This window comes from Streptomyces sp. NPDC020958 (assembly GCF_055562175.1).
The window spans coordinates 220446-276018 of sequence record NZ_JBVHFU010000011.1 but is presented as its reverse complement, the minus strand read 5'-3'; the positions used below and the strand labels follow the sequence as shown (position 1 = coordinate 276018).

Annotated in this window: 54 protein-coding genes and 4 pseudogenes; 38 read left to right on the top strand and 20 right to left on the bottom strand. The window is 69.5% G+C overall.

The features are described from left to right. Positions 1–63: 63 nt before the first annotated feature. A complete protein-coding gene (locus ACZ3KP_RS28790; RefSeq protein WP_467502789.1) occupies positions 64–735 on the top strand; it encodes a TetR/AcrR family transcriptional regulator in 672 nt (223 codons plus the stop codon). Positions 736–1071: 336 nt separating this feature from the next. Here ACZ3KP_RS28790 and ACZ3KP_RS28785 read toward each other — a convergent pair whose 3' ends face one another. After that, positions 1072–1659 (bottom strand): TetR/AcrR family transcriptional regulator, encoded by a 588-nt coding sequence (locus tag ACZ3KP_RS28785; protein ID WP_467502787.1) that lies wholly within the window; start codon positions 1657–1659, stop codon positions 1072–1074. Between the two features lie 165 nt (positions 1660–1824). Here ACZ3KP_RS28785 and ACZ3KP_RS28780 point away from each other — a divergent pair, with 165 nt between their 5' ends. Continuing rightward, entirely contained in the window at positions 1825–2538 is a 714-nt protein-coding gene (locus tag ACZ3KP_RS28780; protein WP_055705478.1) for an SDR family oxidoreductase, read from the top strand. A 252-nt stretch (positions 2539–2790) separates the two neighbouring features. Here the strand turns inward: ACZ3KP_RS28780 and ACZ3KP_RS28775 are convergent, their stop codons facing one another. The 4 genes from ACZ3KP_RS28775 to ACZ3KP_RS28760 all read right to left on the bottom strand — a co-directional run bounded on the left by ACZ3KP_RS28775 (position 2791) and on the right by ACZ3KP_RS28760 (position 6510). Continuing rightward, positions 2791–3624 carry an enoyl-CoA hydratase/isomerase family protein gene (locus ACZ3KP_RS28775; RefSeq protein ID WP_055705479.1) on the bottom strand — a complete coding sequence of 278 codons (834 nt, stop codon included), beginning with the start codon at positions 3622–3624 and terminating at the stop codon, positions 2791–2793. A 119-nt stretch (positions 3625–3743) separates the two neighbouring features. Continuing rightward, positions 3744–4550, bottom strand: a complete 807-nt coding sequence (locus ACZ3KP_RS28770) for a strictosidine synthase (protein WP_351476505.1) — start codon at positions 4548–4550, stop codon at positions 3744–3746. 31 nt (positions 4551–4581) lie between these two features. Then, the gene (locus tag ACZ3KP_RS28765; RefSeq protein ID WP_383459312.1) at positions 4582–5448 is read right to left on the bottom strand and encodes an alpha/beta fold hydrolase; all 867 of its coding nucleotides are present in this window, start codon (positions 5446–5448) and stop codon (positions 4582–4584) included. A gap of 66 nt (positions 5449–5514) precedes the next feature. After that, positions 5515–6510, bottom strand: a complete 996-nt coding sequence (locus tag ACZ3KP_RS28760) for an NADP-dependent oxidoreductase (protein WP_383459315.1) — start codon at positions 6508–6510, stop codon at positions 5515–5517. A 157-nt stretch (positions 6511–6667) separates the two neighbouring features. On the opposite strand from ACZ3KP_RS28760, the gene ACZ3KP_RS28755 reads away from it, so the two are divergent. Then, positions 6668–7291, top strand: a complete 624-nt coding sequence (locus ACZ3KP_RS28755; protein WP_067257758.1) for a TetR/AcrR family transcriptional regulator — start codon at positions 6668–6670, stop codon at positions 7289–7291. A 191-nt stretch (positions 7292–7482) separates the two neighbouring features. Here the strand turns inward: ACZ3KP_RS28755 and ACZ3KP_RS28750 are convergent, their stop codons facing one another. Together ACZ3KP_RS28750 and ACZ3KP_RS28745 are read right to left on the bottom strand one after the other, a co-directional pair. Continuing rightward, the gene (locus ACZ3KP_RS28750; RefSeq protein ID WP_467502783.1) at positions 7483–8493 is read right to left on the bottom strand and encodes an enoyl-CoA hydratase/isomerase family protein; all 1011 of its coding nucleotides are present in this window, start codon (positions 8491–8493) and stop codon (positions 7483–7485) included. Between the two features lie 164 nt (positions 8494–8657). After that, positions 8658–8882, bottom strand: coding sequence for an iron-containing alcohol dehydrogenase (locus ACZ3KP_RS28745; protein ID WP_232032683.1), 225 nt, complete (start codon positions 8880–8882; stop codon positions 8658–8660). A 615-nt stretch (positions 8883–9497) separates the two neighbouring features. On the opposite strand from ACZ3KP_RS28745, the gene ACZ3KP_RS28740 reads away from it, so the two are divergent. The 4 genes and pseudogenes from ACZ3KP_RS28740 (at position 9498) to ACZ3KP_RS28725 (ending at position 13448) form a co-directional block, all read left to right on the top strand. After that, positions 9498–10409, top strand: a complete 912-nt coding sequence (locus ACZ3KP_RS28740; protein ID WP_067257749.1) for an alpha/beta hydrolase — start codon at positions 9498–9500, stop codon at positions 10407–10409. 185 nt (positions 10410–10594) lie between these two features. After that, entirely contained in the window at positions 10595–12484 is a 1890-nt protein-coding gene (locus ACZ3KP_RS28735; RefSeq protein ID WP_467502780.1) for a propionyl-CoA synthetase, read from the top strand. A gap of 159 nt (positions 12485–12643) precedes the next feature. Further along, positions 12644–13026, top strand: a pseudogene (locus ACZ3KP_RS28730) (transposase); the annotation flags it as partial. After that, on the top strand, positions 13026–13448 hold the full coding sequence (locus ACZ3KP_RS28725; RefSeq protein WP_067257743.1) for a hypothetical protein: 423 nt from the start codon (positions 13026–13028) through the stop codon (positions 13446–13448). The pseudogene ACZ3KP_RS28730 and the gene ACZ3KP_RS28725, both read left to right, overlap by 1 nt. 75 nt (positions 13449–13523) lie before the next feature. Here the strand turns inward: ACZ3KP_RS28725 and ACZ3KP_RS28720 are convergent, their stop codons facing one another. Continuing rightward, the gene (locus ACZ3KP_RS28720) at positions 13524–13952 is read right to left on the bottom strand and encodes an ester cyclase (protein ID WP_467502778.1); all 429 of its coding nucleotides are present in this window, start codon (positions 13950–13952) and stop codon (positions 13524–13526) included. 364 nt (positions 13953–14316) lie between these two features. Between ACZ3KP_RS28720 and ACZ3KP_RS28715 the strand changes: the two genes are divergently transcribed. Beyond that, positions 14317–14589 (top strand): hypothetical protein, encoded by a 273-nt coding sequence (locus tag ACZ3KP_RS28715; protein WP_387152851.1) that lies wholly within the window; start codon positions 14317–14319, stop codon positions 14587–14589. A 650-nt stretch (positions 14590–15239) separates the two neighbouring features. Then, entirely contained in the window at positions 15240–16307 is a 1068-nt protein-coding gene (locus tag ACZ3KP_RS28710) for an alkene reductase (RefSeq protein ID WP_383459331.1), read from the top strand. A gap of 202 nt (positions 16308–16509) precedes the next feature. On the opposite strand, the gene ACZ3KP_RS28705 is transcribed toward ACZ3KP_RS28710, so the two are convergent. Then, on the bottom strand, positions 16510–17010 hold the full coding sequence (locus ACZ3KP_RS28705) for a PaaI family thioesterase (protein WP_359817730.1): 501 nt from the start codon (positions 17008–17010) through the stop codon (positions 16510–16512). A gap of 92 nt (positions 17011–17102) precedes the next feature. Between ACZ3KP_RS28705 and ACZ3KP_RS28700 the strand changes: the two genes are divergently transcribed. Together ACZ3KP_RS28700 and ACZ3KP_RS28695 are read left to right on the top strand one after the other, a co-directional pair. Beyond that, positions 17103–17570: a winged helix-turn-helix transcriptional regulator gene (locus ACZ3KP_RS28700; protein WP_467502775.1), complete on the top strand. Its 468-nt coding sequence runs from the start codon at positions 17103–17105 to the stop codon at positions 17568–17570. Between the two features lie 102 nt (positions 17571–17672). Continuing rightward, a complete protein-coding gene (locus ACZ3KP_RS28695; protein ID WP_109005513.1) occupies positions 17673–18245 on the top strand; it encodes a TetR/AcrR family transcriptional regulator in 573 nt (190 codons plus the stop codon). Positions 18246–18518: 273 nt separating this feature from the next. Here the strand turns inward: ACZ3KP_RS28695 and ACZ3KP_RS28690 are convergent, their stop codons facing one another. Continuing rightward, complete coding sequence (locus tag ACZ3KP_RS28690; protein ID WP_217236372.1) at positions 18519–19121, bottom strand: TetR/AcrR family transcriptional regulator; 603 nt, start codon at positions 19119–19121, stop codon at positions 18519–18521. 428 nt (positions 19122–19549) lie between these two features. Between ACZ3KP_RS28690 and ACZ3KP_RS28685 the strand changes: the two genes are divergently transcribed. Beyond that, positions 19550–20422, top strand: a complete 873-nt coding sequence (locus ACZ3KP_RS28685; RefSeq protein WP_467502773.1) for an alpha/beta fold hydrolase — start codon at positions 19550–19552, stop codon at positions 20420–20422. An 811-nt stretch (positions 20423–21233) separates the two neighbouring features. Here the strand turns inward: ACZ3KP_RS28685 and ACZ3KP_RS28680 are convergent. Further along, positions 21234–22709, bottom strand: a complete 1476-nt coding sequence (locus ACZ3KP_RS28680) for a UvrD-helicase domain-containing protein (protein WP_467502772.1) — start codon at positions 22707–22709, stop codon at positions 21234–21236. On the opposite strand from ACZ3KP_RS28680, the gene ACZ3KP_RS28675 reads away from it, so the two are divergent. Further along, positions 22653–23111, top strand: a complete 459-nt coding sequence (locus ACZ3KP_RS28675) for a hypothetical protein (RefSeq protein ID WP_467502839.1) — start codon at positions 22653–22655, stop codon at positions 23109–23111. The two genes, ACZ3KP_RS28680 and ACZ3KP_RS28675, sit on opposite strands and share 57 nt — an antisense overlap. A 155-nt stretch (positions 23112–23266) precedes the next feature. On the opposite strand, the gene ACZ3KP_RS28670 is transcribed toward ACZ3KP_RS28675, so the two are convergent. The 3 genes and pseudogenes from ACZ3KP_RS28670 to ACZ3KP_RS28660 form a co-directional block, all read right to left on the bottom strand. Continuing rightward, on the bottom strand, positions 23267–23491 hold the full coding sequence (locus ACZ3KP_RS28670) for a hypothetical protein (RefSeq protein WP_324613864.1): 225 nt from the start codon (positions 23489–23491) through the stop codon (positions 23267–23269). Between the two features lie 273 nt (positions 23492–23764). Continuing rightward, positions 23765–24145: pseudogene (locus tag ACZ3KP_RS28665) on the bottom strand (DUF6083 domain-containing protein); the annotation flags it as partial. Positions 24146–24297: 152 nt separating this feature from the next. Continuing rightward, positions 24298–24567 (bottom strand): helix-turn-helix transcriptional regulator, encoded by a 270-nt coding sequence (locus ACZ3KP_RS28660; RefSeq protein WP_067259018.1) that lies wholly within the window; start codon positions 24565–24567, stop codon positions 24298–24300. A gap of 628 nt (positions 24568–25195) precedes the next feature. Here ACZ3KP_RS28660 and ACZ3KP_RS28655 point away from each other — a divergent pair. Continuing rightward, entirely contained in the window at positions 25196–25786 is a 591-nt protein-coding gene (locus tag ACZ3KP_RS28655) for a hypothetical protein (RefSeq protein ID WP_467502769.1), read from the top strand. Positions 25787–25890: 104 nt separating this feature from the next. On the opposite strand, the gene ACZ3KP_RS28650 is transcribed toward ACZ3KP_RS28655, so the two are convergent. After that, complete coding sequence (locus ACZ3KP_RS28650) at positions 25891–26109, bottom strand: hypothetical protein (RefSeq protein ID WP_067259020.1); 219 nt, start codon at positions 26107–26109, stop codon at positions 25891–25893. A gap of 191 nt (positions 26110–26300) precedes the next feature. Between ACZ3KP_RS28650 and ACZ3KP_RS28645 the strand changes: the two are divergent. Both ACZ3KP_RS28645 and ACZ3KP_RS28640 read left to right on the top strand, forming a co-directional pair. Beyond that, positions 26301–26667: pseudogene (locus ACZ3KP_RS28645) on the top strand (alcohol dehydrogenase catalytic domain-containing protein); the annotation flags it as partial. A 27-nt stretch (positions 26668–26694) separates the two neighbouring features. Next, positions 26695–27342: a zinc-binding dehydrogenase gene (locus tag ACZ3KP_RS28640; RefSeq protein ID WP_467502835.1), complete on the top strand. Its 648-nt coding sequence runs from the start codon at positions 26695–26697 to the stop codon at positions 27340–27342. A 323-nt stretch (positions 27343–27665) separates the two neighbouring features. Here ACZ3KP_RS28640 and ACZ3KP_RS28635 read toward each other — a convergent pair whose 3' ends face one another. Continuing rightward, complete coding sequence (locus ACZ3KP_RS28635; RefSeq protein ID WP_467502768.1) at positions 27666–28064, bottom strand: hypothetical protein; 399 nt, start codon at positions 28062–28064, stop codon at positions 27666–27668. A 251-nt stretch (positions 28065–28315) separates the two neighbouring features. Between ACZ3KP_RS28635 and ACZ3KP_RS28630 the strand changes: the two genes are divergently transcribed. From ACZ3KP_RS28630 to ACZ3KP_RS28570, 13 genes and pseudogenes are all read left to right on the top strand, one after another. Next, positions 28316–29320: a substrate-binding domain-containing protein gene (locus ACZ3KP_RS28630; protein WP_067259024.1), complete on the top strand. Its 1005-nt coding sequence runs from the start codon at positions 28316–28318 to the stop codon at positions 29318–29320. A 5-nt stretch (positions 29321–29325) separates the two neighbouring features. Further along, complete coding sequence (locus ACZ3KP_RS28625) at positions 29326–30396, top strand: ABC transporter permease (RefSeq protein ID WP_467502833.1); 1071 nt, start codon at positions 29326–29328, stop codon at positions 30394–30396. Between the two features lie 5 nt (positions 30397–30401). Beyond that, positions 30402–31313 carry an ATP-binding cassette domain-containing protein gene (locus ACZ3KP_RS28620; RefSeq protein WP_467502767.1) on the top strand — a complete coding sequence of 304 codons (912 nt, stop codon included), beginning with the start codon at positions 30402–30404 and terminating at the stop codon, positions 31311–31313. A gap of 116 nt (positions 31314–31429) precedes the next feature. Continuing rightward, complete coding sequence (gene iolC / locus ACZ3KP_RS28615) at positions 31430–32407, top strand: 5-dehydro-2-deoxygluconokinase (RefSeq protein ID WP_067259027.1); 978 nt, start codon at positions 31430–31432, stop codon at positions 32405–32407. Positions 32408–32411: 4 nt separating this feature from the next. Then, entirely contained in the window at positions 32412–33284 is an 873-nt protein-coding gene (locus ACZ3KP_RS28610) for a Cgl0159 family (beta/alpha)8-fold protein (RefSeq protein WP_467502765.1), read from the top strand. Further along, positions 33281–34153 (top strand): 5-deoxy-glucuronate isomerase, encoded by an 873-nt coding sequence (iolB, locus tag ACZ3KP_RS28605; RefSeq protein ID WP_467502763.1) that lies wholly within the window; start codon positions 33281–33283, stop codon positions 34151–34153. Before ACZ3KP_RS28610 ends, iolB begins: the two co-directional genes overlap by 4 nt. Next, positions 34153–36036 (top strand): 3D-(3,5/4)-trihydroxycyclohexane-1,2-dione acylhydrolase (decyclizing), encoded by a 1884-nt coding sequence (gene iolD, locus ACZ3KP_RS28600; protein ID WP_467502761.1) that lies wholly within the window; start codon positions 34153–34155, stop codon positions 36034–36036. Before iolB ends, iolD begins: the two co-directional genes overlap by 1 nt. A 29-nt stretch (positions 36037–36065) precedes the next feature. Then, the gene (locus ACZ3KP_RS28595) at positions 36066–37568 is read left to right on the top strand and encodes a CoA-acylating methylmalonate-semialdehyde dehydrogenase (RefSeq protein WP_467502760.1); all 1503 of its coding nucleotides are present in this window, start codon (positions 36066–36068) and stop codon (positions 37566–37568) included. Between the two features lie 30 nt (positions 37569–37598). Continuing rightward, positions 37599–38582, top strand: coding sequence for a TIM barrel protein (locus ACZ3KP_RS28590; protein WP_467502758.1), 984 nt, complete (start codon positions 37599–37601; stop codon positions 38580–38582). 225 nt (positions 38583–38807) lie between these two features. Beyond that, positions 38808–39590, top strand: a complete 783-nt coding sequence (locus ACZ3KP_RS28585) for a TIM barrel protein (protein WP_079079489.1) — start codon at positions 38808–38810, stop codon at positions 39588–39590. A gap of 96 nt (positions 39591–39686) precedes the next feature. Next, on the top strand, positions 39687–40730 hold the full coding sequence (locus ACZ3KP_RS28580) for a Gfo/Idh/MocA family oxidoreductase (protein WP_467502757.1): 1044 nt from the start codon (positions 39687–39689) through the stop codon (positions 40728–40730). A 171-nt stretch (positions 40731–40901) separates the two neighbouring features. Beyond that, positions 40902–41942: a LacI family DNA-binding transcriptional regulator gene (locus ACZ3KP_RS28575; protein WP_217236390.1), complete on the top strand. Its 1041-nt coding sequence runs from the start codon at positions 40902–40904 to the stop codon at positions 41940–41942. A 648-nt stretch (positions 41943–42590) separates the two neighbouring features. Beyond that, positions 42591–43274: pseudogene (locus ACZ3KP_RS28570) on the top strand (IS701 family transposase); the annotation flags it as partial. A 364-nt stretch (positions 43275–43638) separates the two neighbouring features. Here the strand turns inward: ACZ3KP_RS28570 and ACZ3KP_RS28565 are convergent. Together ACZ3KP_RS28565 and ACZ3KP_RS28560 are read right to left on the bottom strand one after the other, a co-directional pair. After that, entirely contained in the window at positions 43639–44817 is a 1179-nt protein-coding gene (locus ACZ3KP_RS28565; protein ID WP_358982390.1) for an acyl-CoA dehydrogenase family protein, read from the bottom strand. 101 nt (positions 44818–44918) lie between these two features. Beyond that, positions 44919–45293, bottom strand: a complete 375-nt coding sequence (locus ACZ3KP_RS28560) for a four-helix bundle copper-binding protein (RefSeq protein WP_467502755.1) — start codon at positions 45291–45293, stop codon at positions 44919–44921. A gap of 216 nt (positions 45294–45509) precedes the next feature. On the opposite strand from ACZ3KP_RS28560, the gene ACZ3KP_RS28555 reads away from it, so the two are divergent. Then, positions 45510–45878 (top strand): DUF6479 family protein, encoded by a 369-nt coding sequence (locus ACZ3KP_RS28555; protein WP_467502754.1) that lies wholly within the window; start codon positions 45510–45512, stop codon positions 45876–45878. Between the two features lie 9 nt (positions 45879–45887). Here the strand turns inward: ACZ3KP_RS28555 and ACZ3KP_RS28550 are convergent, their stop codons facing one another. After that, positions 45888–46349, bottom strand: a complete 462-nt coding sequence (locus ACZ3KP_RS28550) for an RpiB/LacA/LacB family sugar-phosphate isomerase (RefSeq protein WP_467502752.1) — start codon at positions 46347–46349, stop codon at positions 45888–45890. 104 nt (positions 46350–46453) lie between these two features. Here ACZ3KP_RS28550 and ACZ3KP_RS28545 point away from each other — a divergent pair, with 104 nt between their 5' ends. The 5 genes from ACZ3KP_RS28545 (at position 46454) to ACZ3KP_RS28525 (ending at position 50828) form a co-directional block, all read left to right on the top strand. Further along, positions 46454–46912, top strand: coding sequence for a GntR family transcriptional regulator (locus tag ACZ3KP_RS28545; RefSeq protein ID WP_467502751.1), 459 nt, complete (start codon positions 46454–46456; stop codon positions 46910–46912). Beyond that, on the top strand, positions 46909–47826 hold the full coding sequence (locus ACZ3KP_RS28540; RefSeq protein WP_467502750.1) for an ABC transporter ATP-binding protein: 918 nt from the start codon (positions 46909–46911) through the stop codon (positions 47824–47826). Before ACZ3KP_RS28545 ends, ACZ3KP_RS28540 begins: the two co-directional genes overlap by 4 nt. Continuing rightward, positions 47823–48779, top strand: a complete 957-nt coding sequence (locus ACZ3KP_RS28535) for a transporter (protein ID WP_467502748.1) — start codon at positions 47823–47825, stop codon at positions 48777–48779. Before ACZ3KP_RS28540 ends, ACZ3KP_RS28535 begins: the two co-directional genes overlap by 4 nt. Before the next feature lie 79 nt (positions 48780–48858). Then, entirely contained in the window at positions 48859–50025 is a 1167-nt protein-coding gene (locus ACZ3KP_RS28530) for an acyltransferase family protein (RefSeq protein ID WP_467502746.1), read from the top strand. Between the two features lie 29 nt (positions 50026–50054). Further along, positions 50055–50828, top strand: a complete 774-nt coding sequence (locus tag ACZ3KP_RS28525) for a polysaccharide deacetylase family protein (protein ID WP_467502744.1) — start codon at positions 50055–50057, stop codon at positions 50826–50828. On the opposite strand, the gene ACZ3KP_RS28520 is transcribed toward ACZ3KP_RS28525, so the two are convergent. Next, the gene (locus ACZ3KP_RS28520) at positions 50816–51778 is read right to left on the bottom strand and encodes an NAD(P)-dependent oxidoreductase (protein ID WP_467502742.1); all 963 of its coding nucleotides are present in this window, start codon (positions 51776–51778) and stop codon (positions 50816–50818) included. The genes ACZ3KP_RS28525 and ACZ3KP_RS28520 overlap by 13 nt on opposite strands. 645 nt (positions 51779–52423) lie before the next feature. Here ACZ3KP_RS28520 and ACZ3KP_RS28515 point away from each other — a divergent pair. The 3 genes from ACZ3KP_RS28515 (at position 52424) to ACZ3KP_RS28505 (ending at position 55510) form a co-directional block, all read left to right on the top strand. Next, entirely contained in the window at positions 52424–53227 is an 804-nt protein-coding gene (locus ACZ3KP_RS28515; RefSeq protein ID WP_467502741.1) for a class I SAM-dependent methyltransferase, read from the top strand. Positions 53228–53383: 156 nt separating this feature from the next. Further along, complete coding sequence (locus tag ACZ3KP_RS28510) at positions 53384–54451, top strand: LacI family DNA-binding transcriptional regulator (protein ID WP_467502740.1); 1068 nt, start codon at positions 53384–53386, stop codon at positions 54449–54451. Positions 54452–54637: 186 nt separating this feature from the next. Beyond that, positions 54638–55510 carry an SCO2400 family protein gene (locus tag ACZ3KP_RS28505; protein ID WP_467502739.1) on the top strand — a complete coding sequence of 291 codons (873 nt, stop codon included), beginning with the start codon at positions 54638–54640 and terminating at the stop codon, positions 55508–55510. The last annotated feature ends 63 nt before the right edge of the window (positions 55511–55573 follow it).

The following is a 55573-nucleotide window of genomic DNA, read 5'->3' as shown; positions in this document are numbered from 1 at the left end:
GAGCCTTTCTGGAGGGGGTGAGCAATACGATGACGATCGTAATCTAAAAAGTCAACCTCTTCGATGTCGATCGACATCTATGTATGCTGGACCGTCGAGCGCCGATCGACGAAGGGACGGCTGGACATGCGGGTCACCAAGGCACAGGCAGAGCAGAACCGTGCCCACATCGTCGCGACAGCCTCCAGGCTGTTCCGTGAGCGCGGCTATGACGGTGTCGGTGTGGCAGAGCTGATGGCGGCCGCCGGGTTCACCCACGGCGGGTTCTACAAGCACTTCCGCTCCAAGGCCGACCTGATGGCCGAAGCGTCCGCGAGCGGGCTCTCGCAGACCGTGGCACGGGCACAAGGTCTGGACCCCGCCGAGTTCGTCGAGCGCTACGTCTCGCGGGAGCATCGCGACGGGCGCAGCGACGGCTGCACCATCGCGGCCCTCGGCGGCGACGCCGCACGTCAGCCGGCGGACATCAGAACAGAGTTCGCAGCCGGGATCGAGAACCTGCTGACGGCCCTTCAGCCCCAAGGCGATACACCGGAAGATGCGGACCAGCGCGCGGCCCGCATGATGGTGATCGACATGCTCGCCCATTCGGTCGGCGCGATCATGTTGTCGCGGGCATGCCCGGACGGCTCTCCGCTGGCGGACGAGATCCTCGATGTCTGCCGCAAGGAGATTCTCGCGTCACTGGCACAGGTCAACAGCGACCAGCTGGCGGCAAGCAGTCCGGAGACCTGACCGCAGCCGACCGACGCAAGCCCAGCTCAGTACCTTGAACAGCACGAGGCCGGCTCCCAGTCGCCTCAGTGCGAACACCGGCAGAACCACCCCGCCGCCCCTTCGAGCGACCTTCCTCAACGCGCGGTCCAGGCGCGGGGTGGGAGTGGGACCCGACGCCGTCCAGGTGGGCAATCTCGGGAATCCCAGCAGCACGCGGTGCCGGTAGCCCTCCGGCCGGCTGCCCCAGCCGTCCAGTCGTACCGGTATGGGCAGCAACGGCCGGATGACCTGCCATTCGGGGATTCGGGCCATACCGCAACCGAGGACTGCCCGGATGGTCACCCGGGCCGCACTTCAGCGAGGCAGCAGGACCTCGACCTGCCCCCGGATGTCCTGCACGATCTCCTCCACGCTCAAGGCGATGTTCACGCTCACCGCCATGCTGAGGAACATCACGGCGGACACGATGTGTGCCAGCGTCGCGGCGTCGCCCTCGGCGACCCGCTCGTCTCGGCGCAGCACGGCGGCGACGGCCTCCTCGGTCTGCGCCACGATGGCGAGTGCCGCGCCATGCCGGGGCTCCTCGGGGTCGCCGAAGACCATCTCTCGCAGGTAGGTGCGTCCGTTGTCGATCTGGACGCGGTTGCACTCGACGATCGGCCGGACGATCGCCAGCACCGCGTCCAGCACGCCTGGGACGGTCTCGGCGTCCGCCCGGCCCCGCTCAAGTGCTTCGACGTACTTGGCGTTCTGGACAAGGAGGAGGAGTTCGCCCTTGGTCTTGGCATAAAGGAACAGGGTCCCGGTGCCGATGTCGGCCTTGTCCGCGATCTGCTGGGTCGTGACCTCATCGACGCCGTGCTCGGCGAACAGATCACTGGCGGCAGCGACAATGCGGTCGAGTTTCTCCTGCTTGTTCCGCTCGCGCCGTCCGAGAGGCATGGCGGTGTCCTCCAGGTAGATTCTGACTGTAATCAGTTATGATTGTACTCAATGTCATGTGGGCTCGAATGTGGCTCCGCTCATTCTCCCATCGCGGGGCGATGTGTCCTTGCCCCATCCGTGCGCAGCCACGTACTTCACATCCCCCTCGGAAAGAAGGAACCCATGCCCTCCCTCGATGGAGCAGTCGTCCTCGTCACCGGCGCCAATGGCGGTATCGGCACCCACTTCGTCCACGACGCCCTGGCACGCGGCGCCGTCAAGGTCTACGCCACCGCCCGCTCCCCCCGTGCCTGGGACGACGACCGCATCGTCCCCCTGACCCTTGACGTGACCGACCGCACGTCGATCGACGCGGCCGTGGCCGCCGCGGCGGATGTCACCGTGCTCGTCAACAACGCGGGCGCCACCCCGCCGAGCGCGAGCCTGCTGGACGTCACCGAGGCAGACATCCGGGCGAACATGGAGACGAACTTCTTCGGACCGGTCTTCCTCGCCCGCGCCTTCGCACCGATCCTCGCCGCCAACAAGGGGTCAGTCCTCATCGACGTGCACTCCGTTGCCAGCTGGTATGCCTTCGGCGGCGCCTACAGCGCCTCCAAGGCCGCACTGTGGTCGGCCACCAACTCGCTGCGCATCGAGTTCGCACCCATGGGCGTCCACGTGACGGGGGTGCACATGGGCTACGTCGACACCGATATGGCCGCGCACGCCGACGGCCCCAAGATGCTGCCGACACAGCTGGTGACGACCGTCTACGACGCCGTCGAGGCCGGAGAATACGAGGTCCTGGCCGACGACTTGACCAAGGGGGTCAAGGCGGCTCTGAGCGGCCCGGTCGAGGCGCTTTACCCGGACCTGCACAGCACGGAAGCCTGAGCTTGTTGTTCGGTCCCGACGCGATCTCTTCACGTCGGGGACCCAGTGATCCATGGCGTGCGAACGGTCGGCCGACCAGTGTCCAGAAGCGGTGCACCGTCGCGGCCATCGAGCGGTGGAGGACATCGGCGGTCGATCCGGCAGCAGCCCGATCCGACCATCGTGCCGAAGACGTCGGAAATCAGGTGGGCCCCGCGGCAAATGAGGACGGACGCAGCATCCGCTGCATCCGTGCTCACTTTCTGATGGGTGTCAGCTTTGCTGGTTGGCGATGCCGATGTAGTGCCCGAGACGGTACTCGAAGTCGATGCCGGCCTGTTCGACGACGGCCTGCGTGCCTGCGGCCCGGGTGAGGAAACCGGGAAGCGTGAGGGAGTGGGCGAACTCGCCGTACGCGGCGACCAGGTCCCCGTCCGGGGGCAGGGTTGCCCGGTTGATCTGGGCTTTGGCCGAGGCGAGTGAGGCGCGGTCGAAGGAGGCGAGTCGGGCGGCGACGGTGCCGACGAACGCGTCGAGTTCGCTGTCGGGGAGGGCGCGGGTGATCCAGCCCCAGCGTTCGGCGGTGTCGGCGTCGTAGTCGTCGCTGGTGAGGATGGCTTCCAGGGCGCGGTCGCGTCCGATGGCCCGGGGCAGGCGTTCGCTGCCACCACCGCCGGGCAGCAGTCCGCTGCCGACCTCGGGCTGTCCGAAGATCGCCTTCTCACGACTGGCGTAGCGCAGATCGAGAGCGAGGGCGAGCTCGTTCCCGCCGCCGCGGGTGCGTCCACGGATGACCGCGATCGTGATGTACGGCGCTTTGGAGAGTTCCAGGACCAGATTCGTCCAGGCCGGCACCGCGTCCGGGTCCTCGGGGGCGGGGAAGTCGGCGGCGGCGGCCAGGTCGAAGTGGTTGTAGAAGAAGTCGGGGGTGGCGCTGTCGAACAGCACGACCTGAATGTCCGGGTCAGTGGCCAGTTCGGTGACGATCTCGATGAGGCGCAGGACGGTCTCGCCGACGATGAGGTTGACGGGCGGGTTGGCGAAGGTGATCTTCGCGATCTGCGGTGAGGTGCGCTCGTAGTGGATGGTGCTCTGCTGCTCGCTCATGGCTGGCTCCGGATGCGTGGTGGGTATCAGACGGCGATTGGGGTGCGAGGAGGGCAAGGAAGCCGGGGCGGATGGATGTGCCGAGCAGATCCGGCGGTCCCGTTTCCCGTCTGCGCTGCTCACTCCTGGTAGTGCGGGAGGATCTCGCCGTTCTTGACGTAGGTGAGGGCGGCGGCGACGTCGTAGGCGTGGATCGCGGAGACCTGCGGTGCCAGCCGGTCGGACAGGTCCTCGATCGCGTTGCCGCTGAAGAAGGCGTCCCGTGCCGCGGTGTCGGTGAACCCGAGGCTGACCGAGGCGTGGAAGCGCTGGTCGTGGGGGTTGTCGTGGGCGACGTCCGGGGTGTCCCAGAGCTTTTTCGTCCAGGGCAGGAACGTCTGCGTGCGCAGTTCCTTCAGCACTCCGGTGCCGGCGAGCGCGGGGGCGAGCTCCTCGTTGACGAACTTCCGCAAGGCGCCGGCGCCGACCCCGTCCCTGCGGCGAAGGTAGATCAGCGCGCGGGCACCGACCGTCTCTCCGGGGCCCGCGACGTCGTACCACCGGGAGGAGTTCGGCGGGCCGGCGTAGAGCAGGGTGCGGCGGAACACGTTGATCTCGTCGGCGTAGGCCAGCTTCGTCTGCTCGCGCCCTTTCAGGGGTGCGAGCACCGATTGGAAGGTGACTTCCGCGACGCCGTCGATCTTCCGGTCTGCTGGGATCGCGGTCTGGACCCCGTCGATGGCCGGCCACAGGCCCGTGTTCTGCTCGGCGAGGTGGATCTGCCGGTACTCCTCCAGCCCCGGGGTGGCGGAGATGATCCCTGAGTGCGGGCCCTTCCAGTGGTCCATGCCGGTCTGGCGGGGCTGGTCGGTGCGCACCCACAGCAGGATCGAGGAGGTGAGAGGCTTCTTCACTTCCGGGGGCGCGGCGACCGGTGACGTGCTCATGATGTTGCCCTTTTTCCTGGTCAGGTGGTGGTCATCGAGCCAGGAACTCGACCGCGACGGGGGCGAACTCCTGGTGGTACTGGAAGATGCCGCCGTGCCCGGAGTCGGGGTAGATGATCAGCTCGCTGCCCTTGATGCGCCGGTGCAGGTCCTCCGACAGGACCGACGGCACCATGCGGTCGTTGTCGCCGTTGGCGATCAGGGTGGGCTGCGTGATCGACGACAGGTCGTCAGGGGCGGAGCGCCCCCACTTCTTGATGGCCTTCAGCTGCGTCTGGAACGCCTTGGTCTTGATGTCCGCGTCGCGGTCGACGGTGCGCTCCTTGAGCCGGTTGACGAACGCGCGTGCGGCGGGCTTGCCGGTGGCATTGCGGTTGAAGAACAGGAACTCCTTGGGGTCCGAACGGGTCAACGTGGCACGCAGGATGTCCCAGTAGGTGACTCTGGCGACCTTGTCCATGTCCTTGCCGCCCTTGGGCCCGGTGCCGGTGAGGACCAGCTTGCGGACGAGCTCGGGGTGCTTCACCACCAGGGCCTGGGCGACCATGCCGCCGAGGGAGAACGAGAAGACGTCGATCTTGTCGAACCCGAGGGCCCTGATGAAGGTGTAGGCGTCGTCGGCCATCGCCTCGACACTGTCCGGCACCTGGCCGGTGGACGCCCCGACACCGCGGTTGTCGAAGGCGATGACGTGACGTCCCTTCGCGATGGGGTCGATGATGCGGGGGTCCCAGTTGTCCAGGGTCGCGGCGAGGTGGACGAAGAAGACGACGGGGATGCCGCCCTTCGGTCCCAGCTCGCGGTAGGCGTAGGTGACGCCGCCTGCGCGGACGGTGCGGGCCGGGGCCTTCGCGTAGGAGGTGATGACGGGTTCGTTCGGGGCGTCTGTGCTGCTCATGACCGATTCTCCTTGCGTGTTCTGTGTCGCTGTGTGTTTCGTGTCGCCCGTCGCGGTTGCGGCGGGTCAGCTGTTGCCGATGACGGCCTTGCCGCGGATGCCGCCCTGGGACAGGGACTGCAGCGCGTGCGGGGTCTGGTCGAAGGGGAACACCTTTCCCACGACCGGGCGCACCGCGCCCTGGTCGATGAGGGTGGTGATCCGGCGGAGCTGGTCGCCGCTGGCGTGCATGAACAGGAACTCGTACGTCACGCCGAGCTTCTTCGCCTGCTTGCGGATCTTGCGGCTCAGGGCTGTGACCGCCAGGCGCAGCAGCGGATTCAGGCCGGCCTGGCGGGCGAACGCGGGGTCCGGGGGACCGGCGATCCCGATGGCCTTGCCGCCGGGCCTGAGCACCCGCAGGGACTTCTCGAGGGTCTCTCCACCGAGGCTGTCCAGCACCAGGTCGTAGCCGGTCAGGAGCTGCTCGAAGTCCTGGGTGCGGTAATCAATCACCGTGTCCGCGCCGAGCGCGCGCACGTAGGCCGCGTTGGAACCGCTGGCAGTGGTGGCGACACTCGCGCCGAGGTGCGCGGCGAGCTGGATCGCGATCGAACCGACCCCGCCGGCGCCGGCGTGGATGAGCACCTTCTGCCCGGGCCGCAGCTTCCCGCGCTCCACCAGCGCCTGCCATGCCGTGAGCGCCGCCAGCGGCAGCGAGCCGGCCTCTTCCATGCTGATCGAAGCGGGCTTGAGCGCCAGGTCGCCCTCCGCTACGGCGATGCGCTCGGCGAACGTGCCGATGCGGTCCTGGTGGGGCCGGGCGTACACCTCGTCTCCGGGCTTGAAGCCGCGAACCGCCGTCCCGACGCGGACGACGGTGCCCGCGACGTCGTTGCCCAGGATCAGCGGCAGCTTGTAGGGCAGGATCTGCTTGAACTCACCGGCGCGGATCTTCTCATCCAGCGGGTTCAGCCCGGCGGCCTCCACTCGCACAAGCACGTCGTGCTCCCCCACGGTGGGCTCGGGGACCTCCGCCTCCTGCAGCGGCTCCTTGTACTTGGTGACGACGAACGCTCGCATGGGGCGCCACTCCTGATACTTGTCCTATTTATCCAGGTCTGAGACTGGATCGGCGAACCCGGCGCGACATCCGGGGGCCTCACGACCTCGCACCATCCGATCAATCCGAGTACACTCAACTATGAGTCCACTCATAATTATTGTCAAGGGGGTCCCCATGGGAAGCGATCACATGCCGACCGGGCGCCGCGAGAGGGCCAAACAGGACAAGCGCGAGCGCATCATGACCGCCGCCCGCGAGCTGTTCGCCGAACACGGCGTGGACAGGGTCACGACGCAGCAGGTCGCCCGCCGGGCCGATGTCGCCATCGGGACGCTCTACTTGTACGCGTCCACGAAGGCCGAGCTGCTGATCATGGTGCAGAACGAGAAGTTCGCCGCCGCCGTCGATTCCGGCCTCGCCGCCGCCGACGCCGCCGTAGGACAGGGCGCGCTGGAGCGGGTCATCGCTCTCATCCGCCCCCTGGTGGAGTGCGTGCGGGAGCACATCGAGAACGGCCGCACCTATCTGCGCGAACTTGTCTTCGGCGACCCGGCCGAGCCATACCGGCAAGTGGGTCTGACCCTTGCCGGCCGCGTCGAGGACGGCATCACGGGCCTGCTCACGCGCAACGAGGACATCGGCGCCGCCGACGCGGCAACGCTGGCGCGGGTGATCACCGCGATCATTCACATCAGCACCACCGCCACCGTGTGCCTGCACCGCAGCGACGAGGCCGTGCTCGCCGACATCCGCGACCAGGTCCACGCCACCCTGGCGCAGCACATCCGCGCCGCATGACCGCTCGCTCCACGAGCCGACCATGTCCCCGGAACGGGGGCACTTCGTGAGCACGCGCTACGGCGTGGTCACCATCGGCGGCGGAAGCGCGGGCACGTCACCGCGATCCGCGCCGCGCAACTCGGCAAGAACAACCTGTCCGGCAGTGCGGCAGTGCGGACAACGGGCAGCCGCTCACCCTGCACTACCGGTCAGGCCGGCGGCGTCTGTCCGCCCTGCGCCTCACGTTCCCAGATGGGACTGCGGTCCTTGTCGACCAAGGCCGCTCGGACGCCCTCCAGGAAGTCCGGCGTGCGGATGGTCGTGCGCGTGAGAGTGAGCTCGGCGGCAAGGCACTCGCGCAACGTCTGCTGTCTGCCCCGGGCCAGCAGGTTGTGAGTGATCTCCAAGCTCTGCGGCGAGGCGGACTCCAGGGCGATCAACGCGTCTGACGCCCAGACGGTGTCGAGGTGACGCAGGCGTTTCTCGATCTCACCGAGGGTCGGCGCGCCGAACGCCCAGTCCATCTCCCCGCGTACCTCCGCCAGCCTGCTCGCCCCCACCGGAGAACGGTCGGCAAGGCGGTTCAGGACGACGTCCACCGGGGCGCCTGGGCTGTCCGCCAGGGCGTCTGCGACCGCACCGAGCCTGTCCGTGGGGACGAAGTGCGTGGCCAGCCCCGCGTACAGGGCGTCGGCAGCGTCGAGACGGTGCCCGGTCAGTCCCAGGTACATGCCCATCGCGCCGGGCAGCCGCGGCAGAAAGTAGCTGGCCCCGATGTCGGGGAAGAAACCGATCCCGGTCTCGGGCATCGCCAGCACCGCACGCTCGGTGACGACGCGGAAGGTGCCGTGGACTGACAGACCGAGACCACCGCCCATGCACATGCCGTCGATGAGCGACACGACCGGCACGGGATACTCAGCGATCCGGGCGTTGAGCCGGTACTCGGAGGCGAAGAACCGCTCACTGGCCTCGGCATCCCCAGCGAGGCTGTGCTCACGGATCGTGCGGATGTCGCCGCCGGCGCAGAAGGCCTTCACACTGGTGCTGGCGATCACCACAGCGGACAGCGGTGTGTGCTCCCATGCGGCGAGCGCACCGTCAATGGCCGCGACCATGCCTGTCGTCAGGGCGTTGAGCGCCTTGGGTCGGTTCAGAAGGATCCGGCCGACGCCCCGGTGCACATCGGTGAGAACCTCGCCCTCAGCAATGTCAGTCATGCGTCTCATCTCGTACTCCGCGCGGACCTGGCTGTTGTGCCATCACCGTTCCTCCGTCGCCGACTGTCGCCCCTCATGGCTGAGCAGGCGCTCGTGTCCGGATCCCCTGCCAACAACCCCGTTGTGCCCACCGTGGACGAGATCCAGGACCTCTACCTGCAGATCTACGGCTGAAGGTCAAGATCCTCGCACAGGTCGCGGAGCGCCTCCACGAACCTCCCGGCCGCCAGGGCATCGCCGTCGCCGTCGGCGGCAACTCCGAACGCGCGGGCGCAGTCGGCGTACCGGCTCTCGGCGGCCGGTACGGAGAACGCCGTCACCGCGGGGAGGAGCATCGCGTTCGACAGACCATGAGCGACGTGGAAGTGCGCGCCGATCGGGCGGCTCATGCCGTGCCATGGTCGACTCGCCCCACGCCATCTGCCCCGGCACGGACGAGAGCGTTCAGCGCGAGGCCGCCGGAGAGCGGATTTGCCTTGCGGCTCACGTACGCCTCGACGGCACGACTGAGCGCGTCGACGACGGCGACCGACAGGAACGCCGGTCCCGAACAGAGTCATCTTCTCGTCCGTGGCGCTGTCGTGATGCTGAGGTTCGTGTGCGGAGCCTTGTAGTCCCGCATCCGGCCGCCCTGTACGCCCCACAGGCAGGCCGGCGCCAAGCGAATCGGTCGTCGGATCCGGGACGGTCCCGGCAGACAGACACGGCTGCAGTCCGGCGTCCTCACGCATCACCATCAGGCGTTCCGCCGCACCGGCCCAGGCGACGGGGGGACTGCTCCTCCCAGACAGTCGGACCTCAGACCGCTGATCCGCAACGGCAGAGATTCTGGAGCGTTGATCACCCTCGGCCGCCCGCACCGCGCCGCCGCGCCCGCAGCCAGAGGTGCCCCTTACTCTTCTGGGTTTACTTTCTTATACTCAGCCAGTAGCGTCAGGACCAGCACATCAACCTGGCTGCACGCGGGACGTGGGCGTGGCAGCAACCTGCGAAGGAGCACCACCATGGGCGTAAGCCGAGAGGCACAGGAGTTCGCGGAGTTCCTCGCGAGCGTGAGCGCGAAGTCGTCGACACCCGGTCTCGACCTGGCCGTCATCCGCGACATCGTGGACTCGAACCACAAGGCGTCGACCGAGCCGGAAGGCGTCACGTACGCCGAGGTGGACGCGGGCGGCGTCCCCGCCCTCTGGGCCATCCCCGAGGGCGCCGACCCCGACAAGGCACTGCTCCACTTCCACTTCGGCGGATCCGTCACCGCCTCCATGCACTCGGACCGCAAGGCCGCAGGCCACATCGCCAAGGCAGCCGGAGCCCGCTCCCTCGTCGTGGACTTCCGCCTGGCGCCCGAACACCCCTACCCGGCGCAGCTCGACGACGCCGAGACGGCGTACCGGTGGCTGCTCTCGCAGGGCTACGAGCCGCGGAACATCGGCAGCACGGGCCACTCGATCGGCGGCACCCTCGCGGTGATGCTCCCGCTGCGCCTGCTCGCGAAGGGCGAGGCGACGCCGGGCGCGATCGTCAGCGTCTCGCCGTGGACCGACCTCACCATCCAGAACGCGTCGGTGGACGAGAACGAGGACAACGACAAGATGCTCAGCAGGAGCACCCTCGAACTCTTCCGAGGAGCCTGGCTGCAGGATCCCGCCGTGGACTTCACCGACCCCGCGATCAGCATCGCAAACGCCGATCTGACCGGCCTGCCGCCCACGACCGTCCACTACGGCGAGTACGAGACCCTCGCCGACGACGGCGCCGAACTCGGCCGACGCCTCGCGGACTTCAAGGTCACCTCAGAGGTCCACCCGATGCCCGAAGGGCAGCACTCGTTCATCCTGGGCGCCGGGCGCGTACCCGAGGTGGACCAGGCGATCCAGCAGATGGGCCAATGGCTGCGCAAGCACCTCGGCGCGTGAGCTGAAGGCACACTGGGCGGAGCGGCCCTTCGGCCGGACCGCCGCACCACCGCGACGCCGGTGACCGGTTCCCGCCGGTCGCCGGCATCCTGCCAGACCATGTCGGCCGGCATGCGGTGCCTGTGTCCGACACGGTTCCGCACCCAGCCACATCACCGTCCCTTGATGCCACAAAGGAGTGCGCGATGGGAACATACGAAGATGTCTTCCGCGCCAGTACCGAGGACCCGGAGAGCTTCTGGCTGAAGGCGGCGGAGGGCGTCGACTGGGATGTCGCTCCGCGACGCGCTCTGGACTCCTCGGGCGCGCCCTTCTACCGCTGGTTTCCCGACGGACGGCTCAACGTCTGCTTCAACGCGCTCGACCGGCACATCGAAGCCGGCCGGGGCGAGCAACCCGCGCTCGTCCACGACTCCCCCGTGACGGGCACCCGGCGCACCTACACCTACGAACAGCTGAGGGACGAGGTGGCGGCCTTCGCCGGAGCACTCGCACAGCTCGGCGTGGGACACGGCGACCGCGTGGTCATCTACATGCCGATGGTCCCCGAGGCCGCCGTCGCGATGCTGGCCTGCGCACGCATCGGCGCGGTCCACTCCGTCGTCTTCGGCGGATTCGCCGCACGCGAACTCGCCCTTCGCATCGACGACGCCGCCCCCAAAGTGGTCGTCTCCGCCTCCTGCGGCATCGAGGGCAAGCGGGTCATCGCGTACAAGCCCCTGCTCGACGAGGCGATCGAGCTCGCGGGCCACAAGCCGGAGAAGAGCGTGATCCTGCAACGCCCGCAGGAGACGGCCGCGCTGGGGCCGGACGATCTCGACTGGGCGGACCTGGTCGCCGCCGCGGCACCGGCCGACTGCGTGCCGGTGGCCGCGACCGACCCGCTCTACATCCTCTACACCTCCGGAACGACCGGAAAGCCGAAGGGAGTCGTCCGCGACAGTGGCGGCTACGCGGTGGCCCTGCACTGGTCGATGGGGGCCGTGTACGACGTGGGCCCGGGCGAGACCATGTTCACCGGCTCTGATGTCGGCTGGGTCGTCGGGCACTCGTACATCGTCTACGCGCCCTTGCTGGTCGGCGCGACCACGGTGCTGTACGAGGGCAAGCCGGTCGGCACCCCGGACGCGGGCCAGTTCTGGCGGGTGGCCGCCGAGTACGGCGTCAAGACCATGTTCACGGCGCCTACCGCCTTCCGGGCGATCAGGAAAGAGGACCCGAAGGGGACGCTCACCGCCGGCTACGACCTCTCTCACCTGCGCTATCTCTTCCTGGCCGGTGAGCGCCTCGACCCCGAGACCTATCACTGGGCGAGCGACCTGCTGGGCGTCCCGGTGATCGACCACTGGTGGCAGACCGAGACCGGCTGGCCCATCGTCGCCAACCCCGTGGGCATCGAAGCCGCTCCCCTCAAGCCCGGCTCCCCGACCCGCCCGCTGCCGGGCTGGGACGTCCGCGTCCTCGACGCCTCGGGCAAGCCGGTGCCCGCGGGCGTCGACGGCGCGATCGTCGTGAGGCTTCCCCTGCCGCCCGGCGCGCTCCCCACGCTCTGGAAGGACGACGACCGCTACGTCGCCTCCTACCTCTCCGCCTACGACGGCTACTACCTCACCGGCGACAGCGGCCACCTCGACGACGACGGCTACGTCTTCGTCATGGGCCGCACCGACGATGTCATCAATGTCGCCGGACACCGGCTGTCCACCGGCAGCATGGAAGAGGCCCTGTCCGCCCACCCCGACGTCGCCGAATGCGCCGTCATCGGCGTCGCCGACGAACTAAAGGGACAGATCCCGCGCGGCTTCGTCGTCCTGAAAGCCGGCAGCGACCGCGAACCGGGCGAGGTCGAGGCCGAACTCGTCCAGCTCGTACGCGAGCGCATCGGCGCCGTCGCCTCCCTCAAGGACGTCACGGTCGTGGCCGCCCTGCCCAAGACCCGTTCGGGGAAGATCCTCCGCAAGACGATGCGCGGCATCGCCGACGGGCACGACGAACCGATCCCCTCCACCGTGGACGACCCCGGTGTCATCGAGGCCCTGCGCCCTGTTCTCCGCCGCGCCGGTCACACCCCGTGATCGGCTGGGCCTTCCCTGGCTTGCGGTGGGCGGTAGCGCCCGGCGGACTGCCCCACCGGAGCCTTTGACGCCGATCACGCGACCTGGGGTCTCCCCAGCAACCTGGCAGTCGTCTCCACGGCCCGCGTCCAGGCATCCGATCAACTGACCACCTGAGATATCGAGCCGATGATTGTCGCGTGGAAGGCCGCACACCGTTCGGTCAGCGGCCACCAGGGACGGTACGAGATGCGGGAGATCGTCAACGGGCTCCTCTACCAGGGCCGCACCGGCTGCCAGTGGGACCTGCTTCCGCACGACCTGCCGCCGGGCGGCGCGGTGACGTACCAACTTCGCCAAGTGGCGCGACGACGGCACCGACCAGACCATCCACGACCTGCTGCGCCGGCAGGTGCGGGAGATTGCGCGGCCGAAATCGGACCCGAGCCTGGTGGTGCTCGACACCCAGAGCATGCATGCGGCGGCCGGGGTGCCCGCGGAGTCGAGGGGGTGTGATGCGGCAAAAAAAGTACCGGGCCGCAAGCGCGGCCTGGCGCAGCACATGACGGGCGGGGAGCTGACCCTCGGGGCGGTGCTGGCCCGGCTGGAGGAGCGGGAACGGGAGATCGCCGCGCTGGCCGAGACGACAGGAGAGCAGATCGAGCAGCTGACCGCACGGCTGGACGAGCTCGGCAGGGCCGCTGAGGAGATCCGGATCACCCGCAAGACACTGCTGGAGCTGCCCGATCCGCAGCCACCCGCGCCGCCGGCGCCGAAGCTGCCCGACCATCCGGCCTACCAGCAGATCCTGGCCGTATTCACCGCGGCCGACGCTCCGCTGCGGGCGCGGCAGGTGTGCGAGGCGATGGACATGGAGATCGCGTCCAACACCATCAACAACACCCGCCTGAAGCTCAAGCGGCTGACCGAGCGCGGAATCCTGGTCGAGACCGGGCAGGGTTTGTTCACCCAGTCGCGGCCGTAGCCGCCCGGCGACGCTGCGGCCGGCCCGCCTGCCCCTCCCGAAAGGGGGAAGCAGGCATCAACTCACGTAACCCTCTCAGGACTGCAACTGGGCGAAGAGCGTCGCCAGGTCGATGAGGCCCCAGTGGTCGGTGAGCTTCCCGTCGGCCACCTTGAACATGCGGACCTCCAGCACCTTGATCGATCGGCCGGTGGCGGGAGTGCCGTTGAAGGACCCGGTGTTCGTGCCGGTGAGGATAAAGGTGATCGCGAACCAGTCGTCCTCGGCGACGACACGGACCGGTGTGGCGGCGAAGTCGGGGACCGCGTCGAGGAACGACGCAAGCACCGCGCGGGCCTCCTCGAGGCCGGTGGTGGTGCCATCGGCGGCGTGGTTGCGGAAGTCCGGCGCGTACAGGGCGAACAGGGCGTCGAGGTCGCGCAGGTTGACGCGCCTGACGTACTCATCGGCAAGCCGGTGCAAGTCGGCGGCGGACGTTCGGGGCTCGGCGTTCGAGGAAGACATGTGCTTCTCCCATGTGGATGGACGGAGCGGCTCCGCCCCGGTGACGGACAGGGGAATCGGATCGAACAGGCGGGTTGGACGAGCAGGGTCTGGCACGTTTCCGACGTGCGCGAGTGCGACCACCCCTTCCGAGCCCGGGACCCACCGGTCACGAGCGTCATCACGGGGAGGACGACCCCTCATTATCTTACGATCGTAATCCTATCGGGCGGCCGAGAGGCCGCAAGCAAGTTCCGAGGCGAGTGGGATCGTGTGGCGGCCTACCGGTCGAGCACGGGGGGCACGCCGTTAGCCGTGAACGTCACGGCGGAGAACGGGGCGCAGCGTGTGCGGCAGAAAGCGCCGCGTCGGCGATGACGAACACTTGACGATCAACCGGAAGACCATTACTGCTCTCGCTGACCGTTTCCCGGCCCAGACCGCCGCGCCCGACCTGCCCGAGCACCCGGACTACCCCCGCATCCTCGCCGTCTTCAACGAGGTCACCGGCCCCCTCCGGGCCCGTGATGTCCACGAAGCCCTCGACCACGAACCGCTGCCGAAGAACATCGATGGCACCCGCGCCAAGCTGAAACGCCTCGTCAGGCTCGACGTCCTCACCGAGGCCGACGCCGGCAGCTTCACCAGAAAGCAGTAGCCGACCAAGCCCCCCGCGACCAGCAGCCCTGCCCCAACCTCACCCGCAAACGGACAACACCTCACGAACCGCCCTCTGCGAGCTGGAGGAACTGGTCTTCACCCCCCGAACTCGCGGTCAGTGAACTCGTGGTCAGCGAACTGGTGACGACCGCCATCCGCTACGGCAAGAGCCCTGTCAAACTGCGGATGATCCTTCAGTCCGCCCCGACGAGCGAATCTCCGACGCCAGCAGCACCGCCCCGCACCTGCGCCGCGCCCAGGTCTCGACGACGGCGGCCGCGGCCTGCTCCTCGTCGCCCACCCCACCGAATACTGGAGCACACGACACACCCGCAAGGACAAGGTCATCCAGGCGGAGCAGGCGGTTCCAGCTTCCGTTGCGGAACTCCCACCGCTCCGGCGTGAGGTCCTTAGGCGAGCTGCGCCGCGCGACTTCGTGCCCCCTGCCGGGACCCATTTGCCACAGCCCACCCGACCGCTTAGTATTACGATCGTAATTTGATAGGCCACTGCCGACTGCGACTCGACCGGCGGGCGCAGGGCGGGTGCGTCTTCGGACCCGGAGGCAGAAGAGCCAGGTGTCCAGGTCCACGCGGTGTCCGCCCCCGCCCCTTTCGGCACCACCACACACCACCTGAGGAATGACCCATGCTCAACGCCCTGTGGAACCCGACCGTCGTCGGAGAGATCGCCCTGCCGCACCGGCTGGCCATGGCCCCCCTGACCCGCAGCAGGGCCACCCCGGACGGCGTGCCGACCGAGCTGAACGCCGAGTACTACGCCCAGCGCGCCTCGCACGCGCTCATCATCACCGAGGGCACCCAGCCCTCCGCCGACGGCCAGGGCTACCCGGTGACCCCGGGCATCTACACCGAGGATCACATCGCCGGCTGGCGCAAGGTCACCGACGCCGTACACAAGGCCGGCGGACGCATCGTCATCCAGCTGATGCACACCGGGCGCATCTCCCACCCGGACAACACCCCCCACCACCGGCAGCCGGTGGCACCCTCCGCGATCAAGCCGGGCGGCCAGACGTTCACCCCGTCCGGGCTCCAGGAGATGCCGGAGCCGCGCGAACTGTCCACCGAGGAGGTCGCCGCGACGGTCGACGACTTCCGGCGCGCCGCCGCGGCCGCCATCGCGGCCGGCGCCGACGGCGTCGAGATCCACGGGGCCAACGGCTACCTGGTCAACCAGTTCCTCTTCCCCAGCGCCAACCAGCGCACGGATCAGTACGGGGGCTCCCTCGACAACCGCATTCGTTTCGCGGTGGAGGTCGCCACGGCCGTGGCCGACGAGATCGGCGCCGGCCGCACCGGCATCCGGATCTCTCCCGGCAACCCCTTCAAGCTCAACGACCTCGCGGAGAGCGACCCGCACGAGCTCTACCCGCACCTCCTGCGCGCCCTCGCCCCCCTCAACCTCGCCTACCTGCACATCGGCCACGGCGGCGACGAGGAACTCCTCTCCACCCTCCGCAAGTTGTGGCCGACCACGCTGATCCTCAACCGGGCCGGTGCCGACATCGCCACCCGCGCCAAGGACGTCGAAGACGGTCTGGCCGACGTCGTCACCGTCGGCACCATGGCCCTCGCCAATCCCGACCTCGTCGAGCGCGTACGCGCCGGCGCCCCCCTGAACACCCCCGACCCCGCCACCTTCTACGGCGGCGGCGCGGCCGGCTACACCGATTACCCCACCCACGCCGCCTGACGAAGAGCAGCCCGGCGCCCGAGGGAACCACCACTTTCGGGCGCCTCGACACAGCTGCGGCGCACGGAGGCCGGCGGCCCGAGGAGTTACGGGCCGCGACCGACGTGCGCCGCAGCGGTTTCACCTCACACACCGGCGGTCTGCGCCGCGATCGAGGGAGTGCGACTTCACGGCCCGGACCGATACCGGTCGCCGCCGAGGCTCACCCCTGCGAGGGTGGCACCGGGAAGAGCATGCAGCTGCTGGTGGCGTGGGCGAGCAGACGGTCCGAGCCGTCGACCAACTGCGCCTGGGCCAGGGCGGTTTGACGGCCCTTGCTGACCACCGTGCCGATGGCGCGTACCGTGCCCGTGTCCACGGTGATCCGTCGCAGGAACTTCACCGTGAGGTCGAGCGAGGTGTACGCAACGCCCTGCGGAAGGGTCGACTGGACCGCGCAGCCGGCCGCCGAGTCGAGCAGGGTGGCGAAGATGCCGCCGTGCACGCTGCCGATCGGGTTGTAGTGCTCCTCACCCGGTGTCAGGGAGAAGACCGCCCTGCCGGGCTCCACCTCGCTCAGAGTGAAGTCGATGGAGTAATTGATGGGCGGCGCCGGCAGTCGCCCCGCCTGCAACTCACGCAGGAAGTCGATGCCGGCCATGCGTCCGGCGGCTTCCGCCAGGATCGCGGGATCTTCCCATTGATACGTACGCGTTCGTCCCACGGCCGGGCACCTTCCATCTGACTTTTGAAAACGAAGCTAGTTTCCCGCTCGCCTGACTGTCAATGACGAAGCCAGACCCTTACGCTGGCGGGATGGAGTGGCTTGAGGCGAGCACAGAGAACTGCCCCGTCCAGCGCACGCTCGACGTGGTCGGAGAGAAATGGACGTTGCTGATCTTGCGTGACGCCGTCAACGGAGTCCGCCGCTTCGACGACTTCCACCGCCACATCGGCCTGTCGGAAGCCGTCCTCAGCGACCGCCTCCGGAAGCTGATCGCGGCCGGCATCCTGAAGACCGTCCCATACCAGGAGCCGGGCAGCCGCTCCCGCAACGAGTACCGCCTGACCCGCAAGGGCTGGGATCTGTGGCCTGTCCTGATGGCGCTGAGCCAGTGGGGCGAGGCGTACGCCCTCGGCTCCGAGGGGCCCGTACTGGACATCCGTCACACCGACTGCGACGCCCCGGTCCGCGTCGTCGTCGAGTGTTCCGCGGAGCACTCCACCCTCAGCCCCGCGGAAGTCACCGCCCGACTCGGACCCGGTGCCCGCATCCGGTCGTGAGCACGCCGGTCATGGGGTCGCCGGTCATGATATTACGTGCGTCAGGCCATGGATTACCCTTGAGTGCGAAGCATGGCCTTACGGAGCGAACGGAGAAAGCTCGTGGTGCGCTACGCCAAGGAGCACAAGCAGGTGACGCGGCGACGCATCATCGAAAAGGCCGGCCACCGGTTCAAGCAGGACGGCATCGACGGCTCGGGTATCTCCACGCTGATGGCGGACGCGGGGCTCACCAACGGAGCCTTCTACGCCCACTTCGCGTCCAAGGACGACCTCGTCGCCCATGTGGTGGCCGAAGAACTGCACACGCAGGTCGCGAGTTACAGCACCCTGCGGCCCGGCCGCCCGGGACTCGAGGACCTCATCCGCGAGTACCTGTCTCCCGAGCACCGGGACCACCCCGGCCTCGGATGCCCCTCCGCCGCCCTTCTCGACGAGATCGGCCGCTGCGAGGACGGGACCAGGCAGGCCTACAGCGACGGCGCGCGGGCCATCCTGGAGGAGATCTCCGCCCGCCTGACACCCGAGGACCCGCGGTCCGCTCAGGCCAAGGCCATCGGGCTGTTCACCATGCTGGTGGGGACGATGCAGCTGTCCCGCGCCCTGTCCGACCAGAAGCGCGCCGATGAGGTCCTTGAGCTGGGGATCGAGAACGCTCTCGCGTTCATGGGGTGAGGCGGAAGGCGAGGTCGCGTCAGTGAACGGGCGCCTCGAGCCGCTCGCCCAAAGGGCGCCACGCCCCTGAGGCACCACCCTCGGCCCGGACTACGACCGCACCGCACGCCTTTTGCCGCTCGAGGAACTCGAGAACCGTCTCCACGAACTGCCCGTGGAACTGGAAGATGCCGCCATGGCCGGCGTCGGGGTAGAGGACCAACTCGTCGTTCGGCACTCGCGCGCCAGGTCGACCGAGTTCCGGGTCGGAACCATCCAAGGGGTGCGGGTGTGTCACATCGCGGGGCTGGAATGCCCGTGCTCCACGCCCAGCAGGGCGAGGGCGTTGTGAATGCCCTGTTCGAGCAGTTCGTCCGCAAGCTGCCGGTCGGTGAGGGCTCGGGAGAGCTGGAGCGTCCCGGCCATCATGGCGTAGGCGCCGAGCGCCTTGGTGCGGACCGAGAGGGGATCGTCGGGTGCCAGGCGGGCGGCGATGCCGTCGATGACCATCAGTACGCCGTCGGTGTAAGCCTGCTTGGTCGGGTCTGTGCAGCGCCGGATTTCGTCGAGCAGGGCGGCGGAGGGGCAGCCGTCGTCGGAGCTGTCGCGATGCTGGGCGGACAGGTACCGGCGCACGATCTGCTCAAGTCCTGCGCGCCCGGGTGCCGCCTGCGCGACGATCCTCGCGTTCTGCGCCTGCAATTGGTCGGAGACCGCGGTGGCCACGAGGTCGTCTTTCGACGTGAAATGGGTGTAGAAGGCGCCGTTGGTCAGCCCCGCGTCCGTCATGAGGGTTGAGATGCCCGAGCCGTCGATGCCGTCCCGCTTGAACCGGCGACCGGCCGCCTCGATGATCCGCTGCCGGGTCGCCTGCTTGTGCTCTTTCCCGTAGCGCACCGCGCGCTCCTTTGCTCGTCGGAGAGGCTGCTTGCTCTTGGCGGGCACTCTTATCATTTTACATTTCGATCGTACTTCAATGGATTCGAGGCTCCGACGGCCGCCCGTTCGGCGGCGAGGTGCCGTGCCAGGCGGAGCGGCATCCCCTCACTCGGGGCGTTCATTTGCGCACCATGGAGTGCGGTCGACTGCGGGGGCCCGCTTGCCATCCATCGTCTTCATGCACAGTATTATGAGTGTAATCCAATGTCCCTCGGTTGGCGCCGCCTCAGCGCTCGGCGAGGCGGATGCCGGGTGTGATCAGAACGAGCCGGATGACATGGGTCGGTACCCACCACTGTGTGACCTGGTCGACAGTGTCGGTGCAGTGCATCGGGCGCCGGCGAAGAGAACTCCGTCCTTGAAACTCGCTACAGAAGGACCTGGACATGAACACACCGCGGAATTCACCGTCCTCCTCGCCCTCGTCGTCGTACCAGAACGCGCCGACCCGCTCCGTGTCCGTCCGCGGCGAGGACTTCGCCCACCGGGAGCTCGGCCCTGAGGACGGCGTACCGCTGATCCTCCTGATTCACCTGGCCGGGGTCCTGGACAACTGGGACCCGCGCGTCGTCGACGGACTCGCCGCACGACGCCGGGTCATCGCCTTCGACAACCGCGGGGTGGGCGGATCGAGCGGCTCCACGCCGGACACGATCGAGGCGATGGCCCGCGACGCGGTGCTGTTCATCCGAGCCCTCGGGTTCGACCAGGTCGATCTGCTCGGCCTGTCGATGGGCGGCTTCATCGCACAGGTCATCGCGGAACAAGAACCTCACCTCATCCGCAAGGTCATCCTGGCGGGCACAGGCCCCGCCGGTGGCCCCGGCATCGACAAGGTCCCGGCGCTCACCCTCCAGGCCACGCTCAAGGGCGCCCTGACCCGCCAGGATCCCAAGCTCTCCCTCTTCTTCACCGAAACCGAGGGCGGTCGGCGGGCGGGACGGGCCTTGCTGGAACGGCTGAAGGAGCGCACGCACCACCGCGACAAGGACATCTCATTGCCGGCGTTCCGAGCCCAGCTGAAGGCCATCAGACAATGGGGCCGTCAGGCGCCGTCGGACCTGTCGGAGATTCGCCAACCGGTGCTCGTGGCAAACGGCGAGAACGACCGCATGGTGCCCAGCCACAACACACTCGACCTGGCCGCCCGCCTGCCCAGGAGTGAACTCGTGCCCCTCTACCCGGATGCCGGACACGGGGGGATCTTCCAGTACCACGATGAATTCGTGGCAAGGGCACTCGAGTTCCTTGGGTCCTGAGCCCGAGCCAAGCCGCGCTGCCCGCACCTTCACGCTCGCACAACGCCCTCGGAAACGTCAGCTCGGCCGTCACCGTTCGCCGGCCCTGGCCGTGGAAGGCGGCTCCCCTGCTCGGCCGTGCCTGAGTGCGGCCCTGTACGTCATCGGTCGGCCCGCGCGACGAAAGGGCGTCCAAGCAAACAGTCGCGCTGGGTTGGCGCACGGTATCCGCAGGGCTTCGGTGGGGTTGAGTTCCGCCGTGAGCCAGGTCGGGGTGCTGTAGGCACGGCCATTTGCACGACAAGGCACGGCCGCCTTCGCCCACACATACTGTCCGGCCAGCAGGCGGGAGAGCGCAGCGCATCCGGGGTAGGGCAGAGACAAGGCCGCCGGCAGCCCCGATGATCGACAACCACCGCGCCGGACCGGCCGAGCAGCCAGGGTTCCAGCTCCTCCCACTGGCGTTGCTGTCCCTGGACTTCCAAGTGGAGTCCAGGGGCGGCGATTTCGTGCACCAGTCGCTGCCAGAGCCGATCTTCCAGCGGGGGCACCGGGCCGCTGATCAGGTTGAGGCGGATCCCGCACGCACCCCTCTCCACGAGCCGGTCGAGTTCCCCCGACGTCCGGGGTCTACGACGGCCACGCCGCAGAGAGGGCCCCGACGCCTTGCCGAGGGCCTGGAGCAGGTAGGAGTTGTCCGTGCCGAGGCATGTTCACGGGAAGCGCCCACGGCATCGCCGTCGTCGCTGTGCTCCCCGAGACCTTCGCACAGGAAACTCGATACCCCCGCACTCCCCGCGGCCGAAGCTACCGCCCCGCCGGTCGCCTCCGCTCACTGAACCACTCCGTCAGAGGCGGCTGGAATGAGGTCGATCCATGCAAGACCACCGAGATCGAGCCGACTGCGGGCACGTGTCACGGCAACGTAGGCGAGGCGGGCGTCCGTTTCACTCACGGGTTCCGAGATCGGGCGACCACGGTCGTCGTGTTGATCGCTGTCCGGGGGCGGGGGGAAGTCATCGGCGATCTTGACCGTGGGCCATTCCCGGCCTTTGGCCTTGTGGGCCGTGGAGACCGTGACGTCGGCCTTGTCCTCGTCGGTCAGTGCGTGGACCGCGGTGATGATGGCCTCGGGTCCGTGCTGGTCGACAAGTTCTACGAAAGGCTGCAGATCACGGCCGGCCGGATCGTGATCCGCGTACTCCTGCAGCTCACCCCAGGAGGCGAAGAGAACGAGTTCTGGGTGGGCGGTGCGACGGCCGTCTTTGAGGTCCCGTGCAGCCAGCGCCAGCGCGACGAGCGTATGCCCTCCCCGCGTCAGCGCGACGCGGTGGCCGGCGGCCAGCAGTCGCATGACCTCGGTCATGGCCCCGATGTTGGTGCGGCACAGCACCGCGTCCGGGGAGGCAACGAGACCGACCTTCGTCGGGACCGCCTCGGTACCTGTCAGTCGGATGGGCGCGTCGGTGAACGCGAGCCACCGGTTGGCTTGTTCGGCAAGGAGGGGGCCGAAGCGGAAGGATCGAGTCAGGGTGAGGTGGGTGGCGTCGAAGCTTGTCATGATGTCCCGGGCTCCGCGCCAGCCGTAGATCGCCTGTGCGGAGTCGCCGACCATGACCAGCTGGGTGTGGGCGCGTTGAGCCGCGAAGACCTGTTCCAGGACAGGGTTGGTGTCCTGTGCTTCGTCGAGGAAGAGGAAGTCGGCGTCGATCTTTGGTTCGGTGAGAGCCCACATCTTCAGGTAGTGGTCATGCTCGAAACGGACCACGCCCTGCTCGGGATTCTGCAGGTCTCCCCACGCCTTGTCCGCGAACGACGTCACGACCTCGGCGAGGCGGGCGTGTTCGTCCGGCGCACTCAGGCCGCGCAGCGCGGGTACGTGGTGAGAAGCCAGCGTGCGATCAGCCGAGTGGCAGAAGCGGGTCACCGTGCGCAGGACGCTGTGTGACAACGTCCTGTGGCTGATCTCGTGATCTCCGATTCGGACCGGAGAGGTGATGCCGAGGGCCTGCCCGATCTTCCACGCAGGTTGGCGGGGGCTGTTGAGTCTGCGAGCGAAGCGGTGGCCAAGGGCTGCGTAGGCCGTGGCGTGGGCGGTCTTGCACATCACGGATCGCGGGAAGCGTGCGGAGGCGTCGTGTGCGATGTCTTTGTTGAAGGCGAGGTAGCGCCCTCGGCGTTTAGTACTCGCGGCGAGCAGGCTCAGCGTGCTGGTCTTTCCTGTGCCGGCGCCGGCCTGCAGCACGAGGTGATGGCCTTCTCGGAATGCTTCGACAGCATGAGCCTGTTCGTCTGTGGGCGTGTGCAACAAGGGCTCCACGGAGGAGAAGGGCTAAGGGTTCGGGTGCCCGTGAGACTGGCTCCGTCCAGCGCGGCCAGCGGCGTACGCGTCAGATACGGCCGGATCACGACGACGGAGCAGGATGTCGGCTGTGCACGCCAGTACGTCCTCGGAGGAGTGGAGGGCGAGCAGGCCTTCGAGTTGCGCCGTCAGTTGCAGGGAGCGTTCTCTCTCGTTCCGATCGAGGGCTGCGGTCACGCTCCGGGCGACGAAGTCTCCGGGCCGCTGTCCTCTGGCGGTCGCGGCCTGGCGGATCGCCGCTCGCGCGGTACGGCTGAACTCGAGATTAAGAAGGACCTGCCCGTGCTGGTCGGGGTAGTGGGTGGTCAGGGCATCGATGGGCAGAAGGTGGTGCAGCCGTCGCCGTAGTGACCGCAGCGCGCGGCCTGGCGTCCTGGCCGGCTGAACGGCCATCAACCGGGTGCGGTCGGCGTTCGCTGCGAGCGACACCGTACGACGAGCTCGGTGGAGCTCGCCATTGGTGGCTGGCCTGGTCAGCAGGATTTCAATGCCATCGTGCGAGGTCACGACCCAGCCGTTCCATACTCGTGGTGCGTCGGGCGCGGACGACGGACGTGGTTCGGCAGGCGGTTGTGGATGTGCGCGCGGTGGAGCATGGGGTCGAAGGGCTCCCAGTCGGCCAGCGCGAGGTCCGCTGCTGACTGGGTTGCGGTGTGGGTGGAACAGCGCTGCATGCGCCAGCGCAGCTGCTCGGCGTAAGGCAGGGCGGTGAGGTCATATACAGCCATGAGCTCACAGGGCAAGGCCAGTTGCCCCCGTGTGGCCGTAGCGGGTACCAGCCTCCAGACGCCCACGGGGCCGTCCGCAGTGAGCAGCCTCTGCGAGCAGCGGTCGCGACGCCGCGTCTGCGCGACGCACTGGATTTCGTCCACAGGTTGCGCAGCGAGGTAGCGGACATACAGGAACTGCACTACGGGTCTGGCGGGTCGGCAGCCGTCCGGTTGAGCCATTGGCCGGCTCGAAGGGGGCATTGGAGTGAACACGCCGGTGTCAATCAGGCGGCGTGTGTGCAGGGCCAGATCCCGGCGCAGCCCGTCCAGCGCGGAGGCTTCGGGCGCAGCGTCGCGAGCGGGACAGACTGGGGCGTGAGCCAGGCGGCACCAGGCTCTGCCATCGCCAGCCGGATGGGCGACACCAGAGCTTACGTGCCAACGGTAGGCGGTGGGCACCTCGGCCGCGGGCACTTCCCGGGGGTGCAGGCGGACGGGCCGCGCAAAGCTGCGGTGGTACCACTCGACCGGGTTGCCGCACTCTCGGCAGCGATCACGCTGAGCGCAGCGGAGGAGCCGACTGGGGCTGTCGTGCTCGATACGCAGTGAGCGTCGGGGGTAGGCGACAGCGGGGCTGCCGTCCCAGTGCCGCGGTGTGGATGAAGAACGCATGCGTGCGAAGGTGCCAGGCAACACGCCGCATCCACAGCGCCGAGGCTGGAGGGTCCCTCGAACAGCCCCATTCCATGAAACGCACGTTCGAGTTGTCGATCAGAGATTCGTGTCGCTTCGCCGGTCCGGGTGATTGGCGCGAGCCCTCCCAGTCAACGGTCAGCGCCGGTCGGCCCCGGGGGCTCGTGCCCCTCACACACGGCTCCGAAGAGCTCGTCGAGCGGAGTGCTCAAGGCATGGGCGAGGGCGTGCCAGGTCTTGAGAGTGCCGATGGTGCGTCCCTGCTCGATCTCGATGAGGGTCCTTCTGGCCAGGCCGCTTCGATCAGCGAGCTCGTCATAGGTCCAGCCGCGCGCCGCCCGCAGCCGCGCAAGCTCCAGACGCAGCGCCTCGAAATCCGGGTCGGGCGGGAGGATCGTCACCCGACAATCCGACGGTGCAGACCACTGCCCTGTCAGTGCAGACCTCTGCCCTATTTCTGCAGGTGACGCCATCAAGTGAAGGGCAGAGGTCTGCACTACCGTGTGCGGGCCACCCCACCCTCCGCGGGTACAGCGCAGACATGACGGGAGGAACACGCCCCCCATGAGGCTTTGCACGACGCGACCCGGCGTCCGGCGCGCCTGGACCGTGGAACTGCGCCCGCAGCCCGGCGGACCGATCCTCGTATGCCAGCAGTGCTCCCGCAGCGACCGACTGCTCAGTGGCACGTCCGCTCGGTCGGAGCTCCTGGCCCACCTGGCACGACACGCTCGCCGCGATCTCCTCCCTGCTCACCTTCGTACCTGCCAGTGCCACGAGCGCGGCTGCAGCTGGCACCCGCGCCATCGAGGCTGTGGTGGGCCCATCCGGCTCGTGCTCGCACGCGAGCGAGGCGGACGGCTGTGGCGCCTCGCGGACGCGTGCACGGCCTGCGCCGCCGCCACGTCACAAGCGGCCGTCGTTCCCGACACGTTCATCAACGCTGCGACGGCGCCGCCGGCGCATGCGGACATCCGTCGAAAGCACCGAAGCCCCAGAGGCCCGGACAGGCAGACCCGGGTGCGGGAGATGCTCAACTACCTCGCCTCCGCGCTGCCGACTGAGACCGGACCTGCCGCCCGACTGATCGCCCTGCAATGCGCCTTGCGCATGAACGACTCGGCTCAAGTCCGCTTGCCGCTCGGGGTACTGCGCAGCCTTCGATTGGAACCTGCCACGGATTCCTGGCGGGATCTCCACCAGGCACGATGGCTATGCGCAACCCTGCCCACGTCGCACTCCAGCGCACGCGCTGTAGTCATCCAGCTCCTCGACGTCGGGCTCTTCGCCCAATGCCCGGCCCGTCCCGACCGGCTCGCTGCCGCAGACTGGGCGCTGCGAGCCGCTTGCGGCATCCGCATGGACTGCGCCCCGTTTTCCCAGCTCGTTGCCATGTGTATCAAGGCCCATACCGCTCCCGAGAGCACCCATGGAACAGCTGAAGTGGATCAGCTGGCACGCGAGTGCGGGCTGGCCGCAACGGATTTCACGGATGCACTTGACCAATTGACGGCCGCAGGACACATCAGCTCCTGGAGCGTGCAGTCGGCGTCGGGAGATCTGTACTGGACACTGACAGAGCCCGGCGAGCGTGGATGCGAAGGAACGACTCGTCGGTGACTGGCAGACGTCGACGGTCCGTCACACGCAACGTCGATATCGCAAACATCCGCGCCGAGGCGCCGGGGGCATCGCTCTCAGCGCCGACGCGGGATCCTGATCGACTAACGTCGAATTCCCGCCGCTCGCTTCTGACGTGTCCGCTGAGCGATTTTCCGAGCGCCTGAAGCATTCATAAGCCAGGCCGCGAATTGCAGGCCGACGTCGAACTGCTCCGCCACCTGTTCGTCGGCCCCGCCCGACAGAGCCGCGCCGATCGCCGCCGTCATGGGAATGAGCAACTCCCCAGAGAGAGCTGCGGCCTGCTTCTCCTTCAGCGCCATCTCAGGGCCTAGTTTTTTCTAGGCCGGTTCGGCTCCGTGGCACCCGCAGAGGCCTCGGTTGCCACCCGGACCACCTCGGCGCGGAAGTCCGCGTCCCAGATGAAGCCCGTCGTGCCTCCGGCATAGCCGACCCGTCGGATCACCAACCCCCGCCCCTTCAACCTGTTCGCGTTCATGAGGAGAGAGCACGGATGCTGACTGCACTTGGCCTCGCCGACGGCCACTACCTGTCGGTCGAGGAGGTCGACCCCCGCAAACCGGGCCCGCACGACATCGTCGTACGAGTCGGCGCCAGCGGGGTCTGCCACACCGACGTCACCGTCCTGGGCGGCCACCTGCCGATGCCACTGCCCCTCGTCCTCGGCCACGAGGGCGCCGGAGACCGGCTCCGAGGTGACCTCCGTCGCCGTCGGCGACCGGGTCATCGGCACCGTGGGCGCTGTGTGCGGCACCTGCTGGTACTGCGTCCGCGACATGACCCACCTCTGCGACAACAGCATGGCCATGACCTCGGCGCCGCGCGTCAAAAGGACCCACGGCACGGAGGTTCCAGCCTTTGTCGGCCTCGGCACCTTCGCCGAGGCGATGACCGTGCACGATGCAAGCGTGGTCCCCGTGACCACGGACCTGCCGGACGAACAGCTCGCGCTGATCGGATGCGCCATCACCAACGGCCTGGGGGCGGTGTTCAACACGGCTCAGGTGAAGCCCGCTTCGAGCATCGTGGTCATCGGCTCCGGCGGTGTCGGTCAGGCGGTGATCCAAGACGCGCGGATCGCCGGTGCCGCCCGCATCATCGCTGTCGATCCCCTGGAGAACAAGCGGTCGGCCGCGCTCGGTTCCGGCGCGACGGACGCGATCGACCCCACGAGCGCCGACCTGGTCGACGAAGTCCGGCGTCTCACCGGCGGACGCGGCGCCAACCACACCTTCGAAGTGGTGGGCAACCCCACGACCATCACCCAGGCGTGGGACGCCGCCCGCCGCGGCGGGACGGTCGCCCTCGTCGGAATGTCGGCCGCCGACGCGATGATCACCATGCCCGCGCTTTCCCTGGCCTCGGACGACAAACCGCTGTGCGGCAGCCTCTACGGCGGTACGCAGGCCCGGCGGGACATTCCGCTGATCGTGGAGTTGGCGGAGACAGGCCGCCTCGATCTCGCGTCGATGGTCACGCGCCGCGTACCACTGCACGAGGTGAACGACGCCATTCGAGCGTTGGAGGCGGGGTGAGCAGATCCGCACCGTCGTCGTATGACCCTCTGAAGTCAATCCAACCGCCATGGAGGCCAGCGCCGCACGCGGAGCTGGCCTCCGGGTTTCTTCCTCTCACCCACAAAGAGGAACACCTGTGCCCTACGACGCGTCGCTGTCCCCCACCTACTGCTTGTCGGAGCTGGAGCAATGGGCGTCATAACCGGATACCACCTGCAGTTAGCCGCGCCGAAGTGATGTTCCAGGTACGGCCGGCACACGTGGAGAAGCTGTCGCTGCCCCAGACGCTCTCCTCCTAGGACAGCGCGACCGTGAATCACTCCGCTGGCTACCGGGTGATTTCAGATGTCTCGGAAGTCGCCGACCAGACCTACGAGTACGGCATCGTCACCCTTGACGGCGCCTCCTCGTGCTCCGTTGAGGGCACCACACTGCTGAACCACCTTGGCGACGCCGTCCGTGAAAGGTCCGACACCGTTGTCATCGGAGGCATCGCGGTGCCGGGAGATCGGCCGACAGGTCGACCCCGTTGGGCATCGGCACCCGTAGCTCCGCTGGACCACGACATCCCGGGTCAGAGTGGGGGACAGCTTCAGCCGGCGCTCGACGAGATGGCCGATCAGGTTCACCACTGACGCTTCGTCCGTCAGCGCGGTCCTTTCCGGACGCCGGATCGAGCGGCATGAAGAGGAGCGCACGCCCGACATCCTCGAGATCACGTCGGCGGCCAGGCAGTCCATGTTGTCGATACGTCCTGACAAACCTCTTGACACCGCCGACAGGGCATTCGATAGTACGGGCATCTAGAACGTACTAGTAGCACGTTCTAGAGGCTGCCGAGCCGCACACACCCGATGGCTGCCGCAGACGACACGTTCCGCCGCACACGGCGTTCTCATCAACCGCTCGGCCGCGTCACTCGGCCGGGCGCGGCCCTCCCGAGGCCGGAACCCCATTCCCACCCTGATCAGCACAGCGAGGTGCAAGGGACATGCACAGACACCACAGAGCCGCCGCACTGGCCGCCACCGTTCTCACCGGCGCTCTTCTCGCCACCGGCTGCTCCAGCAGCTCAGGCGGCAAGAAGTCCGAGGAGACCGCGAACGGCGCGTCAGCGGGCAAGGCCACCACGCCCCGCATGACCGTCGCGCTGGTCACCCACCAGGCCCCCGGCGACACCTTCTGGGACACCGTCCGCAAGGGCGCCGAGGCCGCCGCGGCCAAGGACAACATCAAGCTCATCTACTCCGCCGACCCCAACGCGGGCAACCAGGCCAACCTGGTGCAGAACGCGATCGACCAGAAGGTCGACGGCATTGCCGTCACGCTGGCCAAGCCGGACGCCATGAAGTCCGTCCTGGCCAAGGCGGAGCAGGCCGGCATACCCGTGACCGGCCTCAACGCCGGCCTGAGCCAGTGGAAGAGTCTGGGCCTCCTGGAGTACTTCGGCCAGGACGAGACCGTGGCGGGCGAGGCGTTCGGCAAGAAGCTCAATGACATCGGCGCCAAGCACGCCGTCTGCGTCGTCCAGGAACAGGGCAACGTCGCCCTGACGCAGCGCTGCGACGGCGTGAAGAAGACCTTCTCCGGCAAGACCGACGTCCTCTACGTCAACGGAACCGACATGCCGTCGGTGAAGTCGACGATCACCGCCAAGCTCTCGGCGGACAAGTCCATCGACGAGGTGGTCACGCTTGCCGCGCCGATCGCGCTGACCGCCACGCAGTCGGTCTCGGACGCCGGCAGCAAGGCGAAGGTCGCCACCTTCGACCTCAACAAGGACCTCATCAAGGCCATCCAGAACAACTCCATCCAGTTCGCCGTCGACCAGCAGCCCTACCTCCAGGGCTACCTGGCCGTCGACGCGCTGTGGCTCTACAAGAACAACGGCAACTACAGCGGCGGCGGTGAGCAGCCCGTGCTGACCGGCCCGGCCTTCGTCGACAAGTCCAACGTCGACAAGGTCGCCGCCTTCGCCGCAAAGGGAACCCGGTGACGAGCATGACCCAGCACGCCGAGCCGGCGGTGACCACACCGCCGGCCCCCGGCCCCAGGGACACCGACGGGCGCACCGCCGAACGGTCCATGATCGTAAGGCTGTTGGCCCGCCCCGACGTGGGCGTCTTCCTCGGTGCCGTGGCCGTCTACGTGTTCTTCCTGATCGCGGCGCCGCCGGTGCGCGACGCCGGCTCGATGGCGAACATCCTCTACCAGTCCTCCACCCTGGGCATCGTGACCGTCCCGGTGGCACTGCTGATGATCGGCGGCGAGTTCGACCTGTCGGCCGGCGTCGGGGTGATCACCTCGGCGCTGACCGCGAGCATGACCGCCTACCAGCTGAGCATGAACGTCTGGGTCGGCGTCATCGCCGCCCTGATCGTGTCGCTGGCGATCGGCTTCTTCAACGGCTGGATGGTCGTCAAGACCGGACTGCCGAGCTTCCTGGTCACCCTGGGCAGCTTTCTGATCCTGCAAGGGGTCAACCTCGCGGTGACCAAGCTGGTCACCGGCAACGTCGCCACCGACGACATCAGCACCATGGACGGCTTCGACCAGGCCAAGAAGGTCTTCGCCTCCAGCTTCGACATCGGCGGCGTCCAGGTGAAGATCACCGTCTTCTGGTGGCTGCTGTTCGCGGCGATCGCCACCTGGGTGCTGCTGCGCACCAGGTACGGCAACTGGATCTTCGCGGTCGGCGGCAACAAGGAGTCGGCCCGCGCGGTCGGCGTTCCGGTCGCCTTCACGAAGATCTCGCTGTTCATGCTGGTCGGCGTCGGCGCCTGGTTCGTCAGCATGCACCAACTGTTCTCGTTCAACACCGTGCAGTCCGGCGAGGGCGTCGGCATCGAGCTGATCTACATCTCCGGCGCGGTGATCGGCGGCTGCCTGCTGACCGGCGGCTACGGCTCGGCGATCGGCCCGGTCTTCGGCGCGTTCATGTTCGGCATGGTGCAGCAGGGCATCGTCTACGCCGGCTGGAACCCCGACTGGTTCAAGGCCTTCCTCGGCGTGATGCTCCTTGGCGCCGTCCTGATCAATCTGTGGGTCCAGCGCACAGCGACCCGGAGGTGACCCGAATGACAACCAACGAAACCGGCACCCACGGCGCTGTCCTCGCGGACAGGGCCCCCGAGAAGGACTCCCCGGTCGTCGAACTGCGCAACGCGGGCAAGGCGTACGGCAACATCCGTGCCCTGCACGGCGTGAGCCTGACGGTGCATCCCGGCCAGGTCACCTGCGTGCTCGGCGACAACGGCGCCGGCAAGTCCACCCTCATCAAGATCATCTCCGGGCTGCACCAGCACACCGAGGGCGAGTTCCTCGTCGACGGCGAACCGGTGCGCTTCTCCACCCCGCGCGAGGCGTTGGACAAGGGCATCGCGACCGTCTACCAGGACCTCGCCGTGGTCCCGCTGATGCCGGTGTGGCGCAACTTCTTCCTGGGCTCCGAGATGACCAAGGGCCCCTGGCCGTTGCGCCGCCTGGACATCGAGAGGATGAAGAAGACCGCCGACCACGAGCTGCGCGAGATGGGCATCGTCCTCGACGACCTCGAACAGCCCATCGGCACCCTGTCCGGCGGTCAGCGCCAGTGCGTCGCGATCGCCCGCGCCGTCTACTTCGGCGCCCGTGTCCTCATCCTGGACGAGCCCACCGCCGCCCTCGGCGTCAAGCAGTCCGGCGTGGTCCTCAAGTACGTGGCCGCCGCCCGCGACCGCGGCCTCGGGGTCATCTTCATCACCCACAACCCGCACCACGCCTACATGGTCGGCGACCACTTCAGCGTGCTGCGCCTGGGCACCATGGAACTCTCCGCCGAGCGCAGCCAGATCACGCTCGACGAACTCACCAACCACATGGCCGGCGGTGCCGAACTCGCAGCTCTCAAGCACGAGTTGTCCCAGGTCCGCGGTGTCGACGTCGAGGAACTCCCCGAAGAGGCCGACCTCACCGCACCCGTAGCAGTCACCAAGGAAGCCGCCTCCTGATAACCGTGGCGGCCGGCCCCGCCCACACGTCTCCGCCACCGACGGGCGCAACCAATTGAGACGCCAAGTCCACCTCTCCACCCCCGGAGTCTCCGGAGCGAAGGGAAATCAGTGTCATGCCGTTCGAAGTGCTGACCATTGGCCGCGTGGGAGTGGATGTTTATCCACTTCAGACCGGCGTGGGGCTGGCGGAGGTCACCTCGTTCGGCAAGTATCTCGGGGGTAGCCCGACCAACGTGGCGGTGGCCGCGACCCGGTACGGGCACTCCTCGGCTGTGATCACAAAGACGGGCAGGGACCCGTTCGGGGACTTCGTCCGGCAGGCACTGGAGAGCTACGGCGTCGACAGCCGGTTCGTCGGTACGTCGGACATCGCACCGACGCCGGTGACCTTCTGCGAGATCTTCCCACCGGATGACTTCCCGCTGTACTTCTACCGGCTCCCAAAGGCCCCCGACCTGGACATCACCGCTGGTGAGCTGGACCTGGGGGCAGTACGGGACGCGGCGGTCCTCTGGGTGACAGGTACCGGGCTCAGCGAGGAGCCGAGCCGCTCGGCCACGCTGGCCGCTCTCGCTCACCGGGCCAAGGCGGGGACGACGGTCTTCGACCTGGACTGGCGGCCGATGTTCTGGGCTGACCCGGACCAGGCGCGCGGGTTCTACGAGCAGGCCCTGCGGCACACGACGGTTGCTGTGGGCAATCTTGACGAGTGCGAGGTGGCTACCGGCGAGCGTGAGCCGTATGCGGCGGCGAAGGCGCTACTGGCCGCCGGAGTGGACCTGGCCATAGTCAAGCAGGGCCCCAAGGGAGTCCTGGCCATGGACCGGGACGGTTCTACCGCCGAGATCCCGCCGGTTCCGGTGGAGGTCGTCAACGGGCTCGGCGCCGGAGACGCCTTCGGCGGCGCGTTGTGCCACGGCCTGCTGTCGGGCTGGGACACCCGCCGCACCGTGATCTTCGCCAACGCCGCCGGCGCCATTGTCGCGAGCCGACTTTCCTGCTCCGACGCGATGCCGACCGAGGCCGAGGTCGACGCCAAGCTCGGCGAGGCGGCCGGAACATCCACCAACGACTCCCAGCAAGAGGTGTGACGACGTGCTGTCCGAGAATGTGAGCCGGATCGTGAACGCCCGGGTGGGCGACCCCAGCGCCGTCGCGGCCGCCGCTGCGCGCCGGGTGAAGGCTCCCTCCCTGCTCGGCGAGCACGGCAAGGCGATGATCATCGCCGCCGACCATCCGGCCCGCGGCGCCAACGGCGTCGGCGGGGACCCGAATGCGATGGCGGACCGGTTCGAACTGCTGGAGCGCCTGTGCACCGCGCTGGAACGGCCCGGCGTGACCGGTGTCCTGGGAACCGCGGACATCCTCGAGGACCTGCTGCTGCTCGGCGTGCTGGAAGGCAAGAGCGTCTTCGGCTCCATGAACCGGGCGGGCCTGGCCGGGTCGGTGTTCGAGATCGATGACCGGTTCACCGGCTACGACGCCGCCACGATCGCCGCGATGGGCTTCGACGGCGGCAAGATGCTCACCCGCATCGCGCTGGGCGACCCCGCCACACCGGCCGCCCTGGAGAACAGTGCCCGAGCGATCGACGAGCTCAATGACCGTCAGCTCATCGCGATGGTCGAGCCGTTCCTGTCCGCCTGGCAGGACGGGAAGATCCGCAACGATCTGTCCACCGATGCCGTCGTCAAGTCGGTCACCATCGCCTCGGGGCTCGGCCGGCGTACCGCCTACACCTGGCTCAAGCTTCCGGTGGTGGAGGACATGGAACGGGTGCTGGCCTCTTCCACCCTCCCGGCGCTGCTGCTGGGCGGCGAGGTCAAGGACGCGGACGCGGCCTTCGCCTCATGGGGCAAGGCGCTCAAGCAGCCGACCGCGCAGGGGCTCGTCGTGGGCCGGTCTCTGCTCTACCCCTCGAACGGTGACGTCGCCGGTGCGGTGGACAAGGCGGTGAGCCTGCTGTGAGCAAGTACCACCTGCCGTCGGGGACTTCTTCCGATGGCCCCTATGACCTCCTGGTCACGCCGGAGTCGGCGGGCTGGGGATACTCCGGCCTGAGGATCCTGACCCTCAAGCCGGGCGAGGCACACGCCCTGTCCACCGCCGACTCCGAGTTCCTGGTCCTGCCGCTGACGGGCTCCTGCACCGTCACCACGGACGGCAGCGTCTTCGAACTCACCGGCCGGACAGGCGTGTTCGCCTCGGTCACCGACTTCGCCTACCTCCCCCGCGAGTCGGAGGCCCTGATCAGCAGTGCGGCCGGCGGACGGTTCGCACTGCCCAGCGCCCGTACCGGGCGGAGCTCACTCTCCGCCCGGTACGGGTCCAAGGAGAACGTGCCCGTGGAGCTGCGCGGTGCCGGGGCCTGCTCAAGGCAGGTGAACAACTACTGCCTGCCCGGCACCTTCGACGCCGAGCAGCTGCTGGTCTGCGAGGTCCTCACACCCGGCGGCAACTGGTCGTCGTATCCGCCGCACAAGCACGACCAGGCCCGGCCTGGCCAGGAGTCGGAGCTGGAGGAGATCTATTACTTCGAGGTCGCCGGCGGCGAGAACGGCTTCGGCTACCAGCGGGTCTACGGCACCGAAGCACGGCCGATCGACGTGCTGGCCGAGATCCGCTCCGGCGACACGGTGCTGATCCCGCACGGCTGGCACGGCCCTTCGATCGCGGCGCCCGGCTACGACCTGTACTACCTCAACGTCATGGCGGGTTCCGGTCAGGACCGTGCCTGGCTCATCTGCGACGACCCCGCCCACGGCTGGGTCCGCACCACCTGGGACGCCCAGGACGTCGACGACCGGCTGCCGTTCGGCGCCGAGGAGAACCACTGATGAACACGATCAGACTGACCACCGCTCAGGCCCTGGTGCGCTTCCTGGCGAACCAGTACAGCGAGCGCGACGGCCAGCAGCAGCGCCTCATCCCCGGGGTGTGGGGCATCTTCGGGCACGGCAACGTGGCCGGCATCGGCCAGGCGCTGCTGCAAGCGGCCACGACCGGCGAGGCCGACCTGCCCTACTACCTCGCCCGCAACGAGCAGGGCATGGTCCACGCCTCCGTCGCCTACGCGAAAATGCGCGACCGGCTGGCCACCTTCGCCTGCACCGCCTCGACCGGCCCCGGCTCCACCAACATGATCACCGGTGCGGCACTGGCCACCACCAACCGGCTCCCGGTCCTGCTGCTGCCGTCCGACATGTTCGCCACCCGCGCCGCCGACCCGGTGCTGCAGCAGCTGGAGGACACCCGCGGCGGGGACGTCACCGTCAACGACGCCTTCCGCGCCGTATCGAAGTACTTCGACCGCATCTCGCGGCCCGAGCAACTCATCCCGGCCGCCCTTGCGGCCATGCGGGTGCTGACCGATTCGGTCGAGACAGGTGCCGTCACCCTCGCGTTGCCGCAGGACGTGCAGGCCGAGGCGTACGACTGGCCGGTGTCGTTCTTCCGGCGGCGGGTGTGGCACGTGGGCCGCCCGGTGCCGGAGGCGGCCGCCGTCGAGCGGGCCGCCCGTCTGCTGCGCAATGCCCGCAAGCCGCTGATCGTGGCGGGCGGCGGTGCCGTGTACTCCGGTGCGGAGACCGTGCTGCGCGCGTTTGCCGAAGCCACCGGGATCCCGGTCGCTGATACCCACGCCGGCAAGGGCGCCGTCCCCTGGGACCACCCGTACGCGGTCGGCGGCATCGGATCGACGGGGTCGTACGCGGCGAACGAGCTGGCGCGTGAGGCTGACGTCGTCGTGGGTATCGGCACGCGGTACTCGGACTTCACCACCGCCAGCCACACCGGCTTCGGCAATCCGGACGTCACCTTCGTCAACCTCAACGTGGCCCGCCTGGACGCCGTCAAGCACTCGGCGGAGCCGTTGGTCGCCGACGCCCGGCTCGGCATCCAGGCCCTCTCCGGAGCGCTGGACGGCTGGGAGGTCGAGGAGACCTACCGCCGTCACATCCGCCGGCTGATCGCCCGGACGCGGCAGATCGAGGACGAGTGCTTTGCTCCCGAGCGGAACACCAGTGATCTGCCCGCCCAGACGCAGATCCTCGGCGCCCTGAACGAGGTCCTCGGCGACCGTGACGTGGTCATCAACGCTGCCGGCTCCATGCCCGGCGACCTGCAGCAGCTGTGGCGCGCCAGAGACCCGAAGGCTTACCACGTCGAATACGCCTATTCCTGCATGGGATATGAGGTCGCCGCCGGTGCCGGTGCCAAGATGGCCGACCCGACCCGCGAGGTCGTCGTGCTGGTCGGCGACGGCTCGTACCTGATGATGGCCCAGGAGATCGTCACCATGGTCTCCGAGGGACTGAAGGTCATCATCGTGCTTGTCCAGAACCACGGCTTCGCGTCGATCGGTTCGCTGTCCGAGTCACTCGGCAGCCAGCGCTTCGGCACCAAGTACCGCTTCCGCGACGGCGATTCGGGCCTACTGGATGGCGACGTCCTCCCGGTCGACCTCGCCGCCAACGCCTCCTCCCTCGGCGCGGACGTCCTGCACGCCACGTCGGTGGAGGAGTTCCGGGCGGCGATGGAGAAGGCCAAGGCCGCCACCCGCACGACCGTCGTCCACGTCGAGACCGACCTCTACGGCCCCAACCCGCCCGGCCACGGCTGGTGGGACGTCCCCGTCAGCCAGACCTCCGCTCTCGACACCACGCGCTCCGCTTACGAGACGTACGCCGCTCAGAAGCAGAACCAGCGCCACTACCTGTAAGTCCCGTCCCCGCAAAGGAAACCCGCACCGTGACCACCATCCAGCACTGGATCAACGGCGCTCCCGTCCAGGGCACCGCCACAGCCACCCAGCCGGTCTTCAATCCGGCCACCGGCGCCGAGCAGGCCCAGGTCGTCCTCGGCGGCGCGGCCGACGTGGACGCCGCCGTCCAGGCTGCCTCTGCCGCCTTCGAGACCTGGTCGGAATCGTCGCTCACCCAGCGCACGCAGGTCATGTTCAACTTCCGCCAGCTGCTCCTCGAGCACGAGGAGGAGCTCGGCCGGATCATCTCCGCCGAACACGGCAAGACCGTCGACGACGCCCGCGGCGAGATCACCCGCGGCCGCGAGGTCGTGGAGTTCGCCTGCGGCCTCGGTGACGTGCTGAAGGGCTCCTTCTCCGACCAGGTCTCGCGTGGCGTGGATGTGCACAACTTCCGCCAGCCCCTCGGCGTCGTCGCCGGCATCACCCCGTTCAACTTCCCCGCGATGGTGCCGCTGTGGATGCACCCCATGGCCATCGCCACCGGCAACACCTTCATCCTGAAGCCCAGTGAGCGCGACCCGTCGGCCGCGAACTTCGTCGCCGATCTGTACAAGAAGGCCGGACTGCCCGACGGTGTCCTCAACGTGGTGCACGGTGGCAAGAACGCGGTCGACGCGATCCTCACCCACCCCGGCATCGAGGCCGTCTCCTTCGTCGGGTCGACGCCGATCGCCAAGTACGTGCACGAACAGGCCACCGCGCACGGCAAGCGCGTCCAGGCCCTCGGCGGCGCCAAGAACCACGCCGTCGTCCTGCCCGACGCCGACCTCGAATTCGCCGCCAACCACATCACCGCCGGCGCCTACGGCTCCGCCGGCGAGCGCTGCATGGCCGTCTCCGTCGCCGTCGCCGTCGGCGACGCCGCCGACGGACTCGTGCAGGTGCTGGAGCGCAAGGCCCGCGAGGTGAAGGTCGGCCCCGGTGACCAGCCCGGCACCGAGATGGGGCCGCTGGTCACCAAGGCCGCCCAGGAGCGCGTCGAGAGCTCGGTCGGCGTCGCCGCCACCCAGGGCGCCACCGTCGTCGTCGACGGCCGCGGTCTCAAGCTCGACGACCCCGCCTACGCCGAGGGCTTCTTCACCGGCCCCTCCCTCCTGGACCACGTCACCACCGAGATGGCGGCGTACAAGGAGGAACTCTTCGGCCCGGTGCTGGCGATCCTCCGAGTCGAGACCCTGGACGAGGCGATCAACGTCATCAACGCCAACCCCTACGGCAACGGCACCGCCCTGTTCACCGCCTCCGGCGAAGCAGCCCGCCGCTTCCAGCGCCACATCAAGGTCGGCATGATCGGCATCAACGTACCGGTGCCCGTCCCGATGTCCTACTACTCCTTCGGCGGCTGGAAGGACTCCCTCATCGGCGACTCCCCCATCCACGGCCCCGAAGGCATCCGCTTCTACACCCGCCCCAAGGTCGTCACCACTCGCTGGCCCCAGCCCAAGCAGCAGGTCAGCGCGGGCTTCAACTTCCCCACCTCCAACTGAGTTTCCGTGCCGCTCTCCGAAGGACACACCATGGCAACGGCGCCACCCCCCTTCCGCACCACTGCGGGCAACCTCTGCCTGGGCTCGGCCCCCGACTCGTGGGGCGTCTGGTTCCCCGAGGACGAGCACCAGGTGCCGTACACCCGCTTCCTCGACGAACTCGCCCAGGCCGGCTACGAGTGGCTGGAGCTCGGCCCCTACGGCTACCTCCCCACCGACCCGCAGCGCCTCAAGGACGAACTCGACGCCCGCGGCCTCCAGGTCTCCGGCGGCACCGTCTTCGGCGCCCTGCACCGCCCCGACGCCTGGGACGACATGCTCGCCCACGTCCGGCAGATCGCCGGCCTGACCGCCGCCGCCGGCGCCCACCACCTCGTCTTCATCCCGCCCATGTTCCGGGACGAGAAGACGGGCGCGTTCACCGAGTCGCCCGAGCTGACCGCCGAACAGTGGGCGGGGTTCGGCAGGGCCGCCGACCGGCTCGGCAAGCTGCTGCTCGACGAGTACGACGTACGCCTCGTCATCCATCCGCACGCCGACAGCCACATCCAGACCCAGCCCGAGATCGAACGGCTGCTGAACGAGTCCGACCCCCGCTACACCAACCTCTGCCTGGACACCGGCCACGTCGCCTACGGCGGCGGCGACAACCTCGACCTCATCCGCCGCTTCGGCGAACGCGTCGGCTACGTCCACATCAAGCAGATGGACCCCGCCGTCCTGGCCCAGGTCGCCGCCGAAAACCTCTCCTTCGGCGAGGCCGTCAAGCGCGGGGTGTGCGTCTCCCCGCCCGCCGGCTTGCCCAACCCCGCCGACATCGTCACCGCACTCGCCACCCTCGACGCCGAGCTGTTCGTGATCGTCGAACAAGACCTCTACCCCTGCGCACCCGAGGTGCCGCTGCCCATCGCCGTCAGCACGCGCGAGCACCTGGCCGGCTGCGGCCTGACCGGCACCCGACGCCCGAGGCTGACGCTCCCTGCCGACGAGCAGCCGAGCAGAGCCCCCGAGTAACCAAGCCACCGGCTCGCGCGGTGGCCGGCCTATGGGGACCCCCGGCGCAGTTGACGCGCCGTGGCGGGCTTCTACGCGGTGCTGACGGCTTCCGCGCGTGATTGCTAGAACGTTACAGGCTTCATGGCCACCGGACACTTGACAGCGGCTCATGGTGACTGGCGTACTGGTCAGAGTATATAGAACGTTCTAGTTCCCGGTCGTCCGGAGATGAGGAGAACCACGATGTACGCACTGGCGGTCTGTGCGGAGATGGTCTTCCGCGACCTTCCGATCGAGGAGCGGGCACGGCGTATCCACGAGGCCGGTTTCCAGGTCGAGATCTGGGACTGGACGAACCACGATCTCGATGCCCTCGCCCGCTCGTCCGCCGAGATCGTCTCGATGACGGGGTACGTGAGCGGCAGCCTCACCGAGGACGACGGCGCCGCCGAACTGCTGCGCACGGCCGAGGAGTCACTCAAGGCGGCCGAGCACCTGGGCTGCACTCGCCTGAACCTCCACGGAACCGGTCTGGACAGCCAGGGGCTGCCCGTGGTGCCGGTACCCGGGGAGCCCACCGGCGCGATGTGGATGGCCGCGCACCGCACACTCACCCGGATCGCCGAGCTCGGCGAGAACGCCGGGGTCATCTTCACCCTGGAGAATCTCAACACCGCCGTCGATCACCCCGGGGTGCCCTTCGCGAAGGCTGCCGACACCCTGGCGCTGGTTGCCGCCGTGAACCGGCCCGGTCTGCGCATGAACCTGGACCTGTACCACGCCCAGATCGGCGAGGGAAATCTGATCGAGCTGGTGCGCCGCGCCCACGGCGCGGGACTCATCGGTGAGATCCAGGTGGCGGACGTGCCGGGCCGCTGCGAACCCGGCACGGGAGAGATCAACTACCCGGCCATCGCCCGCACCCTCGCAGACATCGGCTACGACGGCACCGTCGCCATGGAGGCATGGGCATCCAGCGACAGCGAGGCCGCTCTGGAACGCTTCCGGGCCGCCTTCACCGTCTGACAGGAGCGACCGCGGGACATCTGCCCCGCCCTCGCGTCCGCGCACCACGGCAGCCGCCACCACCGAAGCCACGACGTAGATCACGGAGTATGTGCCATGACCTCCCCCCAGTCCCTCGCGGTCGGCCTCATCGGCGCCGGACGCATGGGCTCCTTCCACGCCGAGACCCTGGCCCGCCGCCTCCCCGGGGTACGGCTGGCCGCCATTGCCGATCCCGCACCCGGGGCCGCGAAGGCTCTGGCCGATCGTCTCGGCTGCCCCAAGACGTACACGGAGATCGGTGACCTGCTCGACGACCCCGAGATCGAGGCGGTCGTGATCGTCACGCCCGCCCGCACCCACGCCGGACTCATCGAGGCCGCAGCACGCGCCGGCAAGTCGGTCTTCTGCGAGAAGCCGATGGCCGTCACCCTCGACGAAGCCGACCGCGCCATCACCGCCGCACATGAGGCGGGCGTGGTGCTCCAGGTGGGCTTCAACCGCCGCTTCGACGTCGGCTTCCGCGCCGCCCACGAGAAGATCACCGCCGGTGACATCGGTACCCCGCAGCTGCTGCGTTCCCTCACCCGGGACCCCAACCTGCACGACCCGTCGCGCATCCCGCCATGGACGATCTTCCTGGAGACGCTCATCCACGACTTCGACGTCCTGCGCTACCTCAACCCCGGCTCAGAGCCCGTCGAGGTCTTCGCCATGGCCGACGCCCTGGTCCGGCCCGACTTCAAGGAACACGGACTGCTCGACACGGCCGTGGTGACGATCCGCTTCGACAACGGCGCCATCGCCACGGCGGAGGCCAACTTCCAGGCGGTGTACGGCTATGACGTCCGCGGTGAGGTCAAGGGCTCGACCGGCATGCTCACCCTGGGTGACCTGCGCAGCAGCCACCTCACGTCCTACGGTGTGGCCGGCGCTGCCGCCGAGTGCGTCAGCTACGACCAGGATCTCTTCCACGCGGCCTACGTTGCCGAACTGGCCGAGTTCACCGACAGCGTCCGGGACAAGCGTGCTCCGTCGGTGACCGGCGAGGACGCTCGGGCCGCGCTGGGCATCGCCCTCGCCGCGATCGGTTCGATCGCCACGGGCGGTGCGGTCAGCGTGGGTGACGTCAGGGAGAGCCCGGTGACAGTGCGGCCGTAGCACCGAGCACACGACGCCGACTCGGCGGCGCCTTCTCCAGCCCGAGCGGCCGCCGCCAGGGTCGTACCTCTCACGTCACCGTGCCGTTGCCGAGCCCCCTCCTGAAGCAACGCCACATGGAACGTTCTACAATCGGTCCCCAGCAGACGAGACCGACCAGGAGAGGACAGGATGCCTGCGACCCCGGCGGTCCCGGACGGGAAGCGGCCGACGCTCGCCGACCTGGCGACGCGGGCAGGCGTGTCCACCGCGCTGGCCTCCATCGTGATGCGCGGGGCGAAGGGGGCCAGCGCCGCCACCCGCGAGCGTGTCCTGGAGGCCGCGCGGGAGATCGGCTACCGCCCGGACGCCCGGGCGAGACTGCTGCGCAGCCACCGCTCCCACCTGCTCGGCGTGCAGTTCGGCCTCCAGCATCCCTTCCACGCCGACCTGGTGGAGGGCATCTACGCCACCGCCGAACCAGCCGGATACCAGATCGCGCTGAGCGCCGTGACCGCCGAACGGGGTGAGCAGCGTGCCGTCGAAACCCTGCTCGACGACCGCTGCGAGGCGCTGATCCTGCTAGGCCCACAGGCCCCCGCCTCACGGCTGACGGAGCTCGCCGGGCAATTGCCGGTCGTCTCTGTGGCCCGCCACCTGCGGCCACCCGTCCCCGGCCTGGAGGTCGTACGGACCGCCGACGACAAGGGCGCCCGCCAGGCGGTCGACCACCTCGTGGCGCTGGGCCACCGTGCCATCGCCCACATCGACGGCGGCAAGGCACCCGGCGCAGCCGACCGGCGACGCGGCTACCGCACCGCCATGAGCCGCCACGGTCTCACCGAGCACATCCGCGTCGTGCCCGGGGGCCTCACCGAGGCAGAGGGCGCCGAGGCCGCCCAGGTTCTCGCCGCCTCCCACCCGCGCCCCACCGCGGTCCTCGCCTTCAACGACCGCTGCGCGACCGGTGTCCTCGATGTCTTCCTCCGCAGCGGCATTCCCGTCCCCGGCGCCATCTCCGTCGTCGGCTTCGACGACAGCCATCTGGCCCGCCTGGCCCATATCGACCTCACCACCGTCGGGCAGGACATCCCCCGCCTCGCCCACCTCGCCGTGGACCGGGCCATCGCACGCCTGGACGGTCGCGACACCGGTACCGGGGAACAGGTGGTGGCTCCACACCTCGTGGTCCGGGGGACGACGGCCCCGCCCTCTACCGCACCGGCCACCTGAGCGTCGTCTGGGCCAACCTCGCACCGCACACAGTCCCACGCGCCTCCAACTACCTGAGGAATGGGGTACAACGGCGAACTCGGCGACTTTCTCCGCTCCCGTCGCCCCCTCCTCACCCCGAACACCGCCGGACTGCCACCGGGCGCGGGGCGCGCCGGGTGCCCAAGCCGTGAGGAGGTCGCGCCCCTGGCGTGTGTCACCACCCACTACACCCGCCTGGAGCAGGGCCGCCACCCGCACCTCTCCGAAGCCGTCCCTCCGTCCCCCACGCCCTGCGTCTCGACGACGAACGCGGCTACCTCTTCGCCCTCACCCGCCCCGCGTCCCACCGCCCCGTAGCGCCGACGCACGCCCCGAGCGGAGCGGACCCGGTCCGCGGCCCGCCAGAGGCTGGAGTTCACCGCGCTTCGAGGCATTCCCGGTGACCAGGTGCGTGCTCGGCGGACGCGGCACGGAGCAAGAAGTGCCCGACACAGTCATCACTTCCTTTTGCCAGGTTTGCCGAGGCGTGACAAAACGGCCTGCCGGACATGTCCACTGTCACCTCGCAGACACTCCCCACGTCGCCTTCCGGCTGGCCCAGTCGCACCTAGGGACTTTCGTTTGGATCACCGTGCGGACCAAAGGAAGATGCCTGCGATGTAGAGCGATTGCTATCTGCGGGGGCTGATGCTGGACGGCCGGCGCAAGTCGATCCAGCCGATGGCGCAGCGGCTGCCGGACGGGAACACGCAGGCCCTGGAGCAGTTCGTCAACCAGTCGCCGTGGCAGCGGACGCCGGTGCGGCGGCGGATCGCCGAGCGGCTGGTCCAGGTCGTCAAGCCCGAGGTGTGGGTCATCGACGACGTCGCGTTTCCCAAGTGCGGGCGGGCGTCGGTGGGGGTGGCCCGGCAGTACTGCGGGGCGCTGGGGAATCGGGCCACCTGCCAGGTCGCCGTCAGTGTGCATGCGGCCACGGATACCGCCTCCTGCCCACTGGAATGGGAATTGTTCCTACCCGAGGAACGGGCGCACGACACCCGGCGTCGCACGGCTGCGGGCGTGCCCGATGAGGTGGGGCATGTGCCCAAGCCCCGCCTGACCCTGGGGCTGCTGGAGAGGCTGGCGGGTTGGCTTCCGTCGGTGCCGGTGATTGTGGCCGACTGCGGTTACGGCCGCAGTGTCTGCTTCCGCCTGGCCCTGGAGGAACGCGGCTGGTCCTACATCGTCGCTGTCGAGCCCAAGGAGATCGCCCGCCCGGCCGGTGCCAAGCCGGAGCTGCCGCCCTACCAGGGATGGGGCCCGCCCACGTTGCCGCGCTATCGCGAGCCGGCCCGCCCCCTGCACCAACTGATCGATGCGCACACCCGCTTCGAGGACGTCACCTGACGAGAGGGCAGCAGGGCTCAGTCATCCACCGCCCTCGAGTCCGCGAACGGCATCTCCAAGATCCCCGCCAGAACGGCCGCTGCCGATGGTGTACGCCCACGGGCAACCTCGGACGCGGCGCCAGCGGAGAACTTCAGCCTGGCAGGCGGCAAGTTCTCGATCTTGAGTTGGAGCCGCCATCGCCGCGAAGTCGCAGTCGACGGCGTTTCCAGTGCTCGCGGCGAAGTGCCAACTGCCGCATCACGGCTCGGCCGTCATCCTGATCCCACAGAATCACGGTGCCAACTATCCTCGGTATGTGACAACTACCGTCTGTGGTCACAGCGAGCTATCGCCGAACCCGCGGCATCCCCAGTCCGATCCAGGAGATGATCTCGCGCTGGATCTCGTTGTTGCCGCCGCCGAAGGTGAAGATGACCGCCGAGCGGTAGCCGCGTTCCAGGTCGCCGTGGAGGACCGCGCCGGCCGAGCCCTCCTTCAGCGGGCCCGCCGCGCCGGCAATCTCCATGAGCCAGGCGTAGGCGTCTCGGCGGGCCTCGGAGCCGTAGACCTTGACCGCGGAGGCGTCCTGCGGGGTGAGGGTGCCGTCCTGGACGGCGCTGACCATCTGCCAGTTGAGGAGCTTCATGGCGTCGAGGCGGGTGTGCGTCTGCGCGAGGCGGCGGCGCACCCAGGGCAGGTCGACGACCCGGCGGCCGTCGGCGAGCTTGGTCTCCATGGCCCAGCGCTGCACGTCGCGCAGGGCGCGGATGGCCATGGTGCCGTGTGCGGCGAGGGTGACGCGCTCGTGGTTGAGCTGGTTGGTGATGAGTCGCCAGCCCTGGTTCTCCTCGCCGACCCGGCGGGAGACGGGGACGCGGATGCTCTCGTAGTAGCTGGCCGTCGTGTCGTGGGAGGCGAGGGTGTTGATGAGGGTGCAGGAGTAGCCGGGGTCGGTGGTCGGCACCAGGAGCATGGTGATGCCCTTGTGGGGCGGGGCCTCGGGGTCGGTGCGGGTGGCGAGCCAGACCCAGTCGGCGGTGTCGCCGTTGGTGGTCCAGATCTTCTGGCCGTCGACGACGTACTCGTCGCCGTCCCGGACGGCCCTCGTCCGCAGGGCCGCGAGGTCGGTGCCGGCGTCGGGCTCGCTGTAGCCGATGGCGAAGTCGATCTCACCGGAGAGGATGCGGGGCAGGAAGTACGACTTCTGCTCCTCGGTGCCGAACTGCATGATCGTGGGGCCGACGGTGTTGAGCGCCATCAGGGGGAGCGGGACGCCCGCCTGGGCGGCCTCGTCGAAGAAGATGAACTGTTCCATCGCGGTCAGTCCGCGCCCCCCGTACTCCTCGGGCCAGCCCACGCCGAGCCAGCCGTCCGCGCCGAGCCGCCGGAGGGTCTCGCGGTAGAAGCGTTTCTGCGCGGCCGGGTCGGCGTAGCGGGCGTACGCGTTGTCCGGCACCAGGCCGGCGAAGTAGGCGCGCAGTTCGGTGCGCAGCCGCTGCTGCTCGGGCGTGTGGTCGAGGTGCACGGCGCCTCCAGGCTCCCGACGGGTGGTCCTGACGGCGCACACCGTAGAACGTGTTCCAGAAATAGGGAATGGCGGTGCGGCCGCCTCTCACCCGGCGGCGGTCAGCCGAGCACCGCGAGGAACTCCGTGCACGCTCTGGCGCACGCCCGGCAGGCGTCCGCACCCTTCTCGGCCCCGGGCTGGGTGTCGAAGGCCTGGGCGCACTCGAGGCAGATCGCCCGGCACCACTCGAGCTGGACGCGCAGGCCGGTCTCGTCCCTGCCGGTCTCCTCCGTCAGCGCCCGGCAGGTCGCGTCGCACACCTCGGCGCACATGATGCCCTTGCGGCGCACCTGTTCCGCCTGGGCGGCCCCGCCCGGGTCGAGTACGCCGGCACGCAGCGCGCACGCCCGGGCGCATTCCGCACAGGCCTGCGCGCACGCGAACCGGTCCTCCAGGAATCGGTACAGCTCCTGCTGGGAAGTCTGCTGTGTCACCCGGGCCGGGTAGCCGGGCGGGCGGCGCGGCAAACACCCAGGCACCCAGCGGTTCCGGCCGGCCACGGCATCACCGGGCGGCAACGGCACCGCCGGGCGGCGGGCGGCCATGGTGCCATTGGCCGGGCCGGGAGCTCGCCACGGCGTCGCGGACCGCGCACGATCAGTCACCCATCACGCCCGGTTCGCACCAGTCTGGATGGGTATCTCCTTGCTATGAGTACGGTATCGATGCAGCAGCTGGCCGCTCCCAGCGGCCTGATGAGTCTCGCGCTCTTCCTGGTGGCCGTGGCCGTGCTGGCGATGCTGGCCGGCGGCTTCTGGCTGGGCAACCGGGTCAAGTACCACGAGTCGGACCGGCCGCGCCCCGAGGAGCAGCCGAAGCTGCCACCGGAGGGCGCGGTGCACGAGATCCTGGAGAACCGCGAGTCGGAGGAGATCCCGCAGATCCCCAAGGGCGGCCGTCCGCTCACCCCGTACGAACTGGGCAACCAGCAGACCAGGCCGAGCGCGTCGAAGGACCGGCCACGCTGGAGCAAGGGTTCCAGCGGCTCGTTCGGCGGCGGCGGGCTCGGCGCCCACTGAGCGGGCCCGCTACTCCCCCGCGGTCCCCCGGCCCGCGTCGAGACGTCCGACGTGGGCCACGTTCCCGAGGTCCTCGGCGTCCTGGCTCGGCGTGGCCGCGAACCAGGCGTCGAGGATCTCCTTGAGCACCGGCTGCGAGGTCAGCCGCAGGCTCAGGGCGAGCACGTTGGCGTCGTTCCAGCGCCGGGCGCCGTCGGCGGTGTAGGCGTCGGCGCACAGGGCCGCGCGCACCCCCGGGACCTTGTTCGCGGCGATCGAGGCACCCGTACCGGTCCAGCAGCAGACGACCGCCTGGTCCGCGGCACCGGTGGCCACGTCGCGGGCGGCGGCCTCCGAGCAGACCGCCCACTGGGGATCGGCCCCCGGGTCCAGCGCGCCGTACGCGCGCACCTGGTGGCCGCGACGGCGCACCTCCTCGACGAGGAGGCGGGCGACGGGTTCGTCCATGTCCGAGGAGACCGAGATCTTCACACCCCCGCACGTTACGCGCCGGCCCCGGGGACTTCACCCTCCCCTCGGGGTTTGACAGTGCCGCCCCGCCTCCACCATGCTTCCATTAATTCATTAGCACAAGCATGATGGAGCCGAGGAAGGCGACGTTGATCGACTACCGGATCGACCGTGGCAGCGGTGTACCGGCCTACGTGCAGATCGTCGAGCAGACCGAACGGGCGCTCAGGATGGGCACCCTGCGGGTCGGCGACAAGCTGCCCACGGCCAAGGAGGTGGTGGCGGCCACCGCCATCAACCCCAACACCGTGCTGCGCGCCTACCGCGACCTGGAGCAGGCCGGCCTGGTCGAACTGCGCCGCGGTCTCGGGACCTTCGTGACGCGGTCACTCGCCCGGCCCGACGCGGCGGACGACTCGCCGCTGCGCCGCGAGGCCACCGCTTGGGTGACCCGCGCCCGGGCGGCGGGGCTGGAGCGGGCCGATGTCCTCGCCCTGGTCACGGCCGCCCTGGACGCCTACGACGACCAGCACGACGGCACGGCCCCGGACCACCGGGGCCGGCAGGAGAAGGAGGACGCATGACCGGGCCTGACGCCTCGGCCGCGCTGTGCGCCACGGGACTGGGGCTGCGGTACCGCAGACGGGGCGCATGGGCCCTGCGGGACTGCGAGTTCACGGTGCCCCGCGGCCGGGTCACCGCACTCGTCGGACGCAACGGCGCCGGCAAGAGCACCCTGCTGCACCTGGCCGGCGGCCTGCTGCGCCCCGGCGCCGGGGAACTCCGGGTCATGGGCACCGTTCCCGGTACGGCCGAGTCCCGCGCCCGGGTCGCGCTGCTCACCCAGGACAAGCCGCTCTACCCGCGCCTCACCGTGGCGGACACCCTGCTGATGGGCGAGAAGCTGAACTCCACGTGGGACCGGGCGACCGCCGAGCGGATCGTCCGCGAGGGCGGCATCCCGTTCCACGCCCGGGTCGGCGAACTGTCCCCCGGCCGTCGCACGCGCGTCGCGCTCGCCCTGGCCCTGGGCAAACGGCCCCGGCTCCTGCTCCTCGACGAGCCGTTGGCCGACCTCGACCCGGTGGCACGCGGCGAGATCATGGCCGAACTGATGGTCGAGGCCGCCGAGCACGCCACGGACATCGTGTTGTCCTCGCACGTCCTGCCGGAACTGGAGGAGACCTGCGACTGGGTCCTGGTCCTGCGGGACGGTCGCGTCGAGCTGTGCGAGGACGCCGACGCGCTGCGCCACAGCCACGCCGTGCTGACCGGGCCCGCCGGCCAGGCCGACGCCCTGGCCGCACAGCACACCGTCGTGCACAGCCGTACCGGCGGCAGACAACTGACCACCCTGATACGGCAGCACGGACCGGTGCGCGGTGACTGGCACGTCGCACGCCCCGCTCTGGCGGACGTCCTGGTCGGCTACCTCCGGTCCGGCGCACCGGGGTTCCCCGCCGCCGCTCCCGCCGCACGGACGGGGGCGGCCGCGTGAAGGGCTCCCTCTGGCTCGCATGGCGCCAGCACCGCATGCCGGCCGGCATCGGCGCGGCCGCGCTGGTGGTCGCCGCGGCGATCGCCTCGTACTACCGCTCGGGCATGCTGGACGCCCTGCACAGCGGCCTGTTCGACCACTGCCCCACCGGGCCGCTGTACTGCACCCGCTCCGGCACCGGCCTGCCCCTGCTGCTGGACGTCGAGCCGCTGCAGTACCTCGGGGCGCTGAACATCGCGCTGCCCGTCGTCATCGGCGTCTTCTGGGGCGCCCCCTTGCTGGGCCGCGACCGGGAACTCGGCACCCACCGCATGATCCTCGCCCAGGGTGTGAGCCGGGGCCAGTGGTTCACCTCCCGGTTCGCGCTGGCCGCGGTGACCACGACGGCCCTGTCCGGCCTGCTGGCGGGGGTGTTCGCCTGGTGGTGGCGGCCGGCCGCCGACCGGAGCTACGGACTGTTCTGGTACGACGACACGGCCCTGGGCGGCTCGGGCCCCCGCGTCGTGGCGGCCGCCCTGTTCGGCCTGGCGGCCGGCACCCTGCTCGGCCTGCTGGCCCGCCGGGTACTGGCGGCGATGGGCCTGACCCTGCTGGTGACGGGCGCGACGACGCTCCTGCTGGAGTGGACGCACCGGACCCGGCTGCTGGTCCCGCCGCACACCTACGTCAGCACCGGCAGCGTCCCCAAGGCACCGATGGGCGAGAAGTGGTCGACCGGCACCTACGGCCTGATCACCGCCTCCGGCCGCCACGACGACGTGCTGAACTGCCCCTATCCGTCGGGCTCCCAGCTCAGGGAGTGCATGGCCGCGCACGGGTACGTCGCCCGCTTCTACGAGGCCAATCCGGCCGGTGACTACTGGGCGTTCCAGTGGACCGACACCGCCGTCCTGGGCGGCCTGGCCGTGCTGCTCACGGTCGCCACCGTGCTGCTCCTGCGCCGCCGCGTCTGACCGCGGCGCCGGCCGGCCGCTTCTTCCCTTCACTTCCCCCCCCGACGGGGGTCACCTTGCGCACGGAGGTCGCTTCGCCATGCCGTCCGACATACCCGCCGGAGGACCGTCCGCCGAACCGCGGCCGAACGGGCCGGCCCGGCTGGCCGCGGTGGACGGGCTCCGCCTGGTCGCGGCCCTCATGGTGGCCGCGTACCACTTCCTCGGAACGCCCACCCCGCGCTTCTGGGGACGCACCGAACTCCGTGACCTCGCACCGTTCCTGCACGAGATCAGCCGCTACGGCTGGCTCGGGGTCGAGTTCTTCTTCGCCATCAGCGGGTTCGTCATCTGCATGAGCTGCTGGGAACGGACTCCGGGACAGTTCGCCGTCTCCCGCGTGGCACGGCTCTTCCCGGCCTACTGGTGCGCGGTGCTCCTCGTCGTCGGGCTCGTCCTCGTCTCACGGCTGGGTCACTGGCCCGCCGCCACCCGGGTCGACCCCCGCACCGTCGTCGGAAACCTGACGATGGCTCCGGGGCCCCTGGGGCTCGACCTGGTCGACGGGGTCAGCTGGACGCTGTGGGTGGAGGCCCGCTTCTACCTGCTGATGGCCGTGCTGCTCGTCTTCGGGCTGTCGTACCGGCGGGTGGTGGCCTGCTGCGCGGCCTGGCTCATGGCCGGTGTCGTCGCCCTCGAACTGCACTCACCGCTGCTCGACGAATTCGTCCTGCCCCGCTACACCGGCCTGTTCGTCGCCGGAATCGTCCTGTACCTCATGCACAGGTTCGGGCAGAGCCTCCTGCTCTGGCTGCTGCTGGGCTTCGCCTGGGCCTACGCACTCACCGTGCTCGACATCCGGGTGGCCGACCACGCCACCGTGCCTGCGGGTGAGAGCCGCCCTTCCTGGGCCGTGTGCGCGGCCGTGCTCACGGTCTGCCTCGGGCTGCTGGCACTGGCCGGTGTCCAAGGCCCCTTGGCGAGACTGCGATGGCGTCCGCTGGTCACCGCGGGCGGACTCACCTACCCCTTCTACCTCGTCCACCAGAGCATCGGAATTCCCTTGGCCAAAGGCCTGATCCGGGCTTTTCCGAAGCTGGGGCCGCTGCCTTCGATGGCGGTGTCGGTCGTGTGCGTGCTGGGGCTGTCCCTGCTCGTCCACACCGTGGTGGAGCGCCCGCTCGGGCGCCTGCTGCGGCATCGTCTGACGCTCGACGCGCGGGTAGGGGACCTGGGCGCGCAGCCGGTCCTGACCCGCGCCCGGTAACGCCGCAACTCCCCGCGAGAAAGGTTCCCATGCCCGTCACCACCCGCAAGAGACGCATCATCGTCGCCGCCGTGACGGCGGTGGCCACCGCCCTGGCCGTCGCGCTGACCCTGGCCCTCACGGTCACGACCTACGACCACACCTCACCACGCGCCGCCCGCGACAAGGCGAGGGGAACGGTGCGGAGCGCCGTCGACTGCCGCAAGGCGAAGTGCGTGGCCCTCAGCTTCGACGGCGGTCCCAGCCCGACGACCCCGAGACTGCTGGACATCCTCGCCCAGCACCACCTGCACGCGACGTTCTTCGTGCAGGGCAGGGGCCACATCGCGAAGTACCCGGGCATCCTGCGCCGGATGGCGGCCGAGGGGCACGAGATCGGCAACCACACCTGGACCCATCCGAGGCTCACGGAGATCACCGAGGCAGACGCCCGCCGGGAGCTGACCCGCACCCAGGACGCCATCCAGCGGATCACCGGCACCAGGCCCGTGCTCATGCGTCCCCCGCAGGGCCGCACCAACCGCAAGGTGGCGAAGGTCTGCCGGGAGCTGGGACTGGCGCAGGTGCTGTGGAGCGTCACGGCCAAGGACTACGAGACGACCGACTCGGCCCTGATCACCAGGAGGGTGCTGGACCAGACCCACCGCGACGGCATCATCCTGCTGCACGACCTGCACAAGGGGACCGTGCCCGCCGTCCCGGGGATCATCGAGGCGCTCGAAGCACGCGGCTACACCATCGTCACGGTGTCGCAGCTGCTGGCCCCCGCCGAGCCGCAGCCGGGCATGGTCTACCGGCCCTGAGGAGGACGGGCCGGTGCTCGGCCCGTCCCGTCGGCCGACCGCGCCGCCGCGGCGTCCGTGCGGGCCTCGATCGCGGTGAGCACCGAGGACATGTCGAGGCGGCCGTTGCCCAGCCGTACGCTCTCGCCGTACAGGTCGCCGCTCAGGTCGAGCAGCGGCGTGGCGAGGCCGGCCGCGCGGGCGGCGTCGGCGATGAGCCGGGTGCTGGCGTAGGCGTCGGCGGTGGCCGCCTGCACGGTGAAGTCGTGGGCGGCGAGCATCGGCACCTTGACCCGGGTCACCCCGCTGCCCAGCTGGCCTGAGTCGACCACGGACCGGAAGGTCTCCAGGTCCAGGCCCTGCCGCTGGGCGAAGTGCACGGACTCCGCCAGCGCCGCGATCGTCGTGGTCAGGTACAGGTTGACGGCCAGTTTCATCAGCACCCCGGAGCCGGCCGGGCCGCAGTGGACGACCTCCCGGCACATCGGCGCGAGCAGCGGCCGCACCTGCGCCACGGTGTCCGCGTCGCCGCCGAGCATCGCGACCAGTTCGCCCGCCTCGGCGGGCTTGCGCGATCCGGACACCGGCGCCTCGACGAACCGGCCGCCCGCGGCCCGGACGTCGGCGGCGAGGCCGCGCGCGTACTCGGGGGACGTCGATCCCGTCGACACCACGACCCGGTCGGCGACGAGCTTCTCGAACCCCGGTCCGCCCCGGCCCAGAACCGTGTCCGTCACCGCCTCGTCGAGGAGCATGACGATCACGGCATGCGCCCGGGCGAAGACTTCCTCGACGCTCGCCGCGACCAGCGCCCCGGCCGCCCGCAGCGGCTCCGCCCGTGCCGGCGTCCGGTTCCAGACGACGAGGGGGGTTCCGGCCCGGGCGAGGTTGAGCGCCATGGGCTGCCCCATCACACCGAGTCCGACGAAGCCGTACATCGGGGCGTCGGGGCTGTCGGCGACGTGCGTCATCGTCGTGACTCCTGCTCTCTCGGCGAGGGATGCGGACACGCGGTACGGGAACCCTCCGCACTGTACGGCGCGGGAGCGACGGTCCCACCCCGGCCGCCGCACGCGGCCACGGCTCCCCACGCCGGCGGGTGGCGGACGCCCACCGGGAGGCCTCGTCCCCTCGGCCGGGGCCGGTTCGCCGGACGGGTGCCGACGCGGAGGGCAGGGGGTACGGCGGGAGTGGTGGGTGCGGGGCACGGGCGGACGCGCGCGGGAAGTCGCAGCTGTCCCTCGTCCGCCGAGCGCGGCCGACCCCTTCGGCCCCTGCCCGTCCGGCGGCTTGGCCGCGTCCACGCCTCGACCGCCCTCGCGGCTCGACCGCTCCGACCGCGCAACCGTCATCGCCCGCCCCCACCGCTCGACCTCCCTCGCGGCTCGCCCGCCCCCGTCGCTCAGCCACCTGAGCACGCGACCGTTGGCCCGATCGGCTCAGGTGCGGCGCGCCTGAGGGGTGTGGGAGGTCGGCGGTGCAGGATCCAGGGAACGGCGGCGGTCCCGGGACGGGCCGCCCGGCACCGCCCCCGCGTGAAGAGGTCCGGCCATGCAACGCTTCGACGACCCGCTCCTCCCCCTCCCCCACTCCCTCCGTGTCACGCCGGCGGCGGCATGACCGGCGGCCCGGGCGGCGGACGCTACGGCGAGGCGGTCTTCCGGCCCGAGCAGGCGGGTGAGGGCGAGCGCATCGACTTCGGGGCCCTCGCCTACGACGACATCACCATGGCACGGCTGCGAGCGCTCGGGGCCGGCCCCGGGTGGCGCTGCCTCGACGTGGGCGCCGGCACCGGCACGGTCGCCCGCCGGCTGCTCGACGAGGCCGGGGTGGAGAGCGTGCTCGCCGTCGACCGCGACGTGCGGTTCCTTCCCGAGCGGCCCGGGCTCGACGTGCTGGAGACCGACATCACCGCCGCGCACGCCGTCCGCGGCCGGTTCCGGCTCGTGCACGCCAGGTTCGTGCTGATGCACCTGGGCCAGCACGAACGTCTGATCACGACGCTGGCCGAACTGGTCGAGCCCGGCGGCGTGCTGGTGCTCAGCGACGCCGTCGACGTGACGAACGACCGAACGCCGGACACGCCGTACACCGTCGCGATGCGGGCGATGTGGCAGGGGCTGCGGGCGACCATCGGCACGGACGTCTCGTGGGTGCCCTCGTACCCACGGCTGCTGCGCGGGGCCGGGCTGCTGCCGGTCGCCGCCGAACTGCACGTGCCGCCACTGCTGCCGGGCAGTCCCCTCAGCCGTTTCTGGGCGGACACCTGGGAGCGGAGCCGGTCGGCGATGGTGGCCACCGGCCTGGTGGACGACGCGGCCGTCGACACGGCGATCCGCTACCTGGCCTCCGACGAGTGCGCCGCGCTCTCCGCCGGCATGCTCACCGCCTGGGGCTGGAAGCGCTCACCCCTGTCGTGATGAGGGCGGACCAGGCCCGTGCGTGCGGGTGAGTGTCCCGAGGCGGGCAGGGCGGCCCCGTCGCCGCCGTTCCCGCGGACGAGCGCATGACAGCGCAGTCAGCGTGGAGTCGCCTGTGACATGATTGCCGTCGACCGAGCGCCCACGGGAGAAGTCATGCCACCAGAGACGGGACGCGGCAGGATCGGTGCCGCTCCTCGCAGTGTCGACGTGGCCCGGCTCGCCGGCGTCTCCCAGAAGACCGTGTCCCGGGTCTTCAACGACGAGCCGTACGTCTCCGACGACGTACGCCGTCGTGTTCTCCACGCCGCCGAACAACTCGGCTACCGGCGCAACAACGCCGCCCGGGCTCTGGCGTCCGGACGCACCCGCTCGATCGGCGTGGTGACCCTCGGCACCGCCCTGTACGGGCCCGCCTCGCTGCTCATGGGCGTCGAGCGGGTCGTCCGGGACACCGGCTACGCGCTGCGCGTGGTCAACACGGTGGAGGGCGACCCGGCGGGCCTCTCCGGCGCCGTGGACTCGCTCCTGGACCAGGGCGTGGACGGCATCGTCATCTCCGAACCCATCGACGAGCAGCGGGACGGCGAGGACACCTCGCTGCGGGTCGACGTCCCGGTGCTCGTGATCGGCGCGCCGCCGCCGGTCACCGCGCCCACCGTGCTGACCGCGGGCGACGGCGCCGACCTGATGGCCCACACGGCGACCGAGCACCTGCTGTCCCTGGGGCACCTGACGGTCCACCACCTCGCCGGTCCGCAGCGCTGGTACGCGGCGCGGTACCGGCTGGAGGGGTGGCGGGCCGCCCTGACCGCCCAGGGCAGGACCGTGCCCCCGGTCGTCACGGGCGACTGGTCGGCCGCGTCCGGGTACGCGGCGGGCCGGACGCTCGCCGCGGACGACACGGTCACCGCTGTCTTCGCCGCCAACGACGACATGGCGATCGGCCTGATCCGGGCCCTGGCGGAGGCGGGGCGGCGGGTGCCGGAGGACGTCAGCGTGGTCGGCTTCGACGACATCCCGGTCGCCGCCTATGTGACTCCCCCGCTCACCACGGTGCGTCAGCCCTTCGACGCGGTGGCGCAGGAAGGCCTGAAACGTCTGGTGCACGCCATCGAGAACCCGGCGGCGGACCCCCTGTCGGCGAGCGGGCCACCGGTCGACCTCGTGGTCCGCGCCTCGACCGCGCCACCGCCGGACGAAGCCGCCGCCCCCTCGAACTGAGCTCCCGGCAGGCCGCGAAACGTTCGTGTCCGCACAGTCCGGACGGCATCTGCGCAGAAGCACCACACAGGCTGCACACTGCCTGGCCAAAGGCTCGCTAGCGTTCTGGCCGTTCGATCCCACGTGCGAACGAGACCAGGCCGCGGCCCACCCGCCGTCGGCGCAGTCGAGTCAGGAAGACCGCGGATGGACTACTGCACCTTGTGCCGTCGGCACCTCAACGGCGCCCTGGTGTGCCCCGGATGCGGCGCGTACGCCCCGGACATCGCTCCCCGCGGCACCGCGGCGGCTCCGGTGGCCGCCGGTACGTCGGCCTGGCAGTCGCGTGCCGAGGACACCTGGCACGACAGCGAGGACACGCACATCGAGGAGACGACCGAGAGGACGACCGGCGAGACGACGGAGGAACCGTACGACGGTCCGGACGCCGCCTCCTCCGCTGCGAACGCGTCGCTCGGCCGGGCGGCGCGGCGCCGTCAGCGGGCCCGCTGGAAGAAGAACCAGCGCCGGGCCGTGGTGGCCACCGCAGTCGCCCTGGTCGGCGGCGGTCTCACGGTCGCCTCCATGAACGGGCACACCACGAGCCGCGCGCAGGCGGCCACCGCCCCCGACAACTCGCCCATGGGAGCCGTGGACGGCCAGGCCGCCGAGCCCACCGAGCCCCCCGCCGCGACACCGGCCCCGACCGGCAGGCACCGTGCCCCGGACCGCACGACGGACGCCCGTCCGGTCACGGCGAACACACCGCAGGAGCAGACCACGGGTGTGCCGCGGGCCGCGGGAGCACACCGTCAGGACAGCGCCGCCTCAGCGCGGCCCACGACGGCGTCCGCCGCACAGGCGCAGTCCGCTACCACGTCCGGCACGTCGGGCAGGTCCGGCACGTCCACCGCGTCCGGCACGTCCACGTCCGGTTCCTCCGCCGCTTCCTCGGCACCGGCGGCCACCCCCACCCCGGCCGCGCCCGCCGCCGGCAGCACACCGGCGTCGCCGGCGAACCCCGCCCCGGCCGCGACCTCATCCTCACAGCTCTGCCTGCTCGTCCTCTGCATCGGCTGACGAGGAGGCCGCTGGCGCCGGAGAGGCGATCGGGGCGTCGCCGACGGATGGTGGGCGTCCCGC

Excerpts from the sequence above, each read along its gene's own strand:
- ACZ3KP_RS28790 (WP_467502789.1), top strand. The coding sequence starts at position 64 with ATGTCGATCGACATCTATGTATGCTGGACCGTCGAGCGCCGATCGACG.
- ACZ3KP_RS28785 (WP_467502787.1), bottom strand. The coding sequence starts at position 1,659 with ATGCCTCTCGGACGGCGCGAGCGGAACAAGCAGGAGAAACTCGACCGC.
- ACZ3KP_RS28780 (WP_055705478.1), top strand. The coding sequence starts at position 1,825 with ATGCCCTCCCTCGATGGAGCAGTCGTCCTCGTCACCGGCGCCAATGGC.
- ACZ3KP_RS28775 (WP_055705479.1), bottom strand. The coding sequence starts at position 3,624 with ATGAGCGAGCAGCAGAGCACCATCCACTACGAGCGCACCTCACCGCAG.
- ACZ3KP_RS28770 (WP_351476505.1), bottom strand. The coding sequence starts at position 4,550 with ATGAGCACGTCACCGGTCGCCGCGCCCCCGGAAGTGAAGAAGCCTCTC.
- ACZ3KP_RS28765 (WP_383459312.1), bottom strand. The coding sequence starts at position 5,448 with ATGAGCAGCACAGACGCCCCGAACGAACCCGTCATCACCTCCTACGCG.
- ACZ3KP_RS28760 (WP_383459315.1), bottom strand. The coding sequence starts at position 6,510 with ATGCGAGCGTTCGTCGTCACCAAGTACAAGGAGCCGCTGCAGGAGGCG.
- ACZ3KP_RS28755 (WP_067257758.1), top strand. The coding sequence starts at position 6,668 with ATGGGAAGCGATCACATGCCGACCGGGCGCCGCGAGAGGGCCAAACAG.
- ACZ3KP_RS28750 (WP_467502783.1), bottom strand. The coding sequence starts at position 8,493 with ATGACTGACATTGCTGAGGGCGAGGTTCTCACCGATGTGCACCGGGGC.
- ACZ3KP_RS28745 (WP_232032683.1), bottom strand. The coding sequence starts at position 8,882 with ATGAGCCGCCCGATCGGCGCGCACTTCCACGTCGCTCATGGTCTGTCG.
- ACZ3KP_RS28740 (WP_067257749.1), top strand. The coding sequence starts at position 9,498 with ATGGGCGTAAGCCGAGAGGCACAGGAGTTCGCGGAGTTCCTCGCGAGC.
- ACZ3KP_RS28735 (WP_467502780.1), top strand. The coding sequence starts at position 10,595 with ATGGGAACATACGAAGATGTCTTCCGCGCCAGTACCGAGGACCCGGAG.
- ACZ3KP_RS28725 (WP_067257743.1), top strand. The coding sequence starts at position 13,026 with ATGACGGGCGGGGAGCTGACCCTCGGGGCGGTGCTGGCCCGGCTGGAG.
- ACZ3KP_RS28720 (WP_467502778.1), bottom strand. The coding sequence starts at position 13,952 with ATGTCTTCCTCGAACGCCGAGCCCCGAACGTCCGCCGCCGACTTGCAC.
- ACZ3KP_RS28710 (WP_383459331.1), top strand. The coding sequence starts at position 15,240 with ATGCTCAACGCCCTGTGGAACCCGACCGTCGTCGGAGAGATCGCCCTG.
- ACZ3KP_RS28700 (WP_467502775.1), top strand. The coding sequence starts at position 17,103 with ATGGAGTGGCTTGAGGCGAGCACAGAGAACTGCCCCGTCCAGCGCACG.
- ACZ3KP_RS28685 (WP_467502773.1), top strand. The coding sequence starts at position 19,550 with ATGAACACACCGCGGAATTCACCGTCCTCCTCGCCCTCGTCGTCGTAC.
- ACZ3KP_RS28675 (WP_467502839.1), top strand. The coding sequence starts at position 22,653 with ATGGCCTTCTCGGAATGCTTCGACAGCATGAGCCTGTTCGTCTGTGGG.
- ACZ3KP_RS28670 (WP_324613864.1), bottom strand. The coding sequence starts at position 23,491 with ATGGCTGTATATGACCTCACCGCCCTGCCTTACGCCGAGCAGCTGCGC.
- ACZ3KP_RS28655 (WP_467502769.1), top strand. The coding sequence starts at position 25,196 with ATGCTCAACTACCTCGCCTCCGCGCTGCCGACTGAGACCGGACCTGCC.
- ACZ3KP_RS28650 (WP_067259020.1), bottom strand. The coding sequence starts at position 26,109 with ATGGCGCTGAAGGAGAAGCAGGCCGCAGCTCTCTCTGGGGAGTTGCTC.
- ACZ3KP_RS28640 (WP_467502835.1), top strand. The coding sequence starts at position 26,695 with ATGACCGTGCACGATGCAAGCGTGGTCCCCGTGACCACGGACCTGCCG.
- ACZ3KP_RS28635 (WP_467502768.1), bottom strand. The coding sequence starts at position 28,064 with ATGGACTGCCTGGCCGCCGACGTGATCTCGAGGATGTCGGGCGTGCGC.
- ACZ3KP_RS28630 (WP_067259024.1), top strand. The coding sequence starts at position 28,316 with ATGCACAGACACCACAGAGCCGCCGCACTGGCCGCCACCGTTCTCACC.
- ACZ3KP_RS28625 (WP_467502833.1), top strand. The coding sequence starts at position 29,326 with ATGACCCAGCACGCCGAGCCGGCGGTGACCACACCGCCGGCCCCCGGC.
- ACZ3KP_RS28620 (WP_467502767.1), top strand. The coding sequence starts at position 30,402 with ATGACAACCAACGAAACCGGCACCCACGGCGCTGTCCTCGCGGACAGG.
- iolC (WP_067259027.1), top strand. The coding sequence starts at position 31,430 with ATGCCGTTCGAAGTGCTGACCATTGGCCGCGTGGGAGTGGATGTTTAT.
- iolD (WP_467502761.1), top strand. The coding sequence starts at position 34,153 with ATGAACACGATCAGACTGACCACCGCTCAGGCCCTGGTGCGCTTCCTG.
- ACZ3KP_RS28590 (WP_467502758.1), top strand. The coding sequence starts at position 37,599 with ATGGCAACGGCGCCACCCCCCTTCCGCACCACTGCGGGCAACCTCTGC.
- ACZ3KP_RS28585 (WP_079079489.1), top strand. The coding sequence starts at position 38,808 with ATGTACGCACTGGCGGTCTGTGCGGAGATGGTCTTCCGCGACCTTCCG.
- ACZ3KP_RS28580 (WP_467502757.1), top strand. The coding sequence starts at position 39,687 with ATGACCTCCCCCCAGTCCCTCGCGGTCGGCCTCATCGGCGCCGGACGC.
- ACZ3KP_RS28575 (WP_217236390.1), top strand. The coding sequence starts at position 40,902 with ATGCCTGCGACCCCGGCGGTCCCGGACGGGAAGCGGCCGACGCTCGCC.
- ACZ3KP_RS28555 (WP_467502754.1), top strand. The coding sequence starts at position 45,510 with ATGAGTACGGTATCGATGCAGCAGCTGGCCGCTCCCAGCGGCCTGATG.
- ACZ3KP_RS28545 (WP_467502751.1), top strand. The coding sequence starts at position 46,454 with ATGATGGAGCCGAGGAAGGCGACGTTGATCGACTACCGGATCGACCGT.
- ACZ3KP_RS28540 (WP_467502750.1), top strand. The coding sequence starts at position 46,909 with ATGACCGGGCCTGACGCCTCGGCCGCGCTGTGCGCCACGGGACTGGGG.
- ACZ3KP_RS28530 (WP_467502746.1), top strand. The coding sequence starts at position 48,859 with ATGCCGTCCGACATACCCGCCGGAGGACCGTCCGCCGAACCGCGGCCG.
- ACZ3KP_RS28525 (WP_467502744.1), top strand. The coding sequence starts at position 50,055 with ATGCCCGTCACCACCCGCAAGAGACGCATCATCGTCGCCGCCGTGACG.
- ACZ3KP_RS28520 (WP_467502742.1), bottom strand. The coding sequence starts at position 51,778 with ATGACGCACGTCGCCGACAGCCCCGACGCCCCGATGTACGGCTTCGTC.
- ACZ3KP_RS28515 (WP_467502741.1), top strand. The coding sequence starts at position 52,424 with ATGACCGGCGGCCCGGGCGGCGGACGCTACGGCGAGGCGGTCTTCCGG.
- ACZ3KP_RS28510 (WP_467502740.1), top strand. The coding sequence starts at position 53,384 with ATGCCACCAGAGACGGGACGCGGCAGGATCGGTGCCGCTCCTCGCAGT.
- ACZ3KP_RS28505 (WP_467502739.1), top strand. The coding sequence starts at position 54,638 with ATGGACTACTGCACCTTGTGCCGTCGGCACCTCAACGGCGCCCTGGTG.